This is a genomic window from Streptomyces sp. NPDC006134, from assembly GCF_040628835.1.
Classification (GTDB): domain Bacteria; phylum Actinomycetota; class Actinomycetes; order Streptomycetales; family Streptomycetaceae; genus Streptomyces.
This window is the reverse complement of record NZ_JBEXTV010000002.1, coordinates 1-53908: the sequence shown is the minus strand read 5'-3', so window position 1 is coordinate 53908 and position 53908 is coordinate 1. Positions and strand designations below refer to the sequence as shown.

Here is a 53908-nt window from a genome sequence, read left to right as displayed (position 1 = left end):
CCCCAGCCGTGTCCGGGCGGCTCCCTTCCGCGCGGGCCCCGAGGCATCCGCCGGACGGCTCGCCCGGCTGAGGGCCCACCGAAGAAGGAGGGACACGACAAGGAGACCCGCGCTCACCCCCCAGCCGGGAACCACCCGCCCCCGCACGACCAGCAGGAGACTGCTCCAACTCGCCACGGCGACGAGAGCCAGGCCCCCGACGCCCACTGCGGCGGAGACGGCGGGCGAGACCCTCACGCCGTGCTGTGCACGTTCTTCGGCCATGGTGGGTACGACTCTCCGGACGCGTCGGCGGTTGCGGTGAGGGCCGGAGCGCGGCGGGAAACCCGGGGCGCGGCAAGACGGGATCCTGGCCCGATCCGTGCGGTTGGCTCAGCCGGGGCCTCGGCGGACGCCGGTTCTTTCCCCGTGATTCCCCGTTTCCCCGTGGTTCCCCGTTTTCCCCGCCCTGTCCGGTGTGCTTGTGGTGCGGTACGGCCTGCTCCCGAGTCCCCGCGTCCCGGCGGCGCGGCGCGGTCACCCCCGACAGGTGCTCGGTACGGCACCGTCGGCCACCCTGCCTTCGCCTCCATACACCCTGGGCGGCCGGAGGCGAGACAGCACGTCCTCAGAACTTGTAATTGGTGATCATTGCGTTGCCGAAGACGTCGTAGACCGACGCGTACCCCTGTTCCGAGTCCTTCCAGTCGCCGAACGCCTTGGCGATCGCGGTGGCAGCCGCTTGGGGGCCCTCCACTTGGGTCTTCCCGCCATTGATGTCGGTGGAGATGTAGGCGTTGCCGGTCTTTTCGTTCCACTCACCGATGATGCGCTGCACACGTCCGACCGCGTCCTTCTCTTGTGCGGTTCCATGCACATTGACCCAGGATCGGAACTCTTGGGCGTTCTCCTTCGACTTCGCCTGGTCGGGGTCCGTCGGAAGTTTCTCCACGACTCCGATCTTGTCTGCTTCCGCGGAGCTTTCGGTGCTGCACGCGGAAATACCGGCCATCAGGACAGCGCCGAGCGCGAGAACGGCAGCGGTGTGGGGTGTGCGCTTCACAGGGGTCTCCGTCGCATTCTCGTGTCAGATGCGAGATGTCAGAGTACCGGCACCCCGAGCCAGGCGTGCCGGTACCGGCCAGATGGCTGAAATCGATAAGCGTCATTTAATAGCCGAGGCGACAGCGGAACCTGACCCTCTTCACACCGAGCGATGAGCCATGGAATTCCCGTTGCGGCGAACCTGAAAAGGCGAAACGGCCACACGGCGGCATTGCTGCTCTAGACGCACTGTCCCCCCGCTCTTCACTCCCGATCAACACTGGATCACTTGGTCGAAATGACCCAGTCCACTTCGCTTGCCCTGACGTCGTTTTAGCGTGAAGCGCGATTGATCGGAGCCGCAGGGAATGTAACACGCCGGGCGACAGCAGTGAACAGAGGTTTTCGGCCGTCGAGCGAACCTGTGTCCCCGGTACAGCCACTGCGACCAGCGCGCGAAGCCATGAAGCCATGAAGCCATGAAGCCATGAAGCCATGAAGCCATGAAGCCGTAAGGCCAGTGAGGCTTTTCGGCCGGCATCTGCTTCGACATGAGTGAGCAAGGCCCCACAATGTCCCAGCGCCACCCAAAAGCTCCCTACCGGCGAATAAATCGCAGGTAGGGAGCTTTTTTGCGTATGGCCCTGCTTCTTCTTTCCCCGGGTCTTGCCGGGGTTCTTGGTGAGCTGGATTATGCCTGCTCAGACGCGGTGAGCCCGTGCGCCTGGTGGTCGTCGTTGGTCGTCCACGCCATGCACAGCGTCGTCGACTGGCTGGCGTTCGCCGTGTGGGAGGACGGTCGCCTCGTCCGTTCCCTGAGCCTGTCGCCGGACAGCGGCATCATCGAGAACATCGGCGAACCGCTTCCCTTCGAACTGCCCTGCTGGGCCGGTGACCGCCCAGCGGACATCATCCCCTGGCCCGGCGAGGAAGAAGAGCCGTACGCCCTGCCCTTCCACCCCCTGGAACTGGGCGAGGACGCGCTGCGTGCGCTCTGCGGATTCATACAAGAGGGCCGTCCCGAGCCCGACGACGTCGATGCGGACGCCATCGAGCTGTACGGATTCCACGTGCGAGACCCATATGGACCCGGCCTCGCCGAGCAGGAAGCGGAGTTGCGCAGAGCTGTGGAGGACACGGATCCGCCGCGCTTCTACACACTGAGCCCTCACGGCTCACTGGTCGAGCACGACGGCCTTTAGTCCATGACCTCTTCACCCCGAAGCAACTGGGCGACTGTTTGACCAGGGGGCGGTGTGACTCTCACCTGCTGGGATGGCCCGTTGGTGTGCAGGTTGTCCGCCGATGCGCCTGGGCGTTGTCACGCAGACAGACCTCCGACGCGGCACGGGAACCTTGACCGTTGCGGGGACCAGTCCCGCCAACCGCTCAGTGGCCACGCTGAAAGAGCTCACTCACCGCATGGCTGCACCGATGCAGCACGGACGGCATGGGCCGGGTGAAACACTGGCCCAGTGAATGTAGTTGCGGAACTGCACGCCCTAATCGGCTCCTTGGCGCGGGAAGAGGGGATCTTCGGTCAGGTGGCCGACAAGGCCGGCGGATCTGTACCGGAAGTCGTCCGCCAAGTGGCCATCAAGGCGGAAGAGGTCTGGAAGGACTATGCCGTAGAGGGAGTAGTCGGCCCTGTCACACCGACAGAGGTCGAGGGTGCACTCACGCAGATTGACGGTGAGCGCGCCGTAGAGCTCTTGACCTGCCTGGCGACCGATGACCTCGTGTTCCCGGGCACACGACGCCGCGATCGTACCCATGCCCACCGAGCGGCGGAACGTATCGTGCGCCTGCTGGGCTACCAGTCCGTCTGGTACACGAACATCAACGGCCTCTCTCCCCGAGAACGGGCGTGGACCCCGGTCACCCGGCATACCTTCGATGGAGTCGTAGCGGGAACTGGCGGATCCTTCACCGTCGTATTGCTGCAGGTGGGTGAGGACTGAGTCCGCTGGAGAGAAGCACCTCACCTTGCCGTACGGCCACCCTGCACGGAAACACATATGGCTGAGGGCCTCTGATCTCGGGTTTCGCTGCGACCACCCTCGGCTCGCCTGTCATAGTCGGCCACCTCGGGCACCCGCGCACGGCCCAGAGACAGTCCCGAGGCATCGACGAGCCCCCACCAGCAGAAGAACAGCAGGTGGGGGCTCGTCCGTGTCGCGTTACTTCTTCTTGCCCTGGTTCTTGACCGCCTCGATCGCCGCCGCGGCCGCCTCCGGGTCGAGGTACGTGCCGCCGGGGTTGACCGGCTTGAAGTCGGCGTCCAGCTCGTAGGAGAGCGGGATGCCGGTGGGGATGTTCAGGCCGGCGATGTCGGCGTCGGAGATGCCGTCCAGGTGCTTGACCAGGGCGCGCAGGCTGTTGCCGTGGGCGGCGATCAGGACCGTGCGGCCGGTGAGGAGGTCGGGGACGATGCTGTCGAACCAGTACGGCAGCATGCGGACGACGACGTCCTTCAGGCACTCCGTCTGCGGGCGCAGCTCCGGCGGGAGGGTCGCGTAGCGCGGGTCGGAGAACTGGGAGTACTCGGCGTCGCGGTCCAGCGGGGGCGGCGGGGTGTCGTAGGAGCGGCGCCACAGCATGAACTGCTCCTCGCCGAACTCGGCGAGGGTCTGGGCCTTGTCCTTGCCCTGGAGGGCGCCGTAGTGGCGCTCGTTCAGGCGCCAGGAGCGCTTGACCGGGATCCAGAGGCGGTCGGCGGCCTCCAGCGCGAGCTGCGCGGTGCGGATCGCGCGCTTCTGGAGGGAGGTGTGGACCACGTCGGGCAGCAGACCGGCGTCCTTGAGCAGCTCGCCGCCGCGCGTCGCCTCCTTCTCGCCCTTCGGGGTGAGGTTGACGTCCACCCAGCCGGTGAACAGGTTCTTCTCGTTCCACTCGCTCTCGCCGTGGCGGAGGAGGATCAGCTTGTACGGTGCGTCGGCCATGCCTCAGAGCGTAATCCACGCATTCCCCCCTTCGCCCGGCCGCCCGGTGGCCGGACGGTTGACGGCATCTGTTAATCGAGTGGCCCGCCGCGCTCCCCTCTTCGTAACATGTGCCATCGGCTTGCGCCACTTACATCCGTTCCATTCGTGGGGGGACCCTATGCCACTGGCCACACTCAGACGCGCCGCCCGGGAGACCGTCTCCGGGCTGCCCCGCGAGTTCTGGTGGCTGTGGACGAGCACGCTCGTCAACCGGCTCGGCGCCTTCGTCGCCACCTTCATGGCGCTGTACCTGACCCTGGACCGCGGCTACTCCGCCTCCTACGCCGGTCTCGTCGCGTCCCTGCACGGGCTCGGCGGCGTGATCTCGTCCCTCGTCGCCGGGGTGATGACCGACCGGCTCGGGCGGCGGCCGACGCTGCTGGTCGCGCAGGCGTCGACGGCCCTGTCCGTCGCACTGCTCGGCTTCATGCGGGACCCGGTCGCCATCGCGGCCGTCGCCTTCGTGGTCGGCATGGCCTCCAACGCCTCCCGGCCGGCCGTGCAGGCGATGATGGCGGACATCGTGCGGCCCGAGGACCGCGTCCGCGCCTTCTCCCTGAACTACTGGGCGATCAACCTCGGCTTCGCCATCTCCTCCACCGCCGCGGGCTTCATCGCCGCCTACAGCTACCTCGCCGGGTTCCTGATCGAGGCGGGCATGACGATGGCCTGCGCGATCCTCGTCTTCGTGAAGCTGCCCGAGTCCCGGCCCGCCGAGAGCCCGGCGCAGGACAAGGAGACGGACGGCGGCGCGGTGTCGCTCGGCACCGTCCTGCGCGACGGGCGCTTCATGGGCGTCGTCGGGCTGTCCTTCCTCGTCGCGCTGATCTTCCAGCAGGCGTACGTGGGGCTGCCGGTGGCCATGGGCGAGGCCGGGTTCACCCCCGCCGACTTCGGCATGGTGATCGCCGTCAACGGGGTGCTGATCGTCGCGCTGCAGATCCCGGTCACCCGGTTCATCCAGCACCGGGACCCGCGGCGGCTGCTGGTCATGTCCTCGCTGCTGGCGGGGTACGGCTTCGGCCTCACCGCCTTCGCCGGGTCCGTCGGCGTCTTCGCCCTCACGGTCTGCGTGTGGACGCTGGCCGAGATCGTCAACTCGCCGACGCAGACCGATCTGGTCGTACAGCTCTCCCCCACGCGGGGCCGCGGGCGCTACCAGGGCATGTACACGATGTCCTGGGCCGTCGCCGCCCTCGTCGCCCCGGTGATGTCCGGCTTCGTCATCGACCGGTTCGGGGCGGCATGGCTGTGGGGGGTGTGCGCGGTGATCGGTACGGCGGCGGGGGCCGGGTACGCAGTCCTCATGCGCGGGCTGCCGTCCGGGGAGGAAGCGGCGCCGGCGGATCAGACCGGTACCAGGTCGTCACGGCCCGTCCCCGAACAGGCGGCCTGAGCCTCCAGCCGTACAGGCACACTGACAAGCAGACCGACGGGCACACCGAACAGACGCGCTGTTGATCGAGCCGTGCCGGTCACGCCATCGCGTCGGCCCTCTCGGCCAGAGCGCGCAACTCGGGGGAAGCTCCGCGCCCGGCCATGAGCATCAGCTCCTTGATGACACCACGAGCGGCCATGTGGGTGTGGACGATCTCGGGGGCGGTCTCCTCCGCGCTCAGGAGTGCCGCGAGGGCATCGCCGAACTGCCGTCGCTGAGCGTGTGCCCGTCCGACATCCAGCAGGACTCTCGCCCGTCTTTCGGCCGAGAGCCCGCTGGTGTCCACGGCCTTGGCGATGTCCAGCGCTTCCCCGGCATCACCGAGGTCGACCGCGGTGGAGACCGCCTGGATCTCGACGTTCACCGGGCCGAACTCCAGGTTGAAGTCGTTCCGGCCCTCGCCGACCCGTTCGGCCACGGCCCGGGCCCGGTCGATCTGCCTCCGCGCCGCCGCCCGCTCCCCGGCACGCGCGTGCACCAGGGCCAGCGCGAGATGCAGGGAACCCAGGACCGACAGCTCCTCGGCAGGCGTCGTTGTCGCCTCGGCACGCGGAGCCAAGGCGTTGACGGCGGACGCGGCCGCGTGTTCGGCCTGGTCGAGATGGTGGAGCCTGATGAACGCGTGGACGAGACGGAAGACGCCGACGAAGACGCCGAGCGTGTCGTCGGCGAGCTCGGACGCCCGGATCGCACGGTCAGCGGCCACCCAGGCCGCATCGGCCTCGTCCTGCCGTACGAACGCCGCGGCCAGGGCCTGATACATGCGGGCCAGCAACCGGTACGCCTGCGGGCGGTCCTCACCGGACACGGTCCGCGATGCCCGCTCCAGCCGTGGCACGAGAGGCGCCAGCACCTCGCTCAGCTCCGCGAAGCGACCGGCGTGCGTCAGCGTCCAGACGCGCTCCACTTCGTCAGCCAGTTCGTGGAGGAGAGCGGTGCGGGTGTCCTGGCGCGGGGTGAGCAGGACATCGAGTGCGGGGTGCCCGGAGATGACCAATCGCGCTTGGTCCAGGTCGTTCTGGCGTTCCGTGGGTTCCGGTTCGGGCGCTTCCGGCGCCTCTGGCTGCAGCACGTTGAGCGCCACGCCCAGACCGTCCGCGAGCAGCCGCAGCACATCCAGCCGATTGACCGGCTGGATGCCCCGCTCGACCTGTGACACCCAGCTGGCGGTGCGGCCGATGGCCGCGGCCAGCTCGCTCTGGGTGAGCCCTCGCCGGCGCCTCAGTTCCGCGACGCGCGCCCCGAACGCCCCTGTGCCGTGCACCGTCACGACCGTGCGGCCACCTTCCCGTCAATCGCGTCCAAGAAGGTCACTTCGACGCCCGTGAGGTGCTGCTCGCGCTCGGCCAGGAAGTGCTTGGTGTGCGGCTGCTCCTCATGCGCCTCGAACGCGGCGCGGTCGGCGTACAGCTCGTAGAAGACGCGCACCAGGGGCTCGCCCTCGGGGACGTGGACGACGTACGCCAGTGTGCCCGGCTCCCGTGCCTTGATCCCTTCCAGCGTGCGTGCGCACAGAGCGTCGAAGGCGGTCGCCGCCTCCTGATTCCGTAGCGCGAAGCGCACCACCAGCCCGAAACCCTTGCTCATGAGCCCTCCCTCCAGTCTCACCCAGTCTGTCAGGTACACAGTTTCGCTGCGACTAGCAGAATTACTTAACCCGCAGAGAAACTGCGAGTATGCTCACGGTCGCAGCGCTGCTGGTGTGATCTGTCCCGGGCAGAAGGCCGGTGCGCTGTGACACAGCAGACCCCCGCGACCGCGTGCCTGCGGTCCGGGGGCACGGCCCACCTGGAGAAGGCAGGTAGACATGCCGGACTGTATCGCCCTCCTCTGCGCACTACTGCCGAGACTGCTGCTGCCGCCTCGCGGGCGGCACCGAGCCCGCTCCCGCCCCCGCCTCCACCCCCATCCGGCGAGGTGGCCGGATCAGCCACTCAGCACGACGGCGCACCCCGGAGCCGGCACCGGCGTACGGCCCAAGCCGCCGCAGCCGCCCCTCCTCCGCGGTGAGGACTCCCCGCTCGTACGCCCCTACCTGCTCAGTCCTGCCGAACGCCAGGCCCGGAAACGTCATCGGCACCAGCACTGCCCGCGCCGCCGTGCTCTGCGGCTCTCCCCGCACGGCAGCGACATCAGCCCCCGGCCCCTCCGCGGCCCGGAGGTGGCCACGTCATGACCGGTCCCGAGTTCCCCGGCCTCCCGGAACCCCGGAAAGGCCGGGGAGATCGCACCATCGCCCGCCTCCTCCCCTGGTCCGGCTCCGAGGGCAAACCCTGCTACCTCCTCACCGGCGACAGCCGAGAGGGCTACGTCTCCCGGCTCGCCGACACCATCGAGTCGGTTCAGCTCGGGATGGGATGTGAACTGGTGGGACACGCCCAGGCGTTGATCAAGGACCCGAAGGCCGGAGCCGTCGAACTCCGCTACCTGTCCGCCCGGTTGGCGGAATTCCTGCAAGACGTTCTCCGGGTCGCCGAAAGCCGTGGAGCCCGGCTTCCCGTCCCCGCCGACGAAGACGAGGGCAAGGGCGAGGACGGGGCTGGTCGAGAGCCCTCTGAATGAGTGGTGGTGCGGGACGGGGCGCGGCGTCCCTCACGGGTGCATCCGCGCCCCCTTCAGTACCTTGTCCACCCCGTTCCTCGGCCCGTACACCGCGAGCCCCACCAGGTCCAGCTGCTTCGTCGGTACGGCGCGGACGGCCGCCCGGTTGTCGCGGTCGTTGCCCGTGGCGAACAGGTCGCTCGTGAAGACCGCGCACGGCAGGGAACGGGACAGCACGCGCGCGTGGGCGGCCGTCAGCGTCTCCTTGCCGCCCTCGAAGACCAGCACCGGCTGGCGGAACATCGGCAGGTAGGGCACGCCGTCGGCGTCCTCGTACGGCTCCCCGATCACCTCGGGGAGCCGGGTGCCCAGGCCGCTGACGAGGAACGCGGTGACGTTGAGGCGCTGCCAGGGTTCGAGGTCGTCGCGGAGCAGGACGGCGATCTTGGTGTCGAAGCGGACGGGCGGGTTGCCGGTGGGTGCGTCGTTCATGGGACGAGACTGCCGAGGGGCGTACGGCCGCGTCTTGTACGTTCTTTGCATGGCCGCGCAGCGCACCGCCACCGACGCCACCGTCTCCGCCTGGCGTCCGCGCGTTCCGGGCGTCGTGGAGGTCTTCCACGCGCACTTCACCGGGTACGCCTATCCGATGCACGTCCACGACGCCTGGACGCTGCTCATCGTGGACGCCGGGGCCGTGCGCTACGACCTGGACCGGCACGAGCACGGCACCCCGCTCGACGCGGTGACCCTGCTGCCGCCGCACGTTCCGCACAACGGCGCCCCGGCCACCCCGGACGGCTTCCGCAAGCGGGTCCTGTACCTGGACGGCACGCTGCTCCCCGACGATCTGATCGGGCCCGCCGTCGACCGTCCCGACCTGCGCGACCCGGTGCTGCGGCGGCGCGTCGGGCAGGTGCACGCCGCGCTGGCCCGGCCCGGCGAGGAGCTGGAGGCGGCGAGCCGGCTGGCGCTGATCGGCGAGCGGCTGCGGGCCGCGCTGCGCCCGGGGCAGGCCCGCCCCGCCCCGCGCCGGGACCCCGTCCTCGCCCGTCGGCTGCGCGAGCTGCTGGACGCCCGGGTCGCCGAGGGGCTCACCCTCGACGAGGCGACCGTGCTGCTGGGCGCCCATCCCGCCCATCTGGTACGGGCGTTCAGCACCGCGTACGGCATCGCCCCGCACCAGTACCTGACGTCCCGGCGCGTGGGGCGGGCCCGTCGCCTGCTGCTGGCGGGGCACGCGCCGGCCGAGGTGGCCGCCGCCACCGGTTTCCACGACCAGTCCCATCTGACCCGGCACTTCAAGAAGCTGGTGGGCGTGCCGCCGGGGCGGTACCGCGCCGGCGCGTCGCGCTGACGGCAGCCGGGGGTGGCGCCGGCGCGTCGCGCTGACGGCAGCCGGGGGTGGCGCCGTCGCGCGCCGGGCTCCGGCCGGCGGGACGCGGGGGCAGGGTCGGTCGGCGGGATGCGGGAGCCGGGTCGGTCGGCGGGACGCGGGAGCCGGGAACAGGGTCAGTCGGCGGGACGCGGGAGCAGGGTCGGTCGGCGGGGCGCGGGAGCCGGGTCAGTCGGCGGGGCGCTCGGTCAGGTGGCGGAATGCCTCCAGGTTCCGCGTGGACTCGCCGCGCGACACCCGCCACGCGTACTCCTTGCGGATCGCGGAGGCGAAGCCCAGCTCCAGCAGGGTGTTGAAGGCGCCGTCGGCGGCCTCCAGGACCTGGCCGAGGAGGCGGTCGATCTCCTCGGCGGTGACGGCGGCCAGCGGGAGCCTGGCGGTGACGTAGACGTCGCCGAGCCGGTCGACGGCGTAACTCACGCCGTAGAGCTTGAGGTTGCGCTCCAGCAGCCAGCGGTGGACGGCGGCCTCGTTCTCGTCGGGGTGGCGGATGACGAAGGCGTTCAGGGAGAGGGTGTGGCGGCCCAGGAGGAGGGAGACCGTCGTCGACAGTTTGCGGGTGCCCGGGAGTTTGACGACGTACGCGCCGGGTTCGGGGCTCTCCCACTCCAGTTCGGCGTCCTTCAGGGCGCCTTCCACGGTCTGCCGCGCCACCTGCTGTGCCTGCTGCGCCTGCTGTGCCTCAGCCATGGTGCGAGCGTACGCGACGGCGGTGGGAGGTGATCGCGGCCGTGTAGACGTCGGCCGTGGCCGCCGCGGCGGTGTCCCAGCCGAAGCCCTGCGCGTGCCGGGCGGCGGCCTCGCCCATGCGGGGGGTGAGCTCCGGGTCGTCGGCGAAGTCGCGCAGCACGCGCGCGTAGGCGGCCGGATCGTGGCCCTGGACGAGGAAGCCGGTCTCCCGGTCGCGGACCGCGACGGGCAGGCCGCCGACCGCGGCGGCGAGCACCGGCGTGCCGGCCGCCTGCGCCTCGATCGCCACCAGCCCGAACGACTCGCTGTAGGACGGCATGACGAGCACGGACGCGGCGCGGAACCAGTCCGCGAGCTGCTCCTGCCCGACCGGCGGGCGGAACCGTACGACGTCCGCGATGCCGAGGCGGGCCGCCAGCTTCTGCAGGCCCTCCGGCTTGGCCAGGCCGCTGCCGCTGGGGCCCCCGACGACGGGGACGACGACGCGGGAGCGCAGGTCGGGGCGCTCGTCGAGCAGGGCGGCGACGGCACGCAGGAGCACGTCGGGGGCCTTCAGGGGCTGTATGCGCCCGGCGAAGAGCGGGATCAGCGCGTCCTGCGGCAGGCCCAGGCGGGCGCGGGCGGCGGCGCGGCCGTCGGCCGGGCGGAACCGTTCGAGGTTGACGCCCGGGTGGACGACGGCGACCTTGGCCGGGTCGGCGGCGTAGTGCCGGACCAGTTCGCCGGCCTCCTCGGCGGTGTTGGCGATGAGCCGGTCGGCGGCGGCGACGATCTGGGTCTCGCCGATGACGCGGGCGGCGGGCTCGGGGGTGTCGCCCTCGGCCAGGTTGGCGTTCTTGACCTTGGCCATGGTGTGCATGGCGTGCACCAGGGGGGCGCCCCAGCGCTGGGCGGCGAGCCAGCCGACGTGGCCGGAGAGCCAGTAGTGGGAGTGGACCAGGTCGTAGTAGCCGGGGCGGTGGCCGGCCCAGGCCTGCATCACGCCGTGCGTGAAGGCGCACAGCTGGGCCGGGAGGTCCTCCTTGGCCAGGCCCTCGTAGGGGCCCGCGTCGACGTGCCGGACGAGCACGCCGGGGGACAGCTCCACGGCCGGCGGGAGCGCGGCGGTGGTCGCGCGCGTGAAGATCTCGACCTCGATGTTGATGGCGGCCAGCCGCTGCGCCAGCTCCACGATGTAGACGTTCATGCCGCCCGCGTCACCGGTGCCGGGCTGGTGGAGCGGGGACGTGTGCACGGAGAGCATCGCGACGCGGCGGGGGCGCCGGTGCAACCGGAGCCGTGGGGGAGCCGCCGGAGAGCGACGCCCGAGCCTGCTGACGTACTGGCTCACGTGGCGTTCCTCCTTGCTGCGGGCGTGCCGGTCGGAGGACACACGCCGCCCTCCACGGGATGCGAACGCCGGAAGACGGCATTCCCATTCCCCGCCCGCAGGCTTTGCCGAAGCGTTACCGCTCATCGCTCAACCGTTCGACATCAGGGTGCGTGACGCGCACCGGGCCCACCCGGGGCCCGCCGCACCGGTCCCGGCCGGGAACCCGCCGCGTCGGTACCGGTCGGGAACCCGCCATTCCGGTCCCAACCGGGAATCCGCCACGCCGCCGGTCCCGGCCGGGAACCCGCCACGCCGGTCCCAACCGGAAACCGACCACGCCGACTCCATCCGGGCACCCGCCGCACCGGCCCCGCCCGGAAACCCACCACGCCGTCCCCGCCCGAGTGCCCGCATACCCTCGTACGCATGACACTCCGCGCCGCCGCCCTCCCTCACGCTCGGCTTCGTTCGAGCGGGGGGACCCCCGTCGTGGGTACGGTCACGCGCGGGACGACGAATCCGAACCGCCTGCGCCGCATGGACCGCTGGATCGCGGCCGCGCACGGCGCCGAGCTGCGCCGCGCCGCCGATCCCGTCGCCGTCGACCTCGGCTACGGAGCGGCCCCCTGGACCGCCGTCGAGCTGCTGCACCGCCTGCGCACCGCCGCGCCCCGCGCCCGCGTGGTGGGCATCGAGATCGACCCGGCGCGCGTCGCGGCGGCCGGGCCCTACGCGCGCGAGGGGCTCGCCTTCCGGCACGGCGGCTTCGAGGTCCCGGTCCCCCAGCGCCCGCTGCTGATCCGCGCGGCCAACGTGCTGCGCCAGTACGACGAGGCCGAGGTCGCCGCCGTCTGGCAGCGGCTGTGCGCGCGGCTCGCCCCGGCCACGGAGCACTCCCGGGGCGGGCTGCTGGTCGAGGGGACCTGCGACGAGATCGGCCGCCGGCACGTGTGGGTCGCGCTCGGGCCCGAAGGGCCGCGCACGGTGACCTTCGCGACCCGGCTGGGTTCCCTGGACCGCCCCTCGGACCTGGCCGAACGGCTGCCGAAGGCGCTCATCCACCGCAACGTCCCCGGCGAGCCCGTGCATGCCTTCCTGCGCGACTTCGACCGCGCCTGGGCCGCCGCGGCGCCCTACGCCTCCTACGGCGCCCGCCAGCGCTGGATCCGGGCGGTACGGGACCTGACGGCCGACTGGCCGGTGACGGACGGGCCCGCGCGCTGGCGGCAGGGGGAGGTCACCGTGCGGTGGGGGGCGCTGGCGCCGCGGAGCTGAGCCGCGGCGGAGGGACTCCCGCCTCCCGGTCCGGCCGACGCGCCCCTGATCTGCGAAGGCCGACACACCCCTGATCTGCGAAGGAACGATCTCCCTGCGCCGTACGTCACACAGCGGGGGAAACGGCGCGCCGGGTGACGGGAGGGAGGAAGCACTACCTCTGTCGCTTTCCGCCCCGGCATGGCACCATCCCTCAGGCGACCGATGTTACTGACGGTTAATCAGCTGGGGGCGAGCTATGGGTACGGGCAAGCGTGGCCTGATCGCAGCGGCCGTGACCGTGGTCTGCGCGGTGACCGTGCTGGCCGCACCGGGCACGGCGTTCGCGGACCCCGGTCCCACGCCTCCACCGGCCGCCACCCCGTCGCCGGCCGCCACCGCACCCGACAAGGACCTGGAAGCCGTACGCGACAAGCTCGACAAGCTCTACCGCGCGGCGGCGGTGGCCACGGACGAGTACAACGCGGCCGAGGAGGAGGCGCGGCGGCAGTCCGCCGAACTCGCGGAGCTGGCCCGGAAGATCGCCGAGGGCCAGGAGGAACTGAACCGGCTCAAGAACCGCGCGGGAGCCGCGGCCCGCGCCCAGTACCGCACCGGCGGGCTGCCGGACGAGGCGAAACTGGTGCTGAGCGACGACCCGCGGCAGTTCCTCGACGGCACGGGCCGGGTGCTCCAGGGCCAGCGGGCCACCAAGGGCCTGATCGCGGAGACGAACCGCGCCCAGCAGGACCTGAAGACCTACGCCGCGGACGCCTCCGCCCGGTGGAAGGGGCTGGAGGCCAACCGCAAGGCCAAGGAGGCCGCCCAGAAGGAGATCGAGAAGCAGATCGCGGCGGCCGAGAAGCTCGAGTCCGAGCTGGAGCGGGAGGAGAGGGAGCGCCTGGAGCGGCTGGAGCGGGAGGCCGCGCAGCGGGCGCAGACCGCCTGGCTCGGCTCCGGCGTCCTGAAGGGAGCCGCCGGCGAGGCCTCCGGGCAGGGCGGGAAGGCCGTGGAGTTCGCCACGGCCCAGGTCGGCAAGCCCTACCAGTGGGGGGCCGAAGGACCCGGGGCGTACGACTGCTCCGGCCTGACCTCGCAGGCCTGGGCGTCGGCCGGGCTGGCCATCCCGCGCACCTCGCAGCAGCAGTGGAAGCAGCTGCGGCACGTCGATGTCGGCGACATGCGCCCCGGGGACCTGATCATCTACTTCCCGGACGCCAGCCATGTCGGGATGTACGTCGGCGACGGCAAGGTCGTGCACGCCCCGCGGCCGGGGCGGGCGATCACGGTCGCGGGCGCGGGGTCGATGCCCATTCTGGGAGTGGTGCGGCCGGACGCGACCTGAGCGGTGGGACGGAGGAGCGGCCGGGCGGACCGGGCCGGAGCGGGCCGGGCCAGGCCAGGCCGAAGCGAATCAGGCCGGGCCAGGCCAGGCCGGAGCGAACCAGGCCAGGCCAGGCCAGGCCGGAGCGGGCCTGACCGGACCGGACCCCACCCGGCTGGACCCCACCCGCCTGGGCCCCACCGGACCGGACCCGAGCGGACCGGAGCGCCAACTCGCCGCCCCTCCGCGGGTGGTGACCTGGGCCACGTGACCCAGTCCACGCGCACCGCCCCGCCGCACCCCGCCCGGGCGTGACGTTCGTCATCCCGCGGGCTCCGTCGCCGTGTCCAACTGCGCCACGGTACGCGGCATATGACAGTGGCCGGTGGCCCGGCGGCGTGCTCCACGCCATTCCGCTGCGGTGCCGGCACCCGCTATGGTCCCCGTCGGTGGGTCGAGGTCCCTCGCCCCGCCATGCCCTCGGGGGGAGGGAAGGAACCCAAGACGATGCCCGTACCCGTACCGCGGCCCCGGGCGGTCCCGGCCGTGGAGAGCGGTCAGGCGCAGGCAGCGTCCGCGGGCGGCCGCACGTCCACGGAGCACTCCGGGGAACGCGCGCCGCACCGGCAGGACGCCGCCGGAAACACCACCAACGCCACCGACGCCAAGGGCCCCAAGGACGCCAGGAACGACAGGAACCCCAGGAACGACAGGAACGCCGGGAACACGGCAGAGCACAGCGCTCCCACCAACCTGACGCTGCTGCTGATCGAGGACGACCCGGCCGGTTCGCCGATCGTCCCCGACCTGCTCGACCAGGCCGGCAAGCCGATCCGCGTCCGCACCGCCCGCAACCTCACCGAGGCCGAGCGGCTGCTGACCGACGACGTCCACTGCATCCTGCTGGACCTCGCCCTGCCCGCCCCCGGCCGGGCGGGCGACGGCGACGACGACGAGCTGGCGGTGCTGCGCCACGTGCTGGAGCTCGCGCCCCGGCACGCCGTCCTCGCCCTGACCGCGTCGAACGACGCCGAGCGCGGCGCGGAGGCGGTGCGCGTGGGAGCCCAGGACTACCTGTTCCGCGACGAGCTGGACGGCCGGCTGCTGAGCCGGGCGATCCGGTACGCCGTCGAGCGCAAGCGTTCGGAGACCGCCGAGCGGCGCCTCGCCGAGGGCAGGATGCGCGCCCAGGAGAACCGCCGCCTGGAGCGGGGCCTGCTGCCGACCCCCCTGCTGGAGGGCTCGCCGCTGCGCTTCGCCGCCCGCTACCGCCCCGGCCGCTCGCGCGCCCTGCTCGGCGGCGACTTCTACGACGTCGTACGGACCCCGGACGGCACCGTGCACGCCATGATCGGCGACGTCTGCGGGCACGGCCCGGACGAGGCGGCGCTCGGCGTGGAGCTGCGCATCGCCTGGCGCGCGCTGACCCTGGCGGGCCTGTGCGGCGACCAGCTGCTCGGCACGCTCCAGCAGGTGCTGGAGCACGAGCGGCCGGACGACGAGATCTTCGCCACGCTGTGCGCGGTGGACATCGCCCCGGACGGCCGCCGCGCCGGGCTGTGCCTGGCCGGTCACCCGGCGCCGCTGATCGCCGCGCCCGGCCGGCCCGCGCGGCTGCTGCCGTACGACAACAACGGCCCGGCGCTCGGGCTGCTGCCCGGCGCCCGCTGGCCGCGGATGCAGGTGGAGCTGGGCGCCGAGTGGAGCCTGATGCTCTACACCGACGGCCTCATCGAAGGCCATGTCGGCGAGGGCCGGGAGCGGCTCGGCCAGGAGGGCATGGTGGAGATGGTCCGCCGCCAGATCGCCGAGGGCCTGCGCGGCGAGAAGCTGCTCCAGGCCGCGGTGAACGAGGTCCGCGACCTCAACGGCGGCGAGCTGGCCGACGACGTGGCGGTCCTGCTGCTGGACCGCGTGCCGTAACCGGGGCGGCGGGAGCCCGGCGGGACCCGGGTCCGCCCCGGGTCCGGGTCCGCCCCGCCCCGAGTCCGCCCCCGGGCCCGCTCCGCCCCGGGTCCGGGTCCGCCCCGCCCCTCAGGTCCGGGTCCGGCTCACCGTCCGCCGTTGTACGGCCCGTACGGTCCGTCGCTGCTGGAGCCGCGGCGGCTGCTGCGGCCTCCGCCCGGCAGGCCGCGCAGCGCGGGCCGTACGTCGACCATGTACACGATCGTCGCGATGAGACCGATGATCGGCAGGAACGACAGGATGTCGAAGATCAGGTTCACCACGAAGGCGAGCCCGAGGATGATCAGCCAGAAGGGCTTGGTCTGCTTGTCCGCCGCCCGGTAGGCGTCCTCGCGGCGCGTGGCGGCGTCGATCAGCGCGAAGCCGCTGAAAAGGATCAGGGCCATGCTCAGCAGCCACATGAACCCCACGAAGCCCTGCATCAGCACAACGTCCACCACCAGACTCGGCTCGTCGATTACGCGGTCACCGTACCCGCAAGCGCGGGTCCCCTATCGGAGGAACGGGTCAGGCACCCCGCACGTGCCCGGCCCGTCCTCGTACGCCCGCGTTCGTCCGCCGTCCGCCGTCCGCCGTCCGCCGTCCGCCGTCCGCCGTCCGCCGTCCAACGTCCGCGTCCGCCGTCTGCTGCCCGCCGGCCGCGTCCGCCGTCCGCCCGCGCGCCGTCCGCCTGCGCGCGCTACGCGCGGCTCACTTGGCCGGCGGGGTCGCCGTCTTCTTCGCGGTGGCGGCCGGCTTGCGCGCCGGGGCCTTCCTGGCGGGCGCCTTCTTCGCCGCGGCCGGCTCGGCCGCGGCACCGGCCGGCTTCTCCTCCTCGACCGTGACCGGCTCGGGCTTCGGCTCGACGGCCACGGCGAGCTCCTCCACCCCCTCGGCGACGTCCTCGATGCCCTCGGCGGCCTGGCCGCGCCAGGTCCGCACGGCCTGCTCGCCGTGCTCGGCGACCTTCTCGTAGGTCTCCCGGGCCTTGACGGCGTACTCGGCGGCGACGCCCACGCCGCGCAGCGCGAGGTCCTGGGCGGTCTCGCCGAGCTTCTTCAGGTCGGTGTCGAGGGAGCCCAGAAACTCGTTGACCTTGGTCTGCAGGGTCGACTGCGTCTCCTTGACGCGGGCGGTCGCCTTCTCCTGAACGGCCTTCGGGTCGGTGTTGCGGACGGCCTCGATCCGGGCCGGGGCCTCGGTCCGCAGCTGCTCCACCAGGACGGGCACCTTCTTGGCCTGCTGCCACGCCAGGTCGGCGGTGCCCGCGGCGAAGTAGAGCGGGGTGGGGTCGCTGAGGGTCTTGCGCAGGTCTTCGGTGATGGCCATGGTGCTGGACCTCCCGGTCACGTTCGCTTGAGGGTTGTGTGGGGTTCCCGCGCTCGTCCGGCCGGACTCCTCGTCCGTCTCACCCGGCCGTCTGCTGCGGGCCGGCGGCGTCGCCGCCACCGTTCCTGCGGGGGCGGCGGGCGTCCCCCTCGACGCCGTCCCGGGCCTCGCCCCGGGCGTCCGTCCCGCCCCGTCCGCCCTCCGCCGCGCCGGCCGGGGCGTCCACCGGAGCGGAAGGGTCCCCGAAGCCGTTCTCCTTGCGGAAGGACTCGTAGATCTGGAGCAGCACCTGCTTCTGCCGCTCGGTGAGCGTGGGGTCGGCGAGGATCACGGCGGTGGTCTCCACCTCGTCGCGGTCCCGCTCGGCGTCGAGGATCCCCGCGCGCACGTACAGCGTCTCGGCGGAGATCCGCAGCGCCTTGGCGACCTGCTGCAGCACCTCCGCGCTCGGCTTGCGCAGCCCGCGCTCGATCTGGCTCAGGTACGGATTGGACACCCCGGCGGCGTCGGCGAGCTGACGCAGCGACAGCTGCGCGTTGCGCCGCTGCTCGCGCAGGTACTCACCGAGATTGCCGACGTTGAGCGATGCCATGCCTTCACGATGCCACCACCTTGCTAACTCTTGCAAGCACCCGCTTGCAAAAGTGTGCCGCGTGTCGGCTCTCCTGAAGCCCTCCGGCACATGCCTGAAAGGCTGCAGGCAGATGTGTCCTGATCTCTACCTTGACTCGTCCGAGGCGATCGGCCCCGGCATCCCGGCCGAGTCCGGGCATCCAGGCCGGGTGCCCGCGCTACCGGCCCGCGAGGCGGGAGCGGATTTCCGCGGTGCCGGGCCGAGGGCCGTGTTCGGCGCGGGCGTCCGTGCGTTCGCCTGACGGCGGCTTCGCAGGGAGGGGCCGCGGCGGTGCCGTACCGTCCCGTAAAGCCGTGGCGGGCCGTTGGCGCTGGCATGTTGGTGCTGATGCCGGTGCTCTCGCGCTGGGCTGTCAGGATGGGTGGACGCGGTCGAAGAGGGCGAGGGCCTGGGCGGGGTCCGGGCTCACGAGGCGTTCCAGGCCGGCCGACGTGATCTCCGCCCACCTGCCGGCCCGCGCCCACATCCGTTCCTCGAAGGCGCGGACCGCCTCGTCCAGATCTCCGGGGCCGGCGGCGACGGCCTCGGCGAGTTCGGCGCCTTCCAGCATCGCGAGGTTCGCGCCCGCCCCCAGCGGGGGCATCAGATGGGCGGCGTCGCCCAGGAGCGTCACCCCGGGGACGTGGTCCCAGGTGTGGGACACGGGCAGGACGTAGAGGGGGCGGTGGACGAAAGCGGTGCCGCGGCGGAGGAGGTCGAGGACGGGAGCGGCCCAGCCGTCGAACAGAGCCGGCAGGCCCGCTCGCGCGGCCTCGGCGTCGGCCGGCTCCAGGCCCAGGTCCGCGTGCCAGTCCAGCGGCGCGCGGAACTGGGCGTACACCTTGACGTGGCCGCCGCTGTTGCGCTGGGCGACGACAGCCCGGTTCACCCCGTACACGGCCAGGGAACCGTCGCCGACCAGCCGGGCGAGGTCGGGGTGGCGGGTGTCGACGTCGTCCAGGGAGGTCTCGACCAAGGTGACGCCGGTGTAGTGCGGCGTCACCGGCGAGACCGCCGGGCGGGTCCGGGACCAGGCGCCGTCCGCGCCGACCACGAGGTCGAACGTCTCCTGCCGTCCGTCCGCGAACCGGACCAGTACGCCGTCCCGGCCCCCCGGCACCACCTGCGTCACGCCCCGCCCCCACTGGACGTCGAGAGGGCCGAGCAGCAGGTCGCGGAGTTGCCCGCGGTCGATCTCGGGATTGGCCCGGTCGCCCGGACGGGGCCGCCAGTCGCGCAGGACGGTCCCGTCCGTGTCCAGGATGCGCATGGCCTGCCCCTCGGGACGGGACAGCGCCTGGAACTCCGCCAGCAGCCCCGCCTTGTCCAGCGCGAGTTGGCCCAGTCCTTCGTGCAGGTCCAGCGTGCCGCCCGGGGGGCGGGCGTCGGGGGCGGGATCGCGTTCGAAGACGGTGACGGGGTGACCATGGCGGTGCAGGACGCGGGCGAAGGCAAGACCGGCGGGGCCGCTGCCGACCACCGCGATGCGATGTCTCATGGCGATACACTGTATTTTCGCGATACAGCGCATCGCAACAGTACGATGCGGCCATGACTGTGTGGGACCGGCCGGAGCCGCCGGCCCGCCCCGTGCCGCTCGACCGGGAGCGGATCGTCGCCGCCGCCATCGCGCTGGCCGACGAGGGCGGGCTGGAGGCGGTGTCGTTGCGCAAGGTCGCCGCCCGGCTGAACGCCGGCCCGATGCGGCTGTACGGATACATCTCCACCAAGCAGGAGCTGTTCGACCTCATGGTGGACGAGGTCCAGGCCGAGATCCTCCCCGAGGAGCGGCCCGGTGACTGGCGGGAGGCGCTGCGCGTCCTCGCCCACCGCACCAGGCAGGCCGCCCTCCGTCACGAATGGCTGGCCGACCTGCTCGGCGGCCGTCCCGCCCTGGGCCCGAACGGCCTCGCCGTGACCGAGGCCACACTGGCCGCCCTCGACGGACTCGCCGACATCGACACCGCCCTGCGCGCCGTGGAGACGGTGAGCGCCTACTTCACCGGCGCGATCAGGCGCGAGATCGCGAACCTGAGGGCCGAGCGCGCCACAGGCCTGTCCGAGCGCGACTGGCAGCGCGCCTCCGGCCCGCACGTGACGAGGATGCTGGCCACGGGCCGCTTCCCGGCACTGGCCAAGGCCGTGCACGACGGCACGGACGTGGACGCCGAGACATCCTTCACGACCGGCCTGGACTGGGTTCTCGACGCCGTGGCCGCCAAACTCGCCCGCCCGTCGGCGTGACACCCGGTTCTCGCCGAAAGTCCCTCACCTCAGCGGTCGAGAGGCGCGGCCCGGCGACGGAGCATCGCGCCGGGCCGCGCCGGCACCTGGACGAGGGTTCCGGTCCCGTTCCAGCCCCCGGCTCCCGTGGTCCGCGAAGCGGCGTACAGGGGTCCGGGTGTGCTGGAAGAGGCGAAGCCGTCGCCGGCAGGGGGCTTCGGGGCCGGCCGGCGGGACGGCCGTGACGTGGTGCCACCCGCTCCGGCGCCGTTCCCGCCCACTCCGGCTCCGTTCCGCCCGCTCCGGCGCAGGGTCCTGGCCGTGGACGACGGGCAGCCGCCCATGAGCGAGCGGGACACCGGCCGCCACCGGCCCGGACACCCGGACGGCCGCGGGGTCACCCCGTCCCGCAGCGACCGCGGAGTATTTCCGCACCGTCGCCTTCGAGGTCGTCGCAGTGGCTCGCGCGTCCGGTCATGGCCATCACCAAGGCCACGGTGGGGCCGGTCACGAGGGCTCCCGAACCGGTCGTGAAAGGGCCGTCGTCCGCGACGAGCCGCAACCCGTCGATACGTCCCTTGGCGACGACCACGAGATCCGAGCCCCGGTAGTACTCGGCCACGCGGGTGACGGTCTCGATCGGGTAAGCGCGGCGGATACCCAGCGGGCGCCGGATGTCTTCTCCGTGCACGATCGTCTCGCCCAGCATGGCCAGGGCGGGCAGGGGAGGCTTGGTCGTGCTCGGAATCACGCGCCGGAATCTCTCCAGCGTCTCGGCCGGGGCCGTGCCCAGCTGCTCGGCCAGCCGCATGGCCACCTGCTGGTCGAAGTCGAACCGGCAGCGGATCACCCCCGCCATCCAGCGCACGGCGCCGAGGCTCGCGCCCGCGGTGAGGTGCGCCAGCACCTCACGCACCGTCAAACCGGCGCACAGCGACGGCGTTTCCCACTGCTCGCCGGTCACGTCCGCGAGGTCGGCCGCCAACGCGGCTCGCTCGGCGCGGATCAGGGGCCAGGCCCCGGCCCTGCGGCCACGGGCCGCCGTCACTGCCGGATCGTTCATGCGGGAGGTCTCCTGTCGCGGGGGCGTACTCCGACGTCGTACCCGGGCCGGTTCGGGCGTCCGACGCGGACGTCCGGCGCGGGTGTCCGCGGGGAAGACCGGCGCTCCGGGGGAAAGTCATCGGCTCGCGGTGCCCGGACTCACCCGGGACAGGACGTTTGCCTAAAGACTGTAGGCAAACGCATGATGGGTGAAGGAAGACAGACGCCGGAAGAAGACGGACACCGGGCGGGGGCCGGAGAAAGGACAGCCATGGCACGCGCGGGACTGACCACGGAGCGCCTGGTCCGGGCGGCGGCGGAACTCGCCGACGAGGTCGGCTTCGACCAGGTCACCGTCTCGGCGCTCGCCCGCCGGTTCGGCGTCAAGGCCGCGAGCCTGTACGCGCACCTGGAGAACTCCCGGGACCTCAGGACGAGGATCGCCCTGCTCGCCCTGGAGGAACTCGCCGACCGGGCCGCCGACGCCCTGGCCGGGCGGGCCGGCAAGGACGCCCTGACCGCCCTCGCCAACGTCTACCGCGACTACGCCCGCGAGCACCCCGGCCGCTACACCGCCGCCCGGCTGCCCCTCGACCCCGAGACGGCGGCGGCGAGCGCGGGCGTCCGGCAGGCGCGGATGACCCAGGCCCTGCTGCGCGGCTACGACCTGCCGGAGCCGGACCGGACACACGCGGTCCGGCTGCTGGGCAGCGTCTTCCACGGGTACGTCAGCCTGGAGGCGGCCGGCGGATTCAGCCACAGCGCCCCCGACTCGCAGGAGAGCTGGACCCGCATCCTGGACGCCCTGGACTCCCTGCTGCGCACCTGGCCCGCTCCCGGCGCCGACCGCCCCGGGGCGTGAAACCGCCCCTGCCCGCGCGACCGGCGGACCGGACCACCCGCACACGCGACCGACGGACCGGCCCCCCACCCACACACGCGACCGACGGACCGGCCCCCCACCCACCCCCCTGAAGACCAGGCTGGAGCCATGGACACCCCACACGACCGGATCACCACCCCCCTCGCCACCCCCTACACCACCGACCTCACCACCGGCCCCGCCACCGACCTCACCACCGGCCTCCTGCGCGGCGCCCTCGAAGTGGAGCGGACCGAGCACGGCCTGCTGCCCCACCGGCTGCCTGCCCGCGCCCGCGCGCAGTGTGCCGACCCGCAGCTGGCCCTGGCCGAGTCCCAGCCCTCCGGCGTACGCCTGGCCTTCCGTACCCGGGCCACCGTCGTGGAGCTGGACACCCTGCCCACCAAGCGGGTCTACACCGGTGCCCCGCCCCGCCCGGACGGCGTGTACGACCTGCTCGTCGACGGCCGCCCGCACGGACAGGCCCGTGCCGCCGGGGGCCACACCCTCACCGTCGACCTGGCCACCGGGGCCACCGAGCACCGGACCGGCCGGCCCGCCACCGTCCGCTTCACCGGCCTGCCCGACCGCGTCAAGGACGTCGAGATCTGGCTGCCGCACAACGAGACCACCGAGCTCGTCGCCCTGCGCACGGACGCCCCCGTCGAGCCGGTGCCGGACCGGGGCCGCCCGGTCTGGCTGCACCACGGCAGCTCCATCAGCCACGGCTCCGACGCGGCGAGCCCCACCACCACCTGGCCCGCGCTGGCCGCCTCCCTCGGCGGCGCGGAACTGATCAACCTGGGCCTGGGCGGCAGCGCCCTGCTCGACCCGTTCACCGCCCGCGCCATGCGGGACACCCCCGCCGACCTGATCAGCGTCAAAATCGGCATCAACCTGGTCAACGCCGACCTGATGCGGCTGCGCGCCTTCACCCCGGCCGTCCACGGCTTCCTCGACGCCCTCCGCGAGGGCCACCCCACCGCGCCCCTGCTGGTCGTCTCGCCCCTGTACTGCCCCCTCCACGAGGACACCCCCGGCCCCACCGCCTTCGACTTCGGCGCGCTCAGCGAGGGGAAGCTCCGGTTCCGGGCCACCGGCGACCCCGCCGAACGTGCCGCCGGGAAGCTGACGCTCACCGTCATCCGCGACGAGCTGTCCCGCATCGTGCGGCAGCGGTCGGCCGACGACCCGAACCTGCACTACCTGGACGGCCTCGCGCTGTACGGCGAGGACGACCACGCCGAGCTGCCGCTGCCCGACGGGCTCCACCCGGACGCCGCCGCCCACCGCCGCATCGGCGAACGCTTCGCCGAACTGGCCTTCGCCCCGGGCGGCCCCTTCGCCGACAAGGCCGCCTGACGGCACTCCACCCCGCTCCCTCTCCGCCCCTTCCCCTCCGGCCCCGTCCCCCCTCCATCCCCCTCCGCCTCCATCCCCCTCCCCCTCCATCTCCTCTCCACCCGTCCCCCCTCCACCCCGGACACCCACTTTTTTGTGCGTACTTGGCAGCGGGCGGCCGTCGGCCGAACCTGGTGAGGGCGAGCGGCACGGGGCCGCCACCGCCAGAGGAGGGGGGACGGAGATGCCGATGCGTCAGGACGCCGGGCGCGTCTCGATCAGCCGCTCCAGGCGGCGATGTCCCCAGTCCGAGAGGGGGCCGAGCGCGTCGGCGAGGTCGCGGCCGAAGGGGGTCAGGGAGTACTCCGTCTTCGGCGGCAGCACGTCGTACACCTCGCGGTGCACCAGTCCGTCCGCCTCCATCTCGCGCAGCGCCTGAGTCAGCACCTTCTCGGTGAGGCCGGGCAGTCTCCGGCGCAGTTCGGCCGGGCGGTGCGGGCCGGATTCCAGCAGCCACAGCAGCGAGGTCTTCCACTTGCCCTCGATCACGGCGATCGCGGCGGTCACCCCGCAGACCTCCGGATCGTGACGTCGATGCGCCATGCCCCGCCCCATTTCTCGCCAATCGTCAAGTCTCTTACACATTATGGGAGTTGAGCCATGTCCGCGCACACCGGCCAGTCGTCCTCCACCAGCGCCGCAACCGACACCGCGACCGTCACCGCAACCGATACCGCCGCCACCACCGGCACCGGCACCGTCACCGTCCTCGGGCTCGGCCCGATGGGCCGGGCGCTGGCGGGCGCGTTCCTGGACGCCGGGCTGCGCACCGTCGTCTGGAACCGCACCCCCGGCCGGGACACCGGCCTGGTCGCCCGGGGCGCCGTCCCGGCCGCCTCCGCCGAGGAGGCGGTGGCCGCCGGCGACCTGACCGTCGTCTGCGTCGTGAACTACGACGCCTCCGACGCCGTCCTGCGCCAGGACGCCGTCACCGCCGCCCTGAAGGGCCGTACGGTGGTGAACCTGAGCGCCGACACCCCCGAGCGGGCCCGGTCCACCGCGGCCTGGGCGGCGGAGCACGGCGTCCGCTACCTGGACGGCGCGATCATGACGCCGACGCCGACCATCGGCACGCCCGACGCGGTGTTCCTGTTCAGCGGCCCGCAGGAGCTGTACCGGGAGCACGAGCCGGTGCTGGCGGTGCTCGGCGGCTCCCGTACCCACCTCGGCGAGGACATCGGCCGGGCCGCGGCGTACGACATCGCGCTGCTGGACATCTTCTGGACGTCGATGGCGGGGTACGCGCACGCCCTCGCCGTGGCGCGGGCGGAGGGCGTCACCGCGCGGGAGCTGGCCCCCTTCGCCGAGGGCATCGCCGCCATCCTTCCGCCGCTGTTCACGGAGTTCGCCGGTGACATCGACGCCGGGACCTACTCCGGCGAGCTGAACCCGATCACGTCGGCGGCGTCGACGATGGCGCACATCGTCCACGCCTCCGAGGCCCACGGCATCGACGCGAGCGTGATGCGGGTGATCGAGGGCCAGGCTCGGCGGGTCATCGCGCGCGGGCACGGCGGGGACGGGTTCAGCCGGGTCGTGGAGCTGCTGGGCCGGCCCTGACCCACCGCGGGCGGCCGGGCGGCCGGGGGAAAGATTCAGAGCGGGGAGAGAGGCTCAGAGCGGGGAGAGAGGCTCAGAGCGGGGAGGGGGATCAGAACGGGGAGGGGGATCAGAACGGCAGTGGCCGCCCGTGCACCACCTCCAGCCGGGACACCGCCCGGGTCAGCACCACGTACAGCCGGTGCAGCCCCCGTTCCTCCGTCTCGGCGATCGCCGCCGGTTCGACGGCCACGACGTGGTCGTATTCCAGGCCCTTGACGACGCTCGCCGGGACCACGGCCACCCGGGCGCCCGGTTCCTCCGGCCCCGCCGCCGCGATGCCCGCCGCGTCCAGCGCCGCCCGCACCCGGGGCACGTCCGCGTCGGCGGCGACGACCCCGACGGAGCCCTCCCGGGTGAGCGCGTCCCGTACGGCGGCGGCGACCGCGTCCGGCACGCCGTCGGGCGTGGTCTCGCGGAAGGCCAACTCGCCGTCGCCGCGCAGGGAGCGGGCGGGCGGGACGTCGACGTCCAGCCGGTCCAGCAGCCGGTTGGCGAGCCCGACGACCGCCCGCGGCACCCGGAAGCCGGTGGTCAGCGGCGTCACGGCCGCCTCCGGCACACCCAGGTGGCACAGGGACGTCTCCCAGGAGCGGGCCGCCCACGGGGTGGTGCCCTGGGCCAGGTCGCCGAGGACGGTGAGGGAGCCGTAGGACGCCCGCCGGGCGATGGCCCGGCACTCCATCGGGGACAGGTCCTGCGCCTCGTCGACGACGATGTGGCCGTACCCCTCGGGGTGGTCGAGGAGCCCGGCCGCCTCGTCGAGGAGGACCAGGTCGGCGGCGGACCAGCGGGCCGACTTCCACGACCGCGGCGGCCTCGCCCACAGCACGGCCTTCTGCTCGTCGGCGTCCAGCAGCCCGTCGGCGGCCCGGGCCAGCGCGTCGGGGTCGCCGAGCAGGCCGGCGACGACCTCCTCCGGCCGTACCCGGGGCCACACGGCGTCGAGGCAGGCGGTGACCGGCCGGGCCCGTTCGATCCTGCGCACCCAGGCGGTGGTGCGCGGCCCGCCGCGCCGCTCGGCCTGGTCCCGGAGGTACCGCACGATCCGGCCGCGCACCCGCTCCCGCCCGATGCCGTACGGCGGTTCCTCCGCCCGCACCCCGGCGACGATCCGCGCGAGCTCGTCCTCGGGCACTCGTCGGCGGGAGGAGCCGTCCGGTACGACGAGGGGGGCGGCGGCGTCGGCCCGCACGCGCGCGTACAGCGCCCGCCGCAGCACCTCGGCCATCCGCGCGTCGTGCTTGACGGTGGCGGCCCGCTCGTCGTCGGTGCCGGTGACGGGGTGCCGGGCGATCTCCTCCTGGAGGGTGGACTGCCGTACGCCGGTCTCGCCGAGGGCGGGGAGCACGGCGGAGATGTAGGAGAGGAAGGTGCGGTTCGGGCCGAGGATCAGCAGGCCGCCGCGCTTGATGCGCTGCGGGTGGGTGTAGAGCAGGTAGGCGGCCCGGTGCAGGCCGACGGCGGTCTTGCCGGTGCCGGGGGCGCCCTGCACGCAGACGGAGGCGGCCAGGTCGCCGCGGATGAGGTCGTCCTGTTCGGGCTGGATGGTGGCGGCGATGTCCCGCATGGGCCCCACGCGGGGCCGTTCGATCTCCCGGGCGACGATCTCGCCGGCCCCGGACTCGCCGCGGCCGAGGTGCTCGTCCTCCAGGCCGGTCAGGTCGGCGGAGTCGCCCCGGCTGCCGGGGGCCCAGCCGAAGCGGCGGCGGACGGCGACGCCCTGCGGGTCGCGGGCGGTGGCCTGGTAGAAGGCGCGGGAGACGGGGGCCCGCCAGTCGACGACCAGGGGCGGTTCGGCCGGATGCTCGGTGATCCGCAGCCGCCCGATGTGGTAGCGCTGCCCGGCGTGCTCCCCCGCGCCGTCCGCCCGCGCGTCCGCGAAGTCGAGCCGCCCGAAGAACAAGGGCCCCTCGGGCAGTTCGCGCAGCGCCTTGGCGTGACTGCGCAGGCGGTAGCCGAGTACTTCGGCGTCGGCGCCGGAGGCGGAGACGTCCTCGCCGGTGACGACTTGGTCCTGCGCCCCCTCGACCATGGCGGCGAGGGCGGCGCGGCAGCGGTCGTGGTGGGCGCGTTCCCGGGCGAGGGCGTGGTGGAGGGCAGGGTCGGGTGACGTCATTCCCCCGAGCGTACCGGAATAACGTAACCGAGTTAAATTCTTTACCGAGCCTCGCTCAGGCGAGGTGCGGCAGCCCCGCCGCCAGCAGCCCGAACGCCCGCTCCGCCGCGGCCACCGCGTCCTCCCGTACGTCCGCCGCCCGCTCCCCGGCCGCGATCCGCCGCCAGTTCTCCTGGGCGAGGATCCGCTGCACGGCGATGATCTGCCCCGCGGCCAGCCGCGCGTCCAGATCGCCGCCCAGCGACTCGGCGAGCGCGGCCTCGGAGCGCTCCAGGTGCGTGTGCAGCCGGGCGACCAGCGCGGGCGTCCCGTACAGCAGCGCGTGGAAGGACAGCACCTCCGGATCGTCGTTCAGCCCGGTGACCGGATCGTGCCGCGCCAGCCCGTCCAGGAAGTGCCGCCGCAGCGCCTCCACGGGCGCCGGCCCCTGCCGCACCACCCGCGCCGCCTCCCCCTCGTGATCGGCGATCCGGTGCAGGACGAGGTCCTCCTTGGCCGGGAAGTACCGGAAGAGCGTCGGCTTGGAGACCTCCGCCGCGGCGGCCACCTCGGCGACGGACACCGCGTCGAAGCCCTTCTCCACGAAGAGCCGGACGGCGATGTCCGACAGCACCTGGTACATCCGCTGCCTCTTGCGCTCCCGCAGACCGATATCGCTCATGGCGGTGAGCCTACGCAGCACCCCACCCCGCGCGCCGCCCGGTGACGGCTCCACGCGACGGCGACACACGACGGTCCCGCACGGCGACCCCGCACGACAGCCCCACGCGGCCCCGCACGACAGCCCCACGCGGCCCCGCACGGCAGCCCCACGCGGCCCCGCACGACAGCCCCACGCGGATGGCCCCCCGCGGTGGCGCCCGCCTCAGCCCGCGGACCGCGTCCCGCGCACCCCGGAGCGGGAGCGACGCCGTGCCCTCACCTCTGGCCCACCGGGCGGCCCCCACCCTGCTCCGCAGCGATGTGCCCGGCACCGCCTCCCTGCCGAAAGGATGTGCCCGGCACCGCCTCCCCGTCGAAAGGCGGAGAAGCCGGAGAACCGGAGAAGCGGAGGACCGGAGAAGCCGGAGGACCGGAGAAGCCGGAGAACCGGAGAAGCGGAGGACCGGAGAACCGGAGAACCGGACATCACGGCTCCCACGTGTCCGGGACGTCACCGACCCCACGCTGCCGCGCCAGGGAGAGCAACGGAGCGTACGAGCCCAGGACGATCTCCGCCCCGGCGTCCCGGAGGCGCTTGCTCTTCTCGGCGTCGCGGCCGTACCCGACGAACCGGACCCCCGCCCGTTCCGCCGCCATGAAGTCCGTCGGCGTGTCCCCGATCAGTACCGCGTCATCCGCCAAAAGGCGGAGGTCTCGCAGCGCCCTGCGCAGGACGTCGGGGTGCGGTTTCATCAGCTCGGGATCGGCCGAACGGCCGTGGACGGCGGCGAAGTGCCTCCGCAGTCCGTGGAGGCGCAGGTAGTGATCCGCCGCGCGCTCCGCGTTGTCGGTGGCGATCGACAAGCGCACCCCGAGCCCCGAGAGCCACTCGACGAAGTGGTGCGCGTCCGGCGTCGGCGGGGCCGTCCGGACCGCGGCGTGCTCCCCTTGGGCGGCGGCCTCGTCGAGCAGCCCCACCAGGTGCGCCACGTCCCGCTCCCCGCGTGCGCGGTGCACGGCGCGCAGCACGACATGAGGATCCTCGTCGACCCGTTCCCGCGGCGAAAGGATGTCCAGCGCGCCGGCCTCGTCGAGGATGTGCCGCAGCTCTTCGGCCACCCACATCGACCCTTCGGGGAACAACCGGCAGACGGGCCCGTCGAAGCCGAACAGAACGCCACCGGCCCCCGGCCCGCCGTCACCGCCGTCACCGCCGTCACCGCCGACCAGGAGTTCCCAGGTCTCCTCGACGTCACCGATGTCGACAGCCATACCGCCGCTCCCTCCACAGGCCGTGTCCGGAAGGCCCGCCACGAGCGAGTACCGCTCCGGCTCCCCCACCCACCCGGCCGAGCGGGTCGCCGGCACCCCCTCCACTATGTCCCGTTTCACCCGGTACCGGCGCGACGGAATCACCCGTGCGCCATGGTGGGTGCCGCCCGAGAAGCGGCGCACCGGCTGACGGAGCCGGCCGCCGAAGGGTCACCGGACGCCGGGCCGGTGGTACGACGCGGGCTGCTCCCGCAGCAGCCGCAGCACCGGCTCCAGCGACCCGAGGACCACCGGTGCTCCAGCACGCCTCAGGAGCGTGGCCTTCCGTTCATGGGGCGCGTAACCGAGGAACGGGACCCCCGCTGCCCGCGCGGCCTCGAAGTCGGCGGGGGTACCGCCGATCGACAAGGCGGCGGAGGGGGCAGCTCCGGTCTCGTCCAGGGCACGGTTGACGCAATGCGGGTCCGGCTTGAGGAGAGCGAGGTCCTGGGTACGGCCGTAGACGCGCGGTTCGAAGCAGGCCAGCAGGCCACGTGCCGCCAGATAGGAGCGGACCGCGCGCGGGGACCGGTTGGTGGTGACGGCCAGCCGAGCGCCCACCGCTGTCCAGGTGCGGATCAGCGGATCGGCGTAGGCGGTCGGCATCGCCGACGCGGCGGCCCGCAGTTCCTCCTGGGTGAGACGTTTCTCCAGTTCGGCCACGAGGTCGCTGCCGGGGCTCCGGCGGTCCACGGCGCGCAGCACGGTCTGCGGGTCGGGGCCCTCCCGCTCGGACTCGGCCGGCAGGCCGTGCAGGCCCCGGAGCTCCAGCCACCCCACCAGACCGGCCGCCACCCGCTCCGCCGCCTGCCGGGCGAACAGCCGGCAGATCGGTCCGTCGAAGCCCCAGAGCACGACGCGGGCCCCTGCGATCAGGTCCCGGACCCGCTCCGGATCAGCCTCGGCCCGCGACGCGGCCGACTGCCCCTGCCCCTGCCCCCGCCCCTGCGCCTGCCTCTGCGTCTGCGCCTGCGTCTGCGTCTGCGTCTGCGTCTGCGTCGTATCGGAAGTCACCAGGAGAGTGTCAGGCCCGTGGTGACGGTTTCCCAGAGGGCGACGCCTCCCTTCTGCGACTGCTCCCCGAACGCGGTGTCCCGCCCTCCGCGGACTCCTCGCGGCACGTGATCGTGGTGTGGGCGATGCGCGCCTCCGTTCCGATGAGCCCGCTCCGATGAGCCCGTTTCCGATGAGCCCGTTCCGATGTGCCCGTTCCGATGAGCCCGTTTCCGATGAGCCCATTCCGATGAGCCCATTCCGATGAGCAGGTAGAGCGTCACCGGCGGGGTGAAGGGCAGCGCGCGGAAGGCGCCCCGCACGTCGATGCCGTGGGCGGCGCGCCGGCCCGTCACCGGCAGGGGGGCAGGCCGACAGGAAGGAGGACCTCAGAACAGATCCGGGCACCACGGCCGCCCGGACGTACGCAGCAGGGCGTCGGCCTTCCGGACGGCGCCCGCTCGTTCTTCCCGCACCCGCCCCAGCGCCGCGAGCCGCACCACCGACTCGTCACCGAGCCACAGCGCCGCCAACTCGCCCACCCCGAGCACCAGGTCGGCGCTCCGCGTCGTCGCCGTGCAGGACGCGCCCTGCGGGGACGCCTCCAGCAACCAGCGCCCGCCGGCCGGCCCTCCCCCACCCCCGGTTCCGCCCCTGCTCCCGGCCTCTCCCGATCCGGGGAACCCCCACGGGTCGGCGACCTCCAGCACCAGCGAGCCGGACCCCTCGTACGACCGCGCCTCCAAGGCCCGTACGACGTCCAGGACGCGCACCCACAGCCAGTCCGCCTGCGTGGTGATCCCGGCCGCGCGCGGGTCCGGCAGGAAGAGCGGGAGGAGGTCGTCGGGGGCGCGCCAGCCGCTCTTCACCCGGACGACCCAGTCGATCGAGCACAGGTAGTGCCACAGGGCGCGCTCGGCGGCCGGGGTCACCCCGATCAGCCACTTCACGGTCGCCGTGTTCAGCGGCTGCTTGCCGGCACCCCACCGGTGGTCCGCCACGTACGCCACCATGCCCTCGACCTCGCCGCCCGCGGAGCGGTACACGGCGTGGAAGGGCTCGGTCCACGGCGAGTCGGGCCGCACCACGCCGGTGGCGAGCTGCCACCACAGCTCGCCGCGGCTGACGGTGCCCGGCCGGGCGCGGCGCAGCCGCTCGTGCAGCTCCGGGCCGAGCTTGCGCACGTCCTCGCCGTCCACGAGGTCGATCCGGCCGCCGTCCTCGGGGCCTGCCCAGCGCGGGTCGAGACCGGCCCGGGGCACGTCGACCGTCCACTCGGCCATGGTGGTGGCGGGGCCGAAGCCGTACCGCCCGTAGATCGGGTACTCGGCCGCGATCAGCGTGGCGACGACGTCACCGCGTTCCCTGGCCGCGGCGAGGTCGTGGGCCATCATGCGGGTCAGCAGGCCGCGGCGGCGGTGGGTCGGGGAGACGGTGACGTTGGAGACGGCGTCGGCCGGGACGAAGGCGCCGCCGACCGCGGTGAGTTCCTGCGCGAAGGACCGGAAGGTCGCAACACAGCGGTCACCGTCGAAGGCGCCGAGGAGACGGCCGGGCACGAACTGCGCCCGACGGAGCTCCAACTGCCCCTCCGTCGACGTGGGTTCCCGCAGGAACCCCGTGTTCAGGGCCCGGTTCCACTCGGGCAGCTCGGCTTCGGTGACGGGGCGTACGTCGATGTCGGCACGGCGAGTCATGGGGTCACGGTAGGCGGACGGAAACGGGACCGTCGCGGGGATTTTTCCCGCCGGACGCCCCTCTCGCCCCTCCCCGCGGACCGACGGCGGCGACCGTCCCGCCCGCCGCCGTCCTCCTCCCCTCACCCACCCCTCACCCACCCCTCGGACGCGCCGCCCCGTGCCCGCACCGCCCCGGGGCTCGCGCCTCAGACGAGCAGGTCCTCGACCTGCGCCTCCCCGTCCCGGTACCGGCGGGCGATCTCCGCGCTGCACCCGTCGGCCGTGCGCTGCAGCCGCTGCCGGCGCCGGGAGACCTGCTGCTCGTACCGGACGAGCCGTCCCATCGCGCTGTTCAGCTCCTGGTCGGTGCGCGCGCCGAGGTCCGACAGCGACACCTCCGCCAGCATCTCCTCGGCCAGCAGCCGGTACTCCTCGCTGTGCGGGGTGCCCAGCGTCACGTGCCGGGCCGAGGAGCGGTGCCGGGCCGGGGCGTCCGTCAGGATCTCCGGAAGCCGCTCCACCACGGACGTCTCGCCCCGGTCCTTCGCGGACGCCGGGCCGCGTCGCGCCAGCTCGGCCCGCAGAATGTCGATCCTCCCCTGCAACAGCCGCCGCACATAGCTCAGGTCGGCCTCCTCGCGCTGGGCGTCCCGGCGCAGCGTGCGCAGCTCGGGCAGGCTCAGCTCGGTCAGACCGGGCCTGGGCGGATGCGCGGGCAGCTCCGGGCTGTCCGTGCGCTGGACGGGCGGCCGGGGCGCCTCCCGGCCACCCGCTTGGGTGACCGGGAAAGCTCCCGGGTGCTGCCCGATGCTCGATGTGCTCATGTGCCTCTACCGTCCCCTCGACCGGCGTGTGGACAGCATCGTGCCACCCCAAGTAGCCCCTATGTGAACGACTGCCCTCGATCAGCCCCAGATGGGGGGTTACGGAGGCAAAACCAGCCCCCTGCGACCCCCTACCAGGTCACTTTGTCCCCACCGGCATCATGGGCCCCATGCGTGCAGTGGTGCAGAGAGTGGACGGTGCGAGCGTCGTCGTGGACGGCGAGACGGTGGGCGCGATCGAGGGCGAGGGGCTGTGCGTCCTGGTCGGCGTCACCCACGACGACACGAAGGAGAAGGCGGACCGGCTGGCCCGCAAACTCTGGACGCTGCGCATGCTGAACGACGAGAAGTCGTGCAGCGACACGGGTGCCCCGCTCTTGGTGGTCAGTCAGTTCACCCTCTACGGCGACGCCCGCAAGGGCCGCCGCCCCACCTGGAACGCCGCCGCCCCCGGCGAGGTCGCCGAGCCGCTCGTCGACGAGGTCGTCGCCCGGCTGCGCGCGCTGGGCGCGACGGTGGCGACGGGCCGGTTCGGCGCGCAGATGCGGGTGGGGCTGACGAACGACGGCCCGTTCACCGTCCTGCTGGAGATCTGAAGCCCGAGGGGCCCCAGCGAGCCCCGGGAGAGGTCTCAGGGCTCGACGACGGTCTCCTGGGCGGCGGCCGTGTCCCCGGCCACCAGCCGCGCGTCCACCGGCACGTTCCGCTTCACCAGGGCGAGGGCGACCGGGCCCAGCTCGTGGTGGCGTACGGAGGTGGTGACGAACCCGACCTTCCGGCCGTCCGCACCGTCGTCCGCGAGCCGGATCTCCGTCCCCGGCACCGGCAGGTGCACCTCGCTGCCGTCCAGGTGCAGGAAGACCAGCCGGCGCGGCGGCTTGCCCAGGTTCTGCACCCGGGCGACCGTCTCCTGGCCCCGGTAGCAGCCCTTCTGGAGGTGGACGGCGGACCCGATCCAGCCCAGCTCGTGCGGGATGGTGCGGTGGTCGGTCTCGAAGCCCAGGCGCGGACGGTGCTGCTCCACGCGCAGCGCCTCGTACGCGAGGAGCCCGGCCGGCGGCCCGGCCTGGGCGGCGTACGCCTCCAGGTCCGCGCGCGGCAGGAACAGGTCGCGCCCGTACGGGGTCTCCCGCACCACGGCACCCTCGGGCGCCTCGGTGATGGAACCGGCCGGCAGGTGGACGACCGCGACGTCGGCGGTGCGGTCGGCGACCTCCACCCGGTAGAAGAACTTCATCGACTCCAGGTAGGCGACCAGCGCCTCCTGGGTGCCCGGCTCGACGTGCGCCCAGACCGTCTCGCCGTCGTCCACGAGGTACAGGGCGTGCTCGATGTGGCCGTTGGCGGAGAGGATCAGCGCCTCCGTGGCCTGGCCGGCGGGGAGTTCGCTGACGTGCTGGGTGAGCAGCAGGTGCAGCCAGCCGAGCCGGTCCTCGCCGGAGACGGTGACGACACCCCGGTGGGAGAGGTCGACGAAGCCGGTGCCGTCGGCGAGGGCGCGCTGCTCGCGGAACAGGTCGCCGTAGTGGGCGGCGACGCCTTCGTCCACGCCCTCGGCGGGCACGGCGCCGGGCAGGGACAGCAGAGGGCTCTTCATATGCCTAGCCTACGACCCGGCGGAGGAGCCCTCGCCGGACGAGCCGGACGAGCCCGATGAGCCGGGCGCGTCGGCGCACTCCCGGCACCGCCCGAAGATCGCGAAGTGCTTCATGTCCGTGTCGAAGCCGAACTCCTCGCGCAGCTTGGCGGTGAAGTCGGCGGCGACGCTCAGATCCGCCTCGATGACGTTGGTGCAGTCCCGGCAGACCAGGTGGAGGTGGTGGTGCCGGTCGGCGAGGTGGTACGTCGGCGCCCCGTGCCCGAGGTGCGCGTGGCTGACCAGCCCCAGCTCCTCCAGCAGCTCCAGCGTCCGGTACACCGTGGAAATGTTGACCCCCGACGCCGTCTTCCTCACCTCGCTGAGGATGTCGTCGGGGGTCGCGTGCTCCAGGGTGTCCACGGCTTCGAGCACGAGTTGCCGCTGCGGCGTCAGCCGGTAGCCGCGCTGCCTGAGATCGCTCTTCCAGTCGGTGCTCACCACACCCACGAGTCTAGGACTACTTGAAGAAGGCGATCCCGTCGTCGGGCAGGTCGTCCGGGAGGGCCTTGGCCCAGCGCTCGACCTCCTCGGGGGTGACGACCTTCTTGAGCTGCGCCGACATGTAGGGGCGCAGCGGGACCTCGGGGGTCTGCTTCTCGCCGACCCACATCAGGTCGCTCTTGACGTAGCCGTACAGGCGCTTGCCGCCGCTGTAGGCGGCGGAGGCGGGGGTACGGGCCACCGCGTCGGTCACCAGGTCGATCTGCGGCTTCTTGTCGGCCATCTCGCCGTACCAGATCTCGATGACGCCGTCGTCGCGGGTCATCGTCACCTCGACCTTGCGGTCGGCGTCGATGCGCCAGTAGCCGTGCTCGGACTCCAGGGGACGGACCTTGTTGCCGTCCTTGTCCAGCACCCAGGTGTGGGAGTGGTACTCGAGGAAGTCCCGGCCGTCGTGGGTGAAGGTGACCTCCTGCCCGAAGTTGCACTTCTCGGAACCGGGGAAGTCGTGCACACCCGCACCCGCCCAGTTGCCGAGCAGGAAGGCGAGCGGGACGAGGTCCTTGTGGAGGTCGGACGGGATCTCGATCATGAGCAGCTCAGATGTCTCGTACGGAAGTGGGGGGCGTCAGCGCTGGCCCTGGAACAGCTTCTTCACGGTCAGTCCGGCGAAGGCGAGGACGCCGACGCAGACCAGGACCAGCAGGATTTCGAAGAAGATCTCCACGGGGTGCTCCTCGCTTGAGCGGAGTGCGGTGCGTGCGCTACGTGCACAGGGCCGGGGCCCAGCTTACGCGGCCGGGGCCCGCCTCTCTTTGTGAGGTGCGCCCCGCCGCCGTGACCGGGCCCGTCCGTCCGGCGGCCGTACGATGCGGTCATGGCGAAGAAGCTCGTGATCAAGGTGACCGCGGGGGCCGATGCCCCCGAGCGCTGCTCGCAGGCGTTCACGGTGGCGGCGGTCGCCGTGGCCAGCGGGGTGGACGTCTCCCTGTGGCTGACCGGTGAGTCGTCCTGGTTCGCCCTGCCGGGCCGGGCCGCCGAGTTCGAGCTGCCGCACGCGGCCCCGCTGCCCGACCTCATCGACTCGATCCTGGCGGGCGGGCGGCTGACGCTGTGCACGCAGTGCGCGGCCCGCCGTGAGATCACGGAGAAGGACGTGATCGAGGGCGTGCGGATCGCGGGCGCGCAGGTGTTCGTCCAGGAGGCGCTGGCGGACGGCGCGCAGGCGCTCGTGTACTGACTCGTGCGCTGAGCGCCGCCTCCCGGATTCCCCGGGGCCCTGGCCGCCCCGGCCGCCTCAGCTTCCACTCCCGTTTCCGCTTCCGCTTCCACTCCCGCTTCCGCGGCGTTTGCCGTCCAGCTCGTCCCACCACTCGTCGGACTGCGGGTCACCGGAGGGATCGTCCCACCAGCGGTCGTCGGGGCCCCGGCGGTTGGCGACCACGGCGGCCAGCGGCGGGATGACCATGGCGACCAGGCACAGGGCGACGGCCGCCGGGACGGACCACAGGCGGACGACCGCGCAGGCCAGGACGAACAGCACGATGCACGTCCCCATCAGCGCGAAGTACCGACGACGCCGCTGTGCGTACATGTGTCCAGCGTAGGCCCGCCGGAGCGGACCGAGACGGACCGAGACGGACCGAGACGGGCCGAGGCGGGCCGAGACGGGCCGGAGCGGACCGGAGCATGCCGCAGGGGCCGCACCCCAGGCGTCCAACCCGTGGGGTGCGGCCCCTGCGCCGTGCGCGTGCCGTCAGACGGCGATGGCGACCTCCGCCAGGCCGCCCTTCTGGGCGACGACCGTGCGGTCTGCGGTGGCGCCCGGCACCAGGGCGCGGACGGTCCAGGTGCCCTCGGCCGCGTAGAAGCGGAACTGGCCCGTCGCGGAGGTGGGGACCTCCGCCGTGAACTCGCCGGTCGAGTCCAGCAGACGGACGTAGCCCGTCACCGGCTCGCCGTCGCGGGTCACCTGGCCCTGGATCGTGGTCTCACCGGGCTTGATCGTCGAGGCGTCGGGGCCGCCGGCCTTCGCTCCACACATGTCGTACTCCTGAAGGGGTGGGGTGATGAGAGGTCGGTCGGGTGCCTACTTGCCGGAGCCGAGCTCGATCGGCACGCCGACGAGGGAGCCGTACTCGGTCCAGGAGCCGTCGTAGTTCTTGACGTTCTCCACGCCCAGCAGCTCGTGCAGGACGAACCAGGTCAGGGCCGAGCGCTCGCCGATGCGGCAGTAGGCGATGGTGTCCTTGGAGAGGTCGACGCTCTCCTCCTCGTAGAGCTTCTTCAGCTCCTCGTCCGACTTGAACGTGCCGTCGTCGTTGGCGTTCTTCGACCACGGGATGTTCTTGGCGGTCGGGACGTGGCCCGGGCGCTGGGACTGCTCCTGCGGCAGGTGGGCCGGGGCGAGCAGCTTGCCGGAGAACTCGTCGGGGGAGCGGACGTCGACCAGGTTCTGGTTGCCGATCGCCTTGACGACGTCGTCGCGGAAGGCGCGGATCGCGGTGTTCTGCGGCTTGGCCTGGTACTGGGTCGCCGGGCGCTCGGGCACCTCCTCGACCAGCTCGCGGGCGTCCAGCTCCCACTTCTTGCGGCCGCCGTCGAGGAGCTTGACGTTCTCGTGGCCGTAGAGCTTGAAGTACCAGTACGCGTAGGAGGCGAACCAGTTGTTGTTGCCGCCGTAGAGGATCACCAGCGTGTCGTTGGCGATGCCCTTGGCCGACAGGAGCTTCTCGAAGCCCTCCTGGTCGATGAAGTCGCGGCGGACCGGGTCCTGGAGGTCCTGCGTCCAGTCGATCTTGATGGCGTTGCGGATGTGGTTCTTGTCGTACGCGGACGTGTCCTCGTCCACCTCGACGATCGCGATGTTCGGGTCGTCCAGGTGGTCCTGCAGCCAGTCGGCGTCGACCAGGACGTCGCTGCGGCTCATGCTTTCTCCTCCGGGGCAGTTGCGGCGGGACGGGCGTGTGCGAGGGGTGCGCGTGCCCGGACTCGCGCCGGGGCGGCGCACAGGGGCCCTGGTACAGGGCGGCGGGGAACGCGGAAGGCGGAGCTTCCGCTCAGAACGGGCGACAGAGCATGGCGGCAACGCGGCACAGGTCCACTGCCCGCCGCTTCGTGAGATCCGCCTGTCGCTTCATGACTGCGATCGTAGGGACGGACCGGCGGGCATGTCACCGGCGTGTCGGATTATGAGACGCGATCGTCCGCTCTTCGGGATGCCGGACGCCTGCGGACCGGCGCCGGAGGGCCTCCGGGCGGGGGCTCCCGGGGCCACATCTGCGGTACGGACAGGGCCGTCTCACCCCTCGGACGAAGGGCTTCGCCGTCCCGTACGCTTCCCCCGTCCTACCCGGCCAGCCGGACGTCCGAACCCTTCACCGTGATCTCGACGCCGTCCCGCGTCGCCTGCACCTGGTCGAGCTCGATGCCGCCGGGCAGCCGGTCGATCGCCTGCCGGAAGTCGGTCACCGCCCGCAGCCGGGACTCGGCGAGGTCGGCGTCCCCGATGCGGGGGAGCGCGTCGGCCGCCACCTCGACTTGGTGGTCCCGGACCGTGACCGAGCTGAGCAGGCTGACCGGGCGGGGCAGTTCGACGCCGAACACCGTCGCCTCGATCTCGACCTTGATCTTTCCGTTGCCGCCGTCGGAGAGGCCGGTGATCCGGGCGGTGACGCCGGGGCCGACCTGGACGGGCTCGGACTTGACGGCCTTCATCAGCTCGGCGTACGAGATCGTCGCCGTGCCCGTGGCGGCGGTGGCGGTGGCGGAGCTGAAGTCGCCGGAGAAGGCGACGCCCTCCATGTCCGCCTTCAGGTCGTCGATGCGGATCGTCCCGCCGTCGCCGGTGGCCGCCTCGTAGGTCCCGATGCCGACCTTCACGTCGTCCAGCTTCCCGCCGGCGACCTGGGTGAGGAAGGGGAAGCCCTCGATGGACACGTCCGGGGTGGCGGCGAGGTTCTCGGTCCGCCGCAGCCGGTCCGCCGCCTCGTCCTCCGCGAAGTTCACCGCGAGGCGGTCCGCGGCCACGAACAGCCCGCCCAGGATCACGACGACGATCAGCAGTATTCGCAGTGCGCGCATGCGGTGTGTCCCCCACCTAGGCGGTCGTCGACGGCGGTTCCGTCCCGGGCGGCCCTCGGTGACCGCCCAGCGCGAGGGTAACCCCGCCGCGGGCGGCCATCCGGAATTCGTGGATCACCTGTGACACGCGGAACAGCGAACTCCGCGCCCGCGGCGGGCCGCCGCCCGCAGCGGGCCGTCTCCCTGGCCACCCCTTGGCCGCCTCCTGTCCGCCCCTTGGCCGCCCCTTGGCCGTCCGTCAGCCGAGGGCCCGCCCCAGCAGGTACACGGCCGGAGCCGCCGCCGCCAGCGGCAGGGCCACTCCGGCGGTGAAGTGCACGAAACGGGACGGGTAGTCGTAACTCGCCGCCCGGTGGCCAACCAGCGCGCACACCGCCGCGCCCGCCCCGAGCAGCGCCCCCGGCGCCCCGATGCCCGTCATCTCGCCGGCCGCGATCCCGGCGCCGGCCGCGGCCAGCAGCGAGACGGCCACCGAGGCGGGTGTGGGCAGCGGCAGCGCCCGTGCCACGGCGGCCACCGCCACCGCGACCGCGCCGACCGTGACCGCGTCCCCGTCGGCCGCGAGGTACCCGCCCGCGACGATGGCCAGCGCCGACGCGGCGACGGTCGCCATCAGGCCGTACATCCGCTCGTCCGGGTCGGCGTGCGAGCGCAGTTGCAGGACGAGGGCGAGCAGCACCCACACCCCGAGCGTGCCGAGGATCGCCGCCGGAAAGCGGTCCGCCGCCAGCAGCGCCGCGTCCGCGACGAGCGCGCCCAGGAAGCCGAGCGCGATGCCCTGCCGGGCGGGCCACATGCCGTTCAGCCGGAACCAGCCCGCCGCGGTGACGGCCTGGAGCACGACGAGCGGGACGAGCAGGGCGTACGTGCCGACCGCCGCCGCGCCGGCCAGCAGCAGGCCGAGCAGCGCGGTGAGCGCCGCCGGCTGCATCCCCGGCTCGATGATCGGCGACCGGCCCTCGGCCCGGGCCCGCTGCGCGTCGGTGATCCGCGCGTTGCCGCCGAGGGTCGCCGGGCCGTAGTCGGAGACCGGGACGGGGGCGGGGTCAGGGGCGGGAGCGGGGGTGGGGGTAGGGGCGGGGGAGGTCGGTGGGGCGTAGGCGCCGTGGGCCTGGTCCTGCGCCGGGTGCGGTTGCGGTTCGTACGCCTGCGGTTGCGGTTCGTACGCCTGCGGTTGCGGTTCGTACGGCTGCGGCTGCGGTTCGTACGGCTGCGGCTGCGGCTCGTACGGCTGGTGTGTCTGCGGCTGCTGCCGGTAGGGCTGGGCCTGGGGCCGGTGGTGGCCGTGGTACGCCTGGGCGCCGTGCGCAGTCCCTGCCGGTTCCTGGTGGCCCTGCGGCGGCAGATACGCCGTCTCCTCCACGGAGACCGGCGGCTGGAGCTGCGTCTCCCACGTCTGCCCCTGCCACTGCTGGGTGTGCTCGGCGGCGTACGGGTCGTCGTACGCCTGCTGTCCCGGCCAGGCGGCCTGCGGCGGGGCGGGCTGCTGCTGCCGCCGGTACGGGTCCTGCGCCCCGTACCCCTCGTACGGCTGGTCGTACGGATGGTCGTACGGCTGGTTCGTCATCGGTCGGTCACCCTCCTGCGAACGGCGGGAGCACCTCGACCGTGCCGCCGTCGGCCAGCCGTACCGTCTCGTGCGCGCGGGTGCCCACGGGGTCGCCGTCGACCAGGAACGAGCAGCGCAGCAGCACGCGCGAGAGTTCGCCGGGGTGCCGTTCGCGCACCGCGTCGAGCGCCTCGGCGAGCGTGGCCGCCTCGTACGGCTCCTCGGCCGTCCCGGCCGCGGCCTTCGCGGCGGCCCAGTAGCGCACCGTGACCTTTGCCATCTGGATCCTTAGTCGATCGGCAGTGAACACGGCCAGGCTAGCCCGCCCGGGCGACGGCCCAGTCCCCGATCCGGCGCAGCAGGTCCTCGCCGCAGGCGTGCTCGGCGTGGCCCATGCCGGGCTCCAGCCACAGTTCGCCGTGGTCGCCGGCGGCCTCGGCCAGCATGCGCGGGTGGTCGACGGGGAAGTAGGGGTCCCGGTCGCCGTGGACGACGAGCAGCGGCACCGGGGCGATCCGCGGCACCGCCTCCACCGGCGACAGCGGCACCGGGTCCCAGTCCCGGTGGTGGATGCGGGTGCGGAAGCCGTAGCGGCCCACGACCCGGCCCGCCGGGCGGGTCACCAGCCAGTGCAGCCGGCGCATGGGGGCGGTGCCCCGGTAGTACCAGCGGGCGGGCGCGCTCACCGCCACCACCGCGTCCGTGCGGGCCGGACCGGCGTCGCCGCCGTCCTCGTCGCCCGCGCCGCTCCCGCCGTCCCCTCCGTACAGCGCCGCGTGCCGCAGGACCACCGAGCCGCCCATGGAGAAGCCGACGGTGACCACGCGCGCGTGCCCGAGGTCACGCGCCCAGGCGACCGCCGCCGCCAGGTCGTACACCTCCCGGTCGCCGACCGTGGAGCGCCCGCCGGAGGCGCCGTGGCCCCGGAAGGAGAAGGTGACGACGGCGCCGTGGCGGGCGAGCGCGGACGCGATGCGGCGGACGTGCGGGCGGTCCGCGTCACCGGTGAAGCCGTGCGCCACCACGAACACCGGGGCGCGTGCTCCCGCCGTGCCGTGCGCCGCCGCACCCGGTGCGTACGCGGCGTCGATCCGCACGCCGTCGGCCGTGCGCAGGAACGTCCGCGCCGGTTCCCGGCGGGGTGTCTCGGCATACGGACGAAAGGCGGAACGCGCCACATGACCTGACCGACCGGAGCTCATGTCGGCTATTCTGCTGCGCAGAGGATCCGGGCAACGTAGCCCCCGGATCCTTTTGTGCTTTCGGGAGCGTTGTATACGACGCGGGAAACCGCAGGTGTACGGGCCGTCGGACGCATAGCGGTTCCCAGGGGGCGCGGGGCCGCACCGTACAGAGCAGTACGTATCAGTACGTAGCAGTACGTAGCAGTGCAGAGCAGTACGAAGCAGTGCCGCAAACGTCCTCGCAGGGACCGAGGAGGAACCAAGACGTTATGGGCGAGCGAACCGTGCACGAACATGTGACGACCCAGGCATGGGGAGACCCCCTGCTCGAGCGGGACCGAGAGCTTGGGGGAGTGGCGCGATGAGCTCCCTGCTGCTGCTGACCAACGCCCTCCAGCCGTCGACGGAGGTGCTTCCCGCCCTCGGCCTGCTGCTGCACAACGTGCGGGTGGCCCCGGCGGAGGGCCCCGCCCTCATCGACACCCCCGGCGCCGACGTGATCCTCGTCGACGGCCGCCGGGACCTCCCCCAGGTGCGCAGCCTGTGCCAGCTGCTGCGCTCGACCGGCCCCGGCTGCCCGCTGCTCCTCGTCGTCACCGAGGGCGGCCTCGCCGCCGTCACCGCCGACTGGGGCATCGACGACGTGCTGCTGGACACCGCCGGCCCGGCGGAGGTCGAGGCCCGGCTGCGGCTGGCCATGGGCCGCCAGCAGATCGTCGCCGACGACTCCCCCATGGAGATCCGCAACGGCGACCTGTCGGTGGACGAGGCGACGTACTCCGCCAAGCTCAAGGGCCGGGTCCTGGACCTGACCTTCAAGGAGTTCGAGCTGCTGAAGTACCTCGCCCAGCACCCGGGCCGCGTCTTCACCCGCGCCCAGCTCCTCCAGGAGGTCTGGGGCTACGACTACTTCGGCGGCACCCGCACGGTCGACGTCCACGTACGGCGGCTGCGCGCCAAGCTCGGCCCCGAGCACGAGTCGCTGATCGGCACCGTCCGCAACGTCGGCTACCGGTTCGTCACGCCCGAGAAGCCGGAGAAGCCGGCCCGGGCCGCGGAGGAGACCGGCGCCAAGGACACCGGGCGGGCAAAGCGGGGCGAGTCGGGCACTTCGCCCGTCCCGGCCGCCGCCGAGGCCCGGGCGGAGGCGTAGCGGCGGGGCGCGGCCCGCGTCACGCGAGCCGATACGCCCTGCCCAGAAGGGGTCCATCCGCGTAGACTCCGCGCGTGGCCAAGGTGACTCGGGATGATGTGGCGCGGCTGGCAGGGACCTCCACTGCCGTCGTCAGCTATGTCATCAACAACGGACCCCGGCCGGTCGCCCCGGCCACGCGGGAGCGCGTGCTCGCCGCGATCAAGGAACTGGGGTACCGGCCCGACCGGGTGGCCCAGGCGATGGCGTCCCGGCGTACGGATCTCATAGGCCTGATCATCCCGGACGCCCGCCAGCCCTTCTTCGGGGAGATGGCGCACGCGGTGGAGCAGGCCGCCTCCGAGCGCGGGAAGATGGTGCTGGTCGGCAACACCGACTACATCGGCGAGCGCGAGGTCCACTACCTGCGGGCGTTCCTCGGGATGCGCGTCTCGGGCCTGATCCTCGTCAGCCACGCGCTGAACGATCTGGCCGCCGCCGAGATCGACGCCTGGGACGCCCGCGTGGTGCTGCTGCACGAACGCCCCGAGGCCATGGACGACGTCGCCGTCGTCACCGACGACCTGGGCGGCGCCCAGCTCGCCGTGCGCCACCTGCTGGAGCACGGCCACCCCTACGTCGCCTGCATGGGCGGCACGGCCGAGACCCCCGCCGTCGGCGACCCCGTCTCCGACCACGTCGAGGGGTGGCGGCGCGCGATGCGGGAGGCCGGCCTGTCCACCGAGGGGCGGCTCTTCGAAGCGCCGTACAACCGGTACGACGCCTATCAGATCGCGCTGGGCATCCTGTCCGGGCCCGACCGCCCGCCCGCGATCTTCTGCTCCACCGACGATCAGGCGATCGGCCTGCTGCGCGCGGCGCGCGAGCTGCGCATCGACGTGCCGGGCGAGCTGGCGGTGGCCGGGTTCGACGACATCAAGGAGGCGGCGCTGGCCGACCCGCCGCTGACGACGGTCGCCTCCGACCGCTCGGCGATGGCGCGGGCCGCCGTCGACCTGGTCCTCGACGACGGGCTGCGGGTGGCGGGCTCCCGGCGGGAGCGGCTGAAGGTGTTCCCGTCGCGGCTGGTGGTGCGCCACTCCTGCGGCTGCCGGTAGGCGGAGCCGCGGAGTCCCGCGCCCAGGCCGCGGGAGCGGCTTTATATCGGGCATACGAGGTTCTGCCGGGCTTCTCAGGTGGCACTCAGGCGGCTCTCATGATCGGCCGTGATGCTCGTGGACATGACCGAGAGCTTCCGCCGCAGCGGCGAGTACGAGAGCCCGGACCCCGGCCGGGGCGAGACCCCGTACCAGGGCGATGCGCAGTACGTTGACTCTCCCGTGAACCCCGAGTGGCCGCCCCCGCCCGCGCAGCCTCCGGTCCCGCCGGCCGGCGTGCCGACCGCCGGTGCCACCGCCGGTGCCACCGCCGGGGAGCCCGCGCGCAGGCGGGTCCGGCGCGGTCCGGTCGCGCTGTTCGCGGCCGTGGCGATCGTCGCGGCGGCCGTCGGCGGCGGCACCGCGTACGGCATCCAGGAGCTCACCGGCAGCGACACGGTCGCCGCGAGCTCCGCCGGCACCACCGCCGTCCCGGCCGCGCAGAAGGGCACGGTTGCCGGGGTCGCCCAGGCGGTCAGCCCCAGCATCGTCGAGATCGGCGCCACCACGCGCGCCGGTTCCTCCACCGGCTCCGGCGTGATCATCACGAGCGACGGCGAGATCGTCACCAACAACCACGTCGTCTCCGGCGCCTCCTCGGTCACCGTGACGACCAGCGACGGCAAGAAGTACACCGCCGAGGTCGTGGGCACCGACAGCGCCAAGGACCTGGCGCTGATCAAGCTGAAGGGCGCCTCCGGTCTGCCGGCGGCCACCCTCGGCGACTCCGGCGGCCTGCGGGTCGGCGACCAGGTCGTGGCGATCGGCTCCCCCGAGGGGCTGACCGGCACCGTCACCAGCGGCATCGTCTCCGCCCTGGACCGGGACGTGACCGTGCCGACCGACGAGGGGCAGCAGCAGCCGGACGGCGGCTGGCCGTTCGAGTTCGGCGGCCGGCAGTTCAACGGCGACACCGGGTCGTCCACGACGACGTACAAGGCGATCCAGACCGACGCCTCCCTCAACCCGGGCAACTCCGGTGGCGCGCTGATCGACATGAACGGCCGCATCGTCGGCATCAACTCCGCGATGTACTCGGCGGCCGGCTCGTCCGCCGACGCGGGCAGCGTCGGCCTCGGCTTCGCCATCCCGATCGACACCGTCAAGGCCGACCTGGCCAAGCTGCGGGCGGGCGCGCACGACTGAGGACGGTCACCTGCACGGCACCGGCGCGGACGTGCGACGCTGAAGGCGTCGACAACCTGACAGCACTGGCAGCACTGGCAGCACCGACAGGTCTGGCAAGACTGGCAGGTCTGGCAAGACTGACAGGTCTGACAGGTCTGACAGCCCTGGCAACCCGTACGCACCCGCGTCCGTACCCGTCCCGTACCCGACCGCACCCGAGGATCCGTACACCCATGAGTCCCGCAGACGGCGACCGTGACCCCCAGCGCATCCTGATCGTCGACGACGAGCCGGCGGTGCGCGAAGCACTCCAGCGCAGCCTCGCCTTCGAGGGGTACGACACCGAGGTCGCCGCCGACGGCGCCGACGCCCTGGCGAAGGCGGCGGCCTACCGGCCCGACCTGGTCGTCCTCGACATCCAGATGCCCCGCATGGACGGCCTGACCGCCGCCCGCCGCATCCGCGCCGCCGGCGACACCACCCCGATCCTGATGCTGACCGCCCGCGACACGGTCGGCGACCGGGTGACCGGGCTGGACGCGGGCGCCGACGACTACCTGGTCAAGCCGTTCGAGCTGGACGAGCTGTTCGCCCGGATCCGGGCGCTGCTGCGCCGCAGCTCCTACGCGGCGGCCGTGGCGGCGGCCTCCGCCGAGGAGGAGGACGTCCTCGCCTTCGCCGACCTGCGCATGAACCTGGCGACCCGCGAGGTGACCCGGGGCGGGCGGCCGGTGGAGCTGACCCGCACCGAGTTCACGCTGCTGGAGATGTTCCTGGCGCACCCGCGCCAGGTCCTCACCCGGGAGCAGATCCTGAAGGCGGTGTGGGGCTTCGACTTCGAGCCGTCGTCCAACTCGCTGGACGTGTACGTGATGTACCTGCGCCGCAAGACCGAGGCCGGCGGTGAGCCCCGCCTGGTCCACACGGTCCGGGGCGTCGGCTACGTGCTGCGGCAGGGCGGCGCCGAGTGATCAAGCGGTACCGTGCCCTGCCCCTGCGCTCGCGGCTGGCCCTGCTGGTGGCGGCGGCGGTGGCGCTCGCGGTCGCGGCGGCGGCCGTGGCGTGCTGGTTCGTGGTGAAGAACGTCCTGATGAACTCGCTGGACGACGCGTTGCGGGCCAACCGCATGAGCTTCCAGCAGGTGACGCGCTACGTCGATCTGCCCACCGGCCTGTGCGCCCACGAGGCCACCGCGCAGGAGCCGAACCTGTTCGGCTCGACAGTGCAGCTGGTGGACCGGCAGGGGCAGAGCTGCCTCATCATCGGCACGGAGAAGGTCGCGCTCACCGACGCCGACCACGACGTGGCCGAGGGCACCTCCCCCGACGTCCTGCACAACGCCACCGCCTCCGACGGCACCCGGTACCGCGCCTTCACCTACACCGTGCCGGGCCTGTCCGGCGTCGCCGTGTCCGCCGCGCGGCCCCTGGACGAGGTGAACGGCTCCCTGCGCAGCCTCGCGCTGGTGCTCGTCTTCGTCGCGGGCGCCGGGGTCGTCGGCGCGGGCGCCGCCGGGTTGTGGGTGGCCCGCGCCGGGCTGCGCCCCGTGGACGAGCTGACCCGCGCCGTGGAGCACGTGGCCCGCACCGAGGACCTCACCGTCCGCATCCCCGTCGAGGACGGCGACGAGGACGAGATCGCCCGGCTGTCCCGCTCCTTCAACTCGATGACGTCCGCCCTGGCCAGCTCCCGCGAGCTCCAGCAGCAGCTCATCGCCGACGCCGGGCACGAACTGCGCACCCCGCTCACCTCCCTGCGCACCAACATCGAACTCCTCACCCGCAGCGAGGAGACCGGCCGCCCGATCCCGGAAGCCGATCGCAAGGCGCTCCTGGCCTCGGTGAAGGCGCAGGTCACGGAGTTGGCCGCGCTCATCGGCGACCTCCAGGAGCTCTCCCGCCCCGAGCAGGACCAGCACACCGGCGCCAAGACCCGGATCGTCGCCTGGCACGACGTCGTCGAGTCCGCCCTGCGCCGCGCCCGGCTGCGCGGCCCGGAGCTGACGATCACGGCCGACGTACGGCCGTGGTACGTCCGCGCGGAACCGGCCGCGCTGGAGCGCGCGGTGGTCAACGTCCTGGACAACGCGGTGAAGTTCAGCCCCCAGGGCGGCACGATCGAGGTGCGGCTCGCCGACGGCGTCCTCACCGTCCGCGACCACGGGCCCGGCATCGCCGCCGACGAACTCCCCCGCGTCTTCGACCGGTTCTGGCGCTCCCCCTCCGCCCGCGCCCTGCCCGGCTCCGGCCTCGGCCTGTCGATCGTCGCCCGTACGGTGCAGCAGGCGGGCGGCGAGGTGCGGCTGGACCCGGCTCAGGGCGGCGGCACGATCGCCACGATCCGGCTGCCGGGGGCGCCGACGCCGCCGCCGGAGGAACCGCCGTCGGCTTGAGGGGGGTTCCCCGTCAGCCCTTGACGCCCGCCAGGAACGACGTCCAGGAGCCGGTGCCGAACACGATCACCGGCCCCGCCGACAGCTTGCTGTCCCGGACCGGGACTACGCCGGGGCAGTTTTCCGCGACCTCGACGCAGTTGTTGTCTCCCCCGTCGCTGTAGGACGACTTGCGCCATGCGGCGGTGGTGAGGTCAGAAGCTCGGTTCATGGGTACGCACCCCCTCCATCAGCCCTTGACGCCCGCCAGGAACGACGTCCAGGAGCCGGCGCCGAACACGATGACCGGTCCCGCAGAGAGCTTGCTGTCGCGGACCGGGACTACGCCTGGGCAGTTGTCGGCGACTTCGACGCAGTCGTTGTCTCCCCCTTCGCTGTAGCTCGACTTGCGCCACACGGCCGTGCTGAGATCGGGGATGCCCGTCATGATCTGTGCTCCTCCAGTACGTCCCTGATGAACGCGAGCGAGTCCGACGGGGACAGCGCCAGGTCGCGGAGCCGATCGTAGGACAATCGCTGCCGAAGAACCTCGTGCGGATCCTCGATCAAGCGGCTGCAACCGTTGCCTTCCTTGTAGGCAACAGCGCCTCCGTCGCTCTGCCAGAGCAGCGTCAAGGACCCGTTCATATGGTGGTGCGCTCCCGCCGAGAACGGCAGTACTTGGAGCGCCACGTTGGGCCATAGCGCGACAGCCTCAAGATGCAGCAGCTGGTCCTGCCAGATCTTGCCGCGGGCAGCGGGACGTCGGAGTGCGACCTCGTCCATGATGATCCGGACCTCGGGTTCCGGCTTCTGCTTCAGCAGGTACTGACGCCCGAGCCGTGCCGCCACCTGCTCCTCGACAGCCTCCTCACCGTCAGCCGTTGTCTGAGCGCCAGACAACACCCCCCGAGCGAAGTCCTCGGTCTGCAGAAGCCCCGGAATGCCCGGCGAGAACTTCCACATGATCCGCGCCGTCGTCTCCAGCGCCATGAACTCCTTGTACTGGTCCTTGAACGCATCCAGCCGAGCCGCCTTCCAGTGGCTCAACAGCAGGTCACCGGTGCCGTAGTACTCGTCCAGGTCCTCCATGACCGTCACCTTGGACAGCCGCTCGCCCGACTCCAGGCGGCTCAGGTAGCTCTTCTCGTACCCGGTCTCCTCGGCCAGCTGCCCCAGTGACTTCCCGGCCTTCTCCCGCAGGACCTTCAGCGTCTGCCCGAGCATCGCCCGCCCGGAAACCCGCTGCGCGTCAACCTTCTCGCCCACGTCACCCCTCCCCGTTGTCTGGGCGCCAGACAACGCCGAACCTCTTCCGCAGCGTACGCGCTATCCGTGACCATCGAGGCACGAACGGTAATCACCGCTCGTCAACCACCTCTGCTCACACTCGAAGGGCACCCCCATGCCTCTGCGCCTGCGCCTCGCCGCGCTCTGCGAGACCGTCCTGCTCGCCCTCGTACGGCTCCTGCTGCCCGCCGAGGGGCGCCACCGCGCCGCGGCACCGCCGTCGCCCCCGGCCCCGCCGCACTCTCCGCCCCCCGTCCTGGAGCCCGTCTGGCTCGACACCCCGCTGGTACGGCCCTACCTGCTCGCCCGCGAGGGGCACCCCGTGGAGGTGTCCGCATGAGGCTGCTCCCCTGGACGGGCGACGACGGCAAGCCCTGCTACCTCAGCAGCGACGATCCGCACAGCCCGCTCTCCCGGCTCGCCGACGACATCGAGGCCGCCCAACTGCGCTCCGCGGCGCAGGTGCTGGCAGGGGCCAGGGCCGTGCTCGGCGACGCCAAGGCCGGTGAGCGGGCCGTGCGGTTCGCGCTCGTCCGGACCGCCGAGTCCCTGGAGGACGTCCTGCGGGTCGCGGTCAGCCGGGGTGCCCGGTTGCCCGGCGACAGCGGGGAGCCGTGAGAACCGGGCGTGCCGGGGGTGTCAGGCGCCCTCCTCCGAGGCGGTCTGTGCGAAGACCAGGACCACATCGTCCGGCGACGTGCCCACCGCGATGGCCTTTCCGGGGTCCCGGCCCACCACCCGGAAGACCTTGACCGAGGTGGCGGTGCCGCCCGGCTCCCCGGCGTCCGGGGTGTCGTCGCAGGGCGGCAGGACCGCCGTACCGATGTGATCCGCCACCTCGAAGTCGACGCCGGCCCGGTCCGCGTACGTCCGCCCCTCGTACCGCACCAGGTAGGCGCAGGACGCCGCCGCGTCGCCCCCGTTCTCCCCCGCCGCGCATCCGGTGAGCGCGAGCAGCAGCACCACCGGTCCTCGTACGCCCTTCATCCGGGCCTCCTCTCGTCCCGACTCCGACGCCGGACCGGCCCCGTTCGTTCGGCCGCCGCGGCAACCCGCGCGCCACGCGTGGCGACTACCCGTCGACCATCCCCACGCACGGAACGGAACCCGCATGGATGAGACGACTCGTGGCAAACCCCGGCCCCGCAGGCGCGGGAAGACGACGGCACTCGCGGCCGGTGTCCCCCTGGCCCTGATCGCCGCAGGCGTGTTCGTCATCGGCGAGGGCGCGCAGCATCAGGCGGCAGCGGCCGAAGCGCCCGCGTGGGCGACGGCGACCGCCGACGGCTTCGCGTCCGTCGACTCCCTCGGCCAGGACGGCACGTATGGCGGGCGGGGCGGGCAGACCGTCACCGTCCGCACGCTCGCGGAGCTGGAGAAGTACGCGACCGCTCCCGAGCCGTACGTCATCGTCGTCGCGGGGACGATCACCATGAACCCCGTCGGCAAGGAGATCAAGGTCGCCTCGGACAAGACGATCATCGGCTCCGGCACCGCCGGGCACATCGTCGGCGGCGGTTTCTTCCTCGGCCCCGGCGTGCACAACGTGATCATCCGGAACCTGACGATCCGGGACTCGTACCAGGGCGTCTGGAACGACAAGGACCACGACTACGACGCGATCCAGATGGACGGCGCCCACCACGTCTGGATCGACCACAACGACCTGCGGCACATGGCGGACGGGCTCATCGACGTCCGCAAGGACAGCACGAACGTCACCGTGTCGTGGAACAAGCTGAGCGACAACAACAAGACGTTCGGCATCGGCTGGACCGAGAACACCGTCACCGACATCACGGTCCACCACAACTGGTTCCGCGAGACCGAGCAGCGCAACCCGTCCACGGACAACGCCGCCCACGCGCACCTCTACAACAACGTCCTGGAGGACGTCCCGGGGACCGCCATCACCACCTCCTACGGCAACTACGCGCGCGGGAAGACGAAGATGGTCCTGGAGAACTCCTGCTTCCAGGGCGTCGACAACCCCGTCATCAAGGACGCCACGGCGTCGGTCGTGCAGCGCGGCAACGTCTTCTCCGGCACCAGCGGACGCAACGAGAGCGGCGGTACGGCCTTCGACCCGAAGGCGTACTACGGCTACACCCTCGACGAGGCGGCGGACCTGCCCGCGCTGCTCAAGTCCGGTGCCGGGCCGCGCAGTTCCCTGGGGACCACGGCAACCTCCGCCGCAGCCGCAGCCGCAGACGCAGACGCCGCGGCCACCACCCTCACCGTCGCCAAGGACGGCTCCGGCCAGTACTCCACCGTCCAGGCCGCGGTGAACGCCGTCCCCGCGAACAACCCGGGCCGGGTCGTCATCGCGGTCGGGCCGGGCACGTACCGCGAGACGGTGAAGGTCCCCTCCAGCAAGCCGCACGTCACCATCCAGGGCACGGGCGCCAGCCGCAAGGACACCGTCATCGTCTACGACAACGCCTCCGGCACCCCCAAACCGGGCGGCGGCACCTACGGCACCGGCGGCAGCGCCACCGTCGCCGTCGAGGCGGACGACTTCCAGGCCCGCAACCTGACCATCGCCAACGACTTCGACGAGAAGGCCAACCAGCACATCTCCGGCCACCAGGCCGTCGCCCTGCGCACGGCGTCGGACAAGGTGTTCCTGGACTCGGTGATCGTCGAGGGCGACCAGGACACGCTTCTGCTCGACACGGCGGCCAAGGACCGGCTGGGCCGCGTCTACATGACCAATTCCTACGTCGTCGGCAACGTCGACTTCATCTTCGGCCGGGCCACCGCGGTGATCGACCGGTCCGTCATCACCCTGAAGAAGCGCTGGGACGGCACCTCCGCCGGCTATGTCACGGCCCCGAGCACGGCCGCCGGCCGCAAGGGCATCCTCATCGCCAACTCCACGGTGAACGGCGCCGTCTCGGACCGCACCTTCCACCTCGGCCGCCCCTGGCACGCGGGCGGCGATGCCACGCTGGACCCGCAGACCACGGTCCGCAACACCACCCTCAGCGCCGCGATCAAGACCGCGCCGTGGACCGACATGAGCGGCTTCTCCTGGAAGGACGACCGCTTCGCCGAGTACCGCAACACCGGTCCCGGCGCGGGCGCCGCGAGCGCCGACCGCCCGCAGCTGACCGACGCCCAGGCGGCGGACCAGGAGGTCCGGGACTGGCTGGGGGACTGGACGCCGACGGCTTCATGAGGCGCCGCCGGCCCTCCGGGGCGCGGTCGGAGCGGGGTTTCCGGGGCGGATTCCGTGCCCCGGGGACCCCGCTCCGTCATTCGGCCGGCTCGGCGGTGCCGCCCGGGGATGTCCCGGGTTTGGTGTGGAGGATGTCGCGGCCCTGCTCCGCGGCGCGGGCGGTGCTCTCGGAGACGTAGTCGAGGAAGCGGGCGATGTTCTCCAGGCGGGTGGCGGCCGGGGTGCCGGGGACGAGGACGCCGACGCCCTGCCGCGCGGTCTCGACGACGTGGACCAGGGAGCGGGCGCTGGCCATCATCGACTGGTACCAGACGTCGTCGTCGACGACGTAGCGCTCGCGGCGGCGTTCGTCGCGTTCCCGGCGGACGAGGCCCTGGCTGTCGAGGAACGTGATCGCTTTGGAGACGGACGCCGGGCTGACCTGGAGGCGCCGGGCGAGTTCGGACGCGGTGAGGTGGCCCGCGTCGGTGAGGGTGAGGCAGGCCATGACGCGGGCCATCATCTTGGGCATGCCCGAGGCCATGAAGACGGTGGCGAGCGTCTCCTCGTACGCGCGCACGGCCTCGGCGTCGCGTCCGTGGGGCTGCGGGGGCGCCTCCGAGCCCTGGGGCGCGGTCTGCCTGCGCCGGTGGGCGCGGCGTTCGGCGGCGTGATGGGCGAGGTCGGCGCGGTAGGCGGTGGGGCCGCCGTTGCGCATGACCTCGCGGGTGACGGTCGAGGTCGGGCGGTCGAGCCGTCGGGCGATTTCCGCGTAGGCGAGGCCGTCGGCCAGTCCCAGCGCGATCTGCTGGCGTTCCTGCTGGGTGAGTCTGCCTCCCGGCATCGCGGCCTCCTTCGTGGTCCGTGGTGACCCCACTATAGCGTTCGCTCACAATCCATTGCAACGAACCAGGGTGAGCTTGTTGCATTACCTCAGAAACCGTTGCAACGATTTCTGTGCTCTCACCTGCGCTTATAGCAATAGTTCGCAACAAGCATGTTGCCCCGCCTGGAAATGCAACGTAGCGTTTCCACTGTCAGAAACGACGGGCCGCAAGGGCCCGCCCCGCAGGACAAGGAGCACACGATGCAGAAGTTCGCCACCCCCGCCCCCGTCTCCGCCCGCTTCGACATCCCCGCCGGACACATCCGGTTCATCGCCGCCGACCGCACCGACACCACCGTCGAGGTCCTGCCCGCCAACCCCGCCAAGAGCCGCGACGTCAAGGCCGCCGAGCAGACCCAGGTCACCTACACCGACGGCGTCCTGCGCATCCACACCCCCGAGTCCAAGAACCAGCTCCTCGGCCCGTCCGGCACCCTCGAGGTCACCGTCCAGCTGCCCGCCGGCTCCCACGTCGAGGGCAAGGCCGCCGCCGCCGAACTCCGCGGCGTCGGACGCCTCGGCGACGTCACCTTCGAAGGCGCCCAGGCCACCGTCAAGCTCGACGAGACCGCGAGCGCCCACCTCACCACCCTCGCCGGCGACATCACCGTCGGCCGCCTGGGCGGCCCCGCCCGGATCAGCACCCAGAAGGGCGACCTGCGCATCACCGAGGCCGTGCACGGCACCGTCACCCTGCGCACCGAACAGGGCGACATCACCATCGGCGCCGCCCGCGGCACCTCCGCCACCCTCGACGCCGGCACCACCTACGGCCGCATCCACAACGCGCTCACCAACACCGACGGCCCCGACGCCGCCCTGGCCCTCCACGCCACCACCGCCCACGGCGACATCACCGCCCGCAGCCTGTGACCCCGTAAGCCCGCACAGACCGAGGAGCACCCCTCATGACCAGCTTGGCCATCGCGGCGAACGGGCTGCGCAAGTCCTACGGCGACAAGACCGTCCTCGACGGCGTCGACCTGGCCGTCCCGGAAGGAACGATCTTCTCCCTGCTCGGCCCGAACGGCGCCGGCAAGACCACCGCGGTGAAGATCCTCTCCACGCTCGTCACCGCCGACGCCGGCGACATCCGCATCGGCGGACACGACCTGGCCGCCGACCCGCAGGCCGTGCGTGCCGCGATCGGGGTCACCGGGCAGTTCTCCGCCGTCGACGGGCTGATCACCGGCGAGGAGAACATGCTGCTGATGGCGGACCTGCACCACCTGCCCCGGCGGGAGGGGTGGCGGGTGGCCGCCGGGCTGCTGGAGCGCTTCGGCCTGACCGAGGCCGCCAAGAAGCCCGCCTCCACCTACTCCGGCGGCATGAAGCGCCGCCTG

General features: G+C 72.6%; 60 protein-coding genes (1 of these 60 cut by a window edge). 24 read left to right on the top strand and 36 right to left on the bottom strand.

Annotation, left to right across the window (positions count from 1 at the left end; translation table 11 throughout):
* Positions 1 to 264 carry the 5' end (the start) of a hypothetical protein gene (locus ABZ340_RS01550; RefSeq protein ID WP_358779704.1) on the bottom strand. Its footprint begins 354 nt before the window's first position, so the window shows 264 of its 618 coding nt (coding positions 1-264); its start codon is at positions 262 to 264; its stop codon lies beyond the left edge, outside the window.
* A 343-nt stretch (positions 265 to 607) separates the two neighbouring features.
* Positions 608 to 1042, bottom strand: coding sequence for a hypothetical protein (locus tag ABZ340_RS01545; RefSeq protein ID WP_358779703.1), 435 nt, complete (start codon positions 1040 to 1042; stop codon positions 608 to 610).
* Positions 1043 to 1661: 619 nt separating this feature from the next.
* On the opposite strand from ABZ340_RS01545, the gene ABZ340_RS01540 reads away from it, so the two are divergent.
* Positions 1662 to 2225 (top strand): hypothetical protein, encoded by a 564-nt coding sequence (locus ABZ340_RS01540; RefSeq protein ID WP_358779702.1) that lies wholly within the window; start codon positions 1662 to 1664, stop codon positions 2223 to 2225.
* 342 nt (positions 2226 to 2567) lie between these two features.
* The gene (locus ABZ340_RS01535) at positions 2568 to 2984 is read left to right on the top strand and encodes a hypothetical protein (protein WP_358779701.1); all 417 of its coding nucleotides are present in this window, start codon (positions 2568 to 2570) and stop codon (positions 2982 to 2984) included.
* A 219-nt stretch (positions 2985 to 3203) separates the two neighbouring features.
* On the opposite strand, the gene ABZ340_RS01530 is transcribed toward ABZ340_RS01535, so the two are convergent.
* Positions 3204 to 3965 (bottom strand): phosphoglyceromutase, encoded by a 762-nt coding sequence (locus ABZ340_RS01530; RefSeq protein ID WP_358779700.1) that lies wholly within the window; start codon positions 3963 to 3965, stop codon positions 3204 to 3206.
* Between the two features lie 160 nt (positions 3966 to 4125).
* On the opposite strand from ABZ340_RS01530, the gene ABZ340_RS01525 reads away from it, so the two are divergent.
* A complete protein-coding gene (locus tag ABZ340_RS01525; protein ID WP_358779699.1) occupies positions 4126 to 5403 on the top strand; it encodes an MFS transporter in 1278 nt (425 codons plus the stop codon).
* Between the two features lie 79 nt (positions 5404 to 5482).
* Here the strand turns inward: ABZ340_RS01525 and ABZ340_RS01520 are convergent, their stop codons facing one another.
* Together ABZ340_RS01520 and ABZ340_RS01515 are read right to left on the bottom strand one after the other, a co-directional pair.
* Positions 5483 to 6715, bottom strand: coding sequence for a helix-turn-helix transcriptional regulator (locus ABZ340_RS01520; protein WP_358779698.1), 1233 nt, complete (start codon positions 6713 to 6715; stop codon positions 5483 to 5485).
* The gene (locus ABZ340_RS01515) at positions 6712 to 7032 is read right to left on the bottom strand and encodes an antibiotic biosynthesis monooxygenase (RefSeq protein WP_358779697.1); all 321 of its coding nucleotides are present in this window, start codon (positions 7030 to 7032) and stop codon (positions 6712 to 6714) included. The genes ABZ340_RS01520 and ABZ340_RS01515 overlap by 4 nt, the downstream gene beginning before the upstream one ends.
* Positions 7033 to 7617: 585 nt before the next feature.
* On the opposite strand from ABZ340_RS01515, the gene ABZ340_RS01510 reads away from it, so the two are divergent.
* Positions 7618 to 8007: a hypothetical protein gene (locus tag ABZ340_RS01510; RefSeq protein ID WP_358779696.1), complete on the top strand. Its 390-nt coding sequence runs from the start codon at positions 7618 to 7620 to the stop codon at positions 8005 to 8007.
* A gap of 30 nt (positions 8008 to 8037) precedes the next feature.
* On the opposite strand, the gene ABZ340_RS01505 is transcribed toward ABZ340_RS01510, so the two are convergent.
* Positions 8038 to 8478 (bottom strand): DUF2000 domain-containing protein, encoded by a 441-nt coding sequence (locus tag ABZ340_RS01505; protein WP_358779695.1) that lies wholly within the window; start codon positions 8476 to 8478, stop codon positions 8038 to 8040.
* Between the two features lie 49 nt (positions 8479 to 8527).
* On the opposite strand from ABZ340_RS01505, the gene ABZ340_RS01500 reads away from it, so the two are divergent.
* Positions 8528 to 9343, top strand: coding sequence for an AraC family transcriptional regulator (locus ABZ340_RS01500; protein ID WP_358779694.1), 816 nt, complete (start codon positions 8528 to 8530; stop codon positions 9341 to 9343).
* Between the two features lie 207 nt (positions 9344 to 9550).
* Here the strand turns inward: ABZ340_RS01500 and ABZ340_RS01495 are convergent, their stop codons facing one another.
* A complete protein-coding gene (locus ABZ340_RS01495) occupies positions 9551 to 10072 on the bottom strand; it encodes a YbjN domain-containing protein (protein WP_358779693.1) in 522 nt (173 codons plus the stop codon).
* Entirely contained in the window at positions 10065 to 11402 is a 1338-nt protein-coding gene (mshA, locus tag ABZ340_RS01490; protein WP_358779692.1) for a D-inositol-3-phosphate glycosyltransferase, read from the bottom strand. Before mshA ends, ABZ340_RS01495 begins: the two co-directional genes overlap by 8 nt.
* A gap of 471 nt (positions 11403 to 11873) precedes the next feature.
* On the opposite strand from mshA, the gene ABZ340_RS01485 reads away from it, so the two are divergent.
* The 3 genes from ABZ340_RS01485 to ABZ340_RS01475 all read left to right on the top strand — a co-directional run bounded on the left by ABZ340_RS01485 (position 11874) and on the right by ABZ340_RS01475 (position 15885).
* The gene (locus tag ABZ340_RS01485; RefSeq protein WP_358779691.1) at positions 11874 to 12659 is read left to right on the top strand and encodes a class I SAM-dependent methyltransferase; all 786 of its coding nucleotides are present in this window, start codon (positions 11874 to 11876) and stop codon (positions 12657 to 12659) included.
* Between the two features lie 238 nt (positions 12660 to 12897).
* Entirely contained in the window at positions 12898 to 13983 is a 1086-nt protein-coding gene (locus ABZ340_RS01480) for an NlpC/P60 family protein (protein WP_358779690.1), read from the top strand.
* A 486-nt stretch (positions 13984 to 14469) separates the two neighbouring features.
* The gene (locus ABZ340_RS01475) at positions 14470 to 15885 is read left to right on the top strand and encodes a fused response regulator/phosphatase (protein WP_358779689.1); all 1416 of its coding nucleotides are present in this window, start codon (positions 14470 to 14472) and stop codon (positions 15883 to 15885) included.
* Between the two features lie 128 nt (positions 15886 to 16013).
* Here the strand turns inward: ABZ340_RS01475 and ABZ340_RS01470 are convergent, their stop codons facing one another.
* The 4 genes from ABZ340_RS01470 to ABZ340_RS01455 all read right to left on the bottom strand — a co-directional run bounded on the left by ABZ340_RS01470 (position 16014) and on the right by ABZ340_RS01455 (position 19346).
* Positions 16014 to 16349, bottom strand: a complete 336-nt coding sequence (locus ABZ340_RS01470) for a DUF2516 family protein (RefSeq protein WP_358779890.1) — start codon at positions 16347 to 16349, stop codon at positions 16014 to 16016.
* A 268-nt stretch (positions 16350 to 16617) separates the two neighbouring features.
* Positions 16618 to 17235 carry a hypothetical protein gene (locus ABZ340_RS01465; RefSeq protein WP_358779688.1) on the bottom strand — a complete coding sequence of 206 codons (618 nt, stop codon included), beginning with the start codon at positions 17233 to 17235 and terminating at the stop codon, positions 16618 to 16620.
* Positions 17236 to 17314: 79 nt separating this feature from the next.
* Positions 17315 to 17827 carry a helix-turn-helix transcriptional regulator gene (locus tag ABZ340_RS01460; RefSeq protein ID WP_358779687.1) on the bottom strand — a complete coding sequence of 171 codons (513 nt, stop codon included), beginning with the start codon at positions 17825 to 17827 and terminating at the stop codon, positions 17315 to 17317.
* 394 nt (positions 17828 to 18221) lie between these two features.
* The gene (locus ABZ340_RS01455) at positions 18222 to 19346 is read right to left on the bottom strand and encodes an NAD(P)/FAD-dependent oxidoreductase (protein ID WP_358779686.1); all 1125 of its coding nucleotides are present in this window, start codon (positions 19344 to 19346) and stop codon (positions 18222 to 18224) included.
* A 53-nt stretch (positions 19347 to 19399) separates the two neighbouring features.
* On the opposite strand from ABZ340_RS01455, the gene ABZ340_RS01450 reads away from it, so the two are divergent.
* Positions 19400 to 20092, top strand: coding sequence for a TetR/AcrR family transcriptional regulator (locus ABZ340_RS01450; RefSeq protein ID WP_358779685.1), 693 nt, complete (start codon positions 19400 to 19402; stop codon positions 20090 to 20092).
* Between the two features lie 376 nt (positions 20093 to 20468).
* On the opposite strand, the gene ABZ340_RS01445 is transcribed toward ABZ340_RS01450, so the two are convergent.
* On the bottom strand, positions 20469 to 21134 hold the full coding sequence (locus tag ABZ340_RS01445; protein WP_358779684.1) for a maleylpyruvate isomerase family mycothiol-dependent enzyme: 666 nt from the start codon (positions 21132 to 21134) through the stop codon (positions 20469 to 20471).
* 252 nt (positions 21135 to 21386) lie between these two features.
* Between ABZ340_RS01445 and ABZ340_RS01440 the strand changes: the two genes are divergently transcribed.
* Together ABZ340_RS01440 and ABZ340_RS01435 are read left to right on the top strand one after the other, a co-directional pair.
* Positions 21387 to 21977, top strand: a complete 591-nt coding sequence (locus tag ABZ340_RS01440) for a WHG domain-containing protein (protein WP_358779683.1) — start codon at positions 21387 to 21389, stop codon at positions 21975 to 21977.
* Between the two features lie 129 nt (positions 21978 to 22106).
* Entirely contained in the window at positions 22107 to 23339 is a 1233-nt protein-coding gene (locus ABZ340_RS01435; RefSeq protein WP_358779682.1) for a GDSL-type esterase/lipase family protein, read from the top strand.
* 234 nt (positions 23340 to 23573) lie between these two features.
* On the opposite strand, the gene ABZ340_RS01430 is transcribed toward ABZ340_RS01435, so the two are convergent.
* Positions 23574 to 23921, bottom strand: a complete 348-nt coding sequence (locus ABZ340_RS01430) for a helix-turn-helix domain-containing protein (protein WP_358779681.1) — start codon at positions 23919 to 23921, stop codon at positions 23574 to 23576.
* A 57-nt stretch (positions 23922 to 23978) separates the two neighbouring features.
* Here ABZ340_RS01430 and ABZ340_RS01425 point away from each other — a divergent pair, with 57 nt between their 5' ends.
* The gene (locus ABZ340_RS01425) at positions 23979 to 24938 is read left to right on the top strand and encodes an NAD(P)-binding domain-containing protein (RefSeq protein ID WP_358779680.1); all 960 of its coding nucleotides are present in this window, start codon (positions 23979 to 23981) and stop codon (positions 24936 to 24938) included.
* 109 nt (positions 24939 to 25047) lie between these two features.
* Here ABZ340_RS01425 and ABZ340_RS01420 read toward each other — a convergent pair whose 3' ends face one another.
* The 6 genes from ABZ340_RS01420 to ABZ340_RS01395 form a co-directional block, all read right to left on the bottom strand.
* Positions 25048 to 27096, bottom strand: coding sequence for an AAA family ATPase (locus tag ABZ340_RS01420; protein ID WP_358779679.1), 2049 nt, complete (start codon positions 27094 to 27096; stop codon positions 25048 to 25050).
* Positions 27097 to 27151: 55 nt separating this feature from the next.
* The gene (locus ABZ340_RS01415; RefSeq protein ID WP_358779678.1) at positions 27152 to 27757 is read right to left on the bottom strand and encodes a TetR family transcriptional regulator; all 606 of its coding nucleotides are present in this window, start codon (positions 27755 to 27757) and stop codon (positions 27152 to 27154) included.
* A gap of 467 nt (positions 27758 to 28224) precedes the next feature.
* Positions 28225 to 29010 (bottom strand): HAD-IA family hydrolase, encoded by a 786-nt coding sequence (locus tag ABZ340_RS01410; protein WP_358779677.1) that lies wholly within the window; start codon positions 29008 to 29010, stop codon positions 28225 to 28227.
* A gap of 210 nt (positions 29011 to 29220) precedes the next feature.
* The gene (locus ABZ340_RS01405) at positions 29221 to 30063 is read right to left on the bottom strand and encodes an HAD hydrolase-like protein (RefSeq protein WP_358779676.1); all 843 of its coding nucleotides are present in this window, start codon (positions 30061 to 30063) and stop codon (positions 29221 to 29223) included.
* A 368-nt stretch (positions 30064 to 30431) separates the two neighbouring features.
* Entirely contained in the window at positions 30432 to 31739 is a 1308-nt protein-coding gene (locus ABZ340_RS01400; protein WP_358779675.1) for a GNAT family N-acetyltransferase, read from the bottom strand.
* A 188-nt stretch (positions 31740 to 31927) separates the two neighbouring features.
* Positions 31928 to 32545, bottom strand: a complete 618-nt coding sequence (locus tag ABZ340_RS01395; RefSeq protein WP_358779674.1) for an aerial mycelium formation protein — start codon at positions 32543 to 32545, stop codon at positions 31928 to 31930.
* Between the two features lie 170 nt (positions 32546 to 32715).
* Between ABZ340_RS01395 and dtd the strand changes: the two genes are divergently transcribed.
* Positions 32716 to 33141 (top strand): D-aminoacyl-tRNA deacylase, encoded by a 426-nt coding sequence (gene dtd / locus ABZ340_RS01390; RefSeq protein WP_358779673.1) that lies wholly within the window; start codon positions 32716 to 32718, stop codon positions 33139 to 33141.
* Positions 33142 to 33176: 35 nt separating this feature from the next.
* Here dtd and ABZ340_RS01385 read toward each other — a convergent pair whose 3' ends face one another.
* Genes ABZ340_RS01385 through ABZ340_RS01375 form a run of 3 tightly spaced genes read right to left on the bottom strand, consistent with a single transcriptional unit; the run spans position 33177 to position 35217 of the window.
* On the bottom strand, positions 33177 to 34142 hold the full coding sequence (locus ABZ340_RS01385) for a folate-binding protein (RefSeq protein ID WP_358779672.1): 966 nt from the start codon (positions 34140 to 34142) through the stop codon (positions 33177 to 33179).
* Positions 34143 to 34151: 9 nt separating this feature from the next.
* A complete protein-coding gene (locus ABZ340_RS01380) occupies positions 34152 to 34625 on the bottom strand; it encodes a transcriptional repressor (RefSeq protein WP_358779671.1) in 474 nt (157 codons plus the stop codon).
* 16 nt (positions 34626 to 34641) lie between these two features.
* Entirely contained in the window at positions 34642 to 35217 is a 576-nt protein-coding gene (locus ABZ340_RS01375) for an FABP family protein (RefSeq protein ID WP_358779670.1), read from the bottom strand.
* Between the two features lie 285 nt (positions 35218 to 35502).
* On the opposite strand from ABZ340_RS01375, the gene ABZ340_RS01370 reads away from it, so the two are divergent.
* Positions 35503 to 35865 carry a DsrE family protein gene (locus ABZ340_RS01370; protein WP_358779669.1) on the top strand — a complete coding sequence of 121 codons (363 nt, stop codon included), beginning with the start codon at positions 35503 to 35505 and terminating at the stop codon, positions 35863 to 35865.
* Positions 35866 to 35922: 57 nt separating this feature from the next.
* Here the strand turns inward: ABZ340_RS01370 and ABZ340_RS01365 are convergent, their stop codons facing one another.
* The 8 genes from ABZ340_RS01365 to ABZ340_RS01330 form a co-directional block, all read right to left on the bottom strand.
* Positions 35923 to 36219, bottom strand: a complete 297-nt coding sequence (locus tag ABZ340_RS01365; RefSeq protein ID WP_358779668.1) for a DUF3099 domain-containing protein — start codon at positions 36217 to 36219, stop codon at positions 35923 to 35925.
* A 162-nt stretch (positions 36220 to 36381) separates the two neighbouring features.
* Complete coding sequence (locus ABZ340_RS01360; RefSeq protein ID WP_028421436.1) at positions 36382 to 36669, bottom strand: DUF1416 domain-containing protein; 288 nt, start codon at positions 36667 to 36669, stop codon at positions 36382 to 36384.
* Positions 36670 to 36714: 45 nt separating this feature from the next.
* Complete coding sequence (locus ABZ340_RS01355) at positions 36715 to 37554, bottom strand: sulfurtransferase (RefSeq protein ID WP_358779667.1); 840 nt, start codon at positions 37552 to 37554, stop codon at positions 36715 to 36717.
* Positions 37555 to 37684: 130 nt separating this feature from the next.
* On the bottom strand, positions 37685 to 37765 hold the full coding sequence (locus ABZ340_RS01350) for an Ms5788A family Cys-rich leader peptide (protein ID WP_350751515.1): 81 nt from the start codon (positions 37763 to 37765) through the stop codon (positions 37685 to 37687).
* Positions 37766 to 37973: 208 nt separating this feature from the next.
* Entirely contained in the window at positions 37974 to 38708 is a 735-nt protein-coding gene (locus ABZ340_RS01345) for a DUF2993 domain-containing protein (protein ID WP_358779666.1), read from the bottom strand.
* Positions 38709 to 38946: 238 nt separating this feature from the next.
* A complete protein-coding gene (locus tag ABZ340_RS01340) occupies positions 38947 to 40275 on the bottom strand; it encodes a hypothetical protein (protein ID WP_358779665.1) in 1329 nt (442 codons plus the stop codon).
* A gap of 7 nt (positions 40276 to 40282) precedes the next feature.
* Entirely contained in the window at positions 40283 to 40537 is a 255-nt protein-coding gene (locus tag ABZ340_RS01335) for a MoaD/ThiS family protein (protein WP_358779664.1), read from the bottom strand.
* Positions 40538 to 40574: 37 nt separating this feature from the next.
* Positions 40575 to 41459, bottom strand: coding sequence for an alpha/beta fold hydrolase (locus ABZ340_RS01330; RefSeq protein ID WP_358779663.1), 885 nt, complete (start codon positions 41457 to 41459; stop codon positions 40575 to 40577).
* A 343-nt stretch (positions 41460 to 41802) separates the two neighbouring features.
* Here ABZ340_RS01330 and ABZ340_RS01325 point away from each other — a divergent pair, with 343 nt between their 5' ends.
* The 5 genes from ABZ340_RS01325 (at position 41803) to ABZ340_RS01305 (ending at position 47250) form a co-directional block, all read left to right on the top strand.
* Positions 41803 to 42594: a response regulator transcription factor gene (locus ABZ340_RS01325; RefSeq protein ID WP_358779662.1), complete on the top strand. Its 792-nt coding sequence runs from the start codon at positions 41803 to 41805 to the stop codon at positions 42592 to 42594.
* Positions 42595 to 42668: 74 nt separating this feature from the next.
* Positions 42669 to 43691, top strand: coding sequence for a LacI family DNA-binding transcriptional regulator (locus tag ABZ340_RS01320; RefSeq protein WP_358779661.1), 1023 nt, complete (start codon positions 42669 to 42671; stop codon positions 43689 to 43691).
* 123 nt (positions 43692 to 43814) lie between these two features.
* Positions 43815 to 44876 carry a trypsin-like peptidase domain-containing protein gene (locus ABZ340_RS01315; protein WP_358779660.1) on the top strand — a complete coding sequence of 354 codons (1062 nt, stop codon included), beginning with the start codon at positions 43815 to 43817 and terminating at the stop codon, positions 44874 to 44876.
* Between the two features lie 215 nt (positions 44877 to 45091).
* Positions 45092 to 45829, top strand: a complete 738-nt coding sequence (locus ABZ340_RS01310) for a response regulator transcription factor (RefSeq protein ID WP_358779659.1) — start codon at positions 45092 to 45094, stop codon at positions 45827 to 45829.
* Complete coding sequence (locus ABZ340_RS01305) at positions 45826 to 47250, top strand: HAMP domain-containing sensor histidine kinase (RefSeq protein WP_358779658.1); 1425 nt, start codon at positions 45826 to 45828, stop codon at positions 47248 to 47250. Before ABZ340_RS01310 ends, ABZ340_RS01305 begins: the two co-directional genes overlap by 4 nt.
* A 13-nt stretch (positions 47251 to 47263) precedes the next feature.
* On the opposite strand, the gene ABZ340_RS01300 is transcribed toward ABZ340_RS01305, so the two are convergent.
* From ABZ340_RS01300 to ABZ340_RS01290, 3 genes are read right to left on the bottom strand one after another with little or no spacing between them, the layout of a single operon-like run.
* On the bottom strand, positions 47264 to 47461 hold the full coding sequence (locus ABZ340_RS01300) for a DUF397 domain-containing protein (RefSeq protein ID WP_358779657.1): 198 nt from the start codon (positions 47459 to 47461) through the stop codon (positions 47264 to 47266).
* An 18-nt stretch (positions 47462 to 47479) separates the two neighbouring features.
* On the bottom strand, positions 47480 to 47677 hold the full coding sequence (locus tag ABZ340_RS01295) for a DUF397 domain-containing protein (RefSeq protein WP_358779656.1): 198 nt from the start codon (positions 47675 to 47677) through the stop codon (positions 47480 to 47482).
* Complete coding sequence (locus tag ABZ340_RS01290) at positions 47674 to 48498, bottom strand: helix-turn-helix transcriptional regulator (RefSeq protein WP_358779655.1); 825 nt, start codon at positions 48496 to 48498, stop codon at positions 47674 to 47676. Before ABZ340_RS01290 ends, ABZ340_RS01295 begins: the two co-directional genes overlap by 4 nt.
* 136 nt (positions 48499 to 48634) lie before the next feature.
* On the opposite strand from ABZ340_RS01290, the gene ABZ340_RS01285 reads away from it, so the two are divergent.
* Together ABZ340_RS01285 and ABZ340_RS01280 are read left to right on the top strand one after the other, a co-directional pair.
* Positions 48635 to 48859, top strand: coding sequence for a hypothetical protein (locus ABZ340_RS01285; protein WP_358779654.1), 225 nt, complete (start codon positions 48635 to 48637; stop codon positions 48857 to 48859).
* A complete protein-coding gene (locus ABZ340_RS01280) occupies positions 48856 to 49137 on the top strand; it encodes a hypothetical protein (protein WP_358779653.1) in 282 nt (93 codons plus the stop codon). The genes ABZ340_RS01285 and ABZ340_RS01280 overlap by 4 nt, the downstream gene beginning before the upstream one ends.
* A gap of 21 nt (positions 49138 to 49158) precedes the next feature.
* On the opposite strand, the gene ABZ340_RS01275 is transcribed toward ABZ340_RS01280, so the two are convergent.
* Complete coding sequence (locus ABZ340_RS01275) at positions 49159 to 49506, bottom strand: DUF6281 family protein (RefSeq protein ID WP_358779652.1); 348 nt, start codon at positions 49504 to 49506, stop codon at positions 49159 to 49161.
* Positions 49507 to 49630: 124 nt separating this feature from the next.
* Between ABZ340_RS01275 and ABZ340_RS01270 the strand changes: the two genes are divergently transcribed.
* Positions 49631 to 51700, top strand: a complete 2070-nt coding sequence (locus tag ABZ340_RS01270) for a pectinesterase family protein (protein WP_358779651.1) — start codon at positions 49631 to 49633, stop codon at positions 51698 to 51700.
* 76 nt (positions 51701 to 51776) lie between these two features.
* On the opposite strand, the gene ABZ340_RS01265 is transcribed toward ABZ340_RS01270, so the two are convergent.
* Positions 51777 to 52523, bottom strand: coding sequence for a helix-turn-helix domain-containing protein (locus ABZ340_RS01265; RefSeq protein ID WP_358779650.1), 747 nt, complete (start codon positions 52521 to 52523; stop codon positions 51777 to 51779).
* Positions 52524 to 52766: 243 nt separating this feature from the next.
* On the opposite strand from ABZ340_RS01265, the gene ABZ340_RS01260 reads away from it, so the two are divergent.
* On the top strand, positions 52767 to 53438 hold the full coding sequence (locus ABZ340_RS01260) for a DUF4097 family beta strand repeat-containing protein (protein ID WP_358779649.1): 672 nt from the start codon (positions 52767 to 52769) through the stop codon (positions 53436 to 53438).
* A 35-nt stretch (positions 53439 to 53473) separates the two neighbouring features.
* A partial coding sequence (locus ABZ340_RS01255; protein WP_358779648.1) for an ATP-binding cassette domain-containing protein occupies positions 53474 to 53908 on the top strand: 435 nt, incomplete at its 3' end.

Bases quoted from the DNA above. Each gene is read 5' to 3' on its own strand.
- ABZ340_RS01540 (WP_358779702.1), top strand. From the start codon at position 1,662: ATGGCCCTGCTTCTTCTTTCCCCGGGTCTTGCCGGGGTTCTTGGTGAG.
- ABZ340_RS01530 (WP_358779700.1), bottom strand. From the start codon at position 3,965: ATGGCCGACGCACCGTACAAGCTGATCCTCCTCCGCCACGGCGAGAGC.
- ABZ340_RS01525 (WP_358779699.1), top strand. From the start codon at position 4,126: ATGCCACTGGCCACACTCAGACGCGCCGCCCGGGAGACCGTCTCCGGG.
- ABZ340_RS01515 (WP_358779697.1), bottom strand. From the start codon at position 7,032: ATGAGCAAGGGTTTCGGGCTGGTGGTGCGCTTCGCGCTACGGAATCAG.
- ABZ340_RS01510 (WP_358779696.1), top strand. From the start codon at position 7,618: ATGACCGGTCCCGAGTTCCCCGGCCTCCCGGAACCCCGGAAAGGCCGG.
- ABZ340_RS01505 (WP_358779695.1), bottom strand. From the start codon at position 8,478: ATGAACGACGCACCCACCGGCAACCCGCCCGTCCGCTTCGACACCAAG.
- ABZ340_RS01500 (WP_358779694.1), top strand. From the start codon at position 8,528: ATGGCCGCGCAGCGCACCGCCACCGACGCCACCGTCTCCGCCTGGCGT.
- ABZ340_RS01495 (WP_358779693.1), bottom strand. From the start codon at position 10,072: ATGGCTGAGGCACAGCAGGCGCAGCAGGCACAGCAGGTGGCGCGGCAG.
- ABZ340_RS01480 (WP_358779690.1), top strand. From the start codon at position 12,898: ATGGGTACGGGCAAGCGTGGCCTGATCGCAGCGGCCGTGACCGTGGTC.
- ABZ340_RS01475 (WP_358779689.1), top strand. From the start codon at position 14,470: ATGCCCGTACCCGTACCGCGGCCCCGGGCGGTCCCGGCCGTGGAGAGC.
- ABZ340_RS01470 (WP_358779890.1), bottom strand. From the start codon at position 16,349: ATGCAGGGCTTCGTGGGGTTCATGTGGCTGCTGAGCATGGCCCTGATC.
- ABZ340_RS01465 (WP_358779688.1), bottom strand. From the start codon at position 17,235: ATGGCCATCACCGAAGACCTGCGCAAGACCCTCAGCGACCCCACCCCG.
- ABZ340_RS01460 (WP_358779687.1), bottom strand. From the start codon at position 17,827: ATGGCATCGCTCAACGTCGGCAATCTCGGTGAGTACCTGCGCGAGCAG.
- ABZ340_RS01455 (WP_358779686.1), bottom strand. From the start codon at position 19,346: ATGAGACATCGCATCGCGGTGGTCGGCAGCGGCCCCGCCGGTCTTGCC.
- ABZ340_RS01450 (WP_358779685.1), top strand. From the start codon at position 19,400: ATGACTGTGTGGGACCGGCCGGAGCCGCCGGCCCGCCCCGTGCCGCTC.
- ABZ340_RS01445 (WP_358779684.1), bottom strand. From the start codon at position 21,134: ATGAACGATCCGGCAGTGACGGCGGCCCGTGGCCGCAGGGCCGGGGCC.
- ABZ340_RS01440 (WP_358779683.1), top strand. From the start codon at position 21,387: ATGGCACGCGCGGGACTGACCACGGAGCGCCTGGTCCGGGCGGCGGCG.
- ABZ340_RS01435 (WP_358779682.1), top strand. From the start codon at position 22,107: ATGGACACCCCACACGACCGGATCACCACCCCCCTCGCCACCCCCTAC.
- ABZ340_RS01430 (WP_358779681.1), bottom strand. From the start codon at position 23,921: ATGGCGCATCGACGTCACGATCCGGAGGTCTGCGGGGTGACCGCCGCG.
- ABZ340_RS01425 (WP_358779680.1), top strand. From the start codon at position 23,979: ATGTCCGCGCACACCGGCCAGTCGTCCTCCACCAGCGCCGCAACCGAC.
- ABZ340_RS01420 (WP_358779679.1), bottom strand. From the start codon at position 27,096: ATGACGTCACCCGACCCTGCCCTCCACCACGCCCTCGCCCGGGAACGC.
- ABZ340_RS01415 (WP_358779678.1), bottom strand. From the start codon at position 27,757: ATGAGCGATATCGGTCTGCGGGAGCGCAAGAGGCAGCGGATGTACCAG.
- ABZ340_RS01410 (WP_358779677.1), bottom strand. From the start codon at position 29,010: ATGGCTGTCGACATCGGTGACGTCGAGGAGACCTGGGAACTCCTGGTC.
- ABZ340_RS01400 (WP_358779675.1), bottom strand. From the start codon at position 31,739: ATGACTCGCCGTGCCGACATCGACGTACGCCCCGTCACCGAAGCCGAG.
- ABZ340_RS01395 (WP_358779674.1), bottom strand. From the start codon at position 32,545: ATGAGCACATCGAGCATCGGGCAGCACCCGGGAGCTTTCCCGGTCACC.
- dtd (WP_358779673.1), top strand. From the start codon at position 32,716: ATGCGTGCAGTGGTGCAGAGAGTGGACGGTGCGAGCGTCGTCGTGGAC.
- ABZ340_RS01385 (WP_358779672.1), bottom strand. From the start codon at position 34,142: ATGAAGAGCCCTCTGCTGTCCCTGCCCGGCGCCGTGCCCGCCGAGGGC.
- ABZ340_RS01375 (WP_358779670.1), bottom strand. From the start codon at position 35,217: ATGATCGAGATCCCGTCCGACCTCCACAAGGACCTCGTCCCGCTCGCC.
- ABZ340_RS01370 (WP_358779669.1), top strand. From the start codon at position 35,503: ATGGCGAAGAAGCTCGTGATCAAGGTGACCGCGGGGGCCGATGCCCCC.
- ABZ340_RS01365 (WP_358779668.1), bottom strand. From the start codon at position 36,219: ATGTACGCACAGCGGCGTCGTCGGTACTTCGCGCTGATGGGGACGTGC.
- ABZ340_RS01360 (WP_028421436.1), bottom strand. From the start codon at position 36,669: ATGTGTGGAGCGAAGGCCGGCGGCCCCGACGCCTCGACGATCAAGCCC.
- ABZ340_RS01355 (WP_358779667.1), bottom strand. From the start codon at position 37,554: ATGAGCCGCAGCGACGTCCTGGTCGACGCCGACTGGCTGCAGGACCAC.
- ABZ340_RS01350 (WP_350751515.1), bottom strand. From the start codon at position 37,765: ATGAAGCGACAGGCGGATCTCACGAAGCGGCGGGCAGTGGACCTGTGC.
- ABZ340_RS01345 (WP_358779666.1), bottom strand. From the start codon at position 38,708: ATGCGCGCACTGCGAATACTGCTGATCGTCGTCGTGATCCTGGGCGGG.
- ABZ340_RS01340 (WP_358779665.1), bottom strand. From the start codon at position 40,275: ATGACGAACCAGCCGTACGACCATCCGTACGACCAGCCGTACGAGGGG.
- ABZ340_RS01335 (WP_358779664.1), bottom strand. From the start codon at position 40,537: ATGGCAAAGGTCACGGTGCGCTACTGGGCCGCCGCGAAGGCCGCGGCC.
- ABZ340_RS01330 (WP_358779663.1), bottom strand. From the start codon at position 41,459: ATGAGCTCCGGTCGGTCAGGTCATGTGGCGCGTTCCGCCTTTCGTCCG.
- ABZ340_RS01325 (WP_358779662.1), top strand. From the start codon at position 41,803: ATGAGCTCCCTGCTGCTGCTGACCAACGCCCTCCAGCCGTCGACGGAG.
- ABZ340_RS01315 (WP_358779660.1), top strand. From the start codon at position 43,815: ATGACCGAGAGCTTCCGCCGCAGCGGCGAGTACGAGAGCCCGGACCCC.
- ABZ340_RS01310 (WP_358779659.1), top strand. From the start codon at position 45,092: ATGAGTCCCGCAGACGGCGACCGTGACCCCCAGCGCATCCTGATCGTC.
- ABZ340_RS01300 (WP_358779657.1), bottom strand. From the start codon at position 47,461: ATGAACCGAGCTTCTGACCTCACCACCGCCGCATGGCGCAAGTCGTCC.
- ABZ340_RS01295 (WP_358779656.1), bottom strand. From the start codon at position 47,677: ATGACGGGCATCCCCGATCTCAGCACGGCCGTGTGGCGCAAGTCGAGC.
- ABZ340_RS01285 (WP_358779654.1), top strand. From the start codon at position 48,635: ATGCCTCTGCGCCTGCGCCTCGCCGCGCTCTGCGAGACCGTCCTGCTC.
- ABZ340_RS01280 (WP_358779653.1), top strand. From the start codon at position 48,856: ATGAGGCTGCTCCCCTGGACGGGCGACGACGGCAAGCCCTGCTACCTC.
- ABZ340_RS01275 (WP_358779652.1), bottom strand. From the start codon at position 49,506: ATGAAGGGCGTACGAGGACCGGTGGTGCTGCTGCTCGCGCTCACCGGA.
- ABZ340_RS01270 (WP_358779651.1), top strand. From the start codon at position 49,631: ATGGATGAGACGACTCGTGGCAAACCCCGGCCCCGCAGGCGCGGGAAG.
- ABZ340_RS01265 (WP_358779650.1), bottom strand. From the start codon at position 52,523: ATGCCGGGAGGCAGACTCACCCAGCAGGAACGCCAGCAGATCGCGCTG.
- ABZ340_RS01260 (WP_358779649.1), top strand. From the start codon at position 52,767: ATGCAGAAGTTCGCCACCCCCGCCCCCGTCTCCGCCCGCTTCGACATC.